Here is a 57443-nt window from a genome sequence, read left to right as displayed (position 1 = left end):
CCGAGGCCGACCGGCTGCGCGACGAGGCCGCGTCCGACGCGTCCGCCTCCCGCGCCGAGGGCGAGGCCATCGCCGTACGGCTGCGTTCCGAGGCCGCTGCCGAGGCCGAGCGGCTCAAGGTGGATGCCCAGGACACCGCGGACCGGGTGCGCGCGGAGGCGCAGGCCGCCGCCGAGCGGCTCGGCACCGAGGCGTCCGAGACGCTGGCCGCCGCCCAGGAGGAGGCCGTCCGGCGCCGCCGCGAGGCCGAGGAGACCCTCGGCGCGGCCCGCGAGGAGGCCGACGAGGAGCGCCGGCGCGCCCGTGAGCAGAGCGAGGAGCTGCTGGCCTCCGCCCGCAAGCGGGTCGAGGAGGCGCAGGCCGAGGCGACCCGGCTGGTGGAGGAGGCCGACCGGCGCGCCACCGAGATGGTCTCCGCCGCCGAGCAGCACGCCCAGCAGGTACGGGACTCCGTCGCGGGGCTGCACGAGCAGGCTCAGGAGGAGATCACCGGGCTGCGCTCGGCCGCCGAGCACGTGGCGGACCGTATGAAGCGGGAGGCCGAGGAGGAGGCGGACCGGCTGCGCGCCGACGCCTACGCCGAACGGGAGCGGGCGAGCGACGACGCCCGTCGTGTCCGTCGCGCGGCGAACGAGGAGTCGGAGGCCGCCAAAGCGCTGGCCGAGCGTACGGTCACGGAGGCGATGGCGGAGGCCGAGCGGCTGCGCTCGGACGCGTCCGACTACGCCCAGCGGGTGCGCACCGAGGCCTCGGACGCGCTCGCCGAGGCGGACCAGGCGGCGGCGCGCACCCGTGCGGACGCCCGCGAGGACGCCAACCGGATCCGGTCGGACGCGGCGACCCAGGCGGACACCCTCATCACCGAGGCACGCAACGAGGCCGAGCGGCTCCAGACGGAGACCGTCGCGGAGGCCGACCGGGTGCGCACGGAGGCGCTGACCGAGGCCGAGCGGCTGCAGACGGAGACGGCTGCCGAGGCCGAGCGGGTGCGCACCGAGGCCCTGGCCGAGGCGGACCGGGTGCGCGCGGAGGCGTTGGCGAAGGCCGAGCAGCTCGTCGGGGAGGCCACCGACGACGCCGAGCGGCTGCGCGCCGAGGCCGCCGAGACCGTCGGCTCCGCGCAGGCGCACGCCGAGCGGACGCGGGCGGAGGCCGAACGGCTCAAGGCGGACGCGGAGGACACGGCCGAGCGGCTCGTCAACTCCGCCCGCGAGGAGGCCGAGCGGACTCTGGACGAGGCCCGCAAGGACGCCAACAAGCGGCGCTCCGAGGCGGCCGAGCAGGTCGACACGCTCATCACCGAGACCACGGCCGAGGCGGACAAGCTGCTCGCCGAGGCGCAGGCGCAGGCGCTGAAGGCCACCGCGGACGCGGAGTCGCAGGCCGACACGATGGTCGGCGCGGCCCGCAGCGAGGCCGAGCGGATCGTCGCCGAGGCGACCGTCGAGGGCAACACCCGGGTGGAGAAGGCCCGTACGGACGCCGACGAGCTGCTGGTCGGTGCCCGCCGGGACGCCACCGCGATCCGGGAGCGCGCGGAGGAGCTGCGCGAGCGGATCACCACCGAGATCGAGGAGCTGCACGAGCGGGCCCGGCGCGAGGCCGCCGAGACGATGAAGTCCACCGGCGACCGCTGCGACGCGCTCATCCAGGCCGCCGAGGAGCAGCTGGCCAAGGCGGAGGCGAAGGCCAAGGAGCTGGTCTCGGAGGCGAGCTCCGAGGCGGGCAAGGTGCGGATCGCCGCCGTCAAGAAGGCGGAGGGGCTGCTGAAGGAGGCCGAGCAGAAGAAGGCCAGCCTCGTCAAGGAGGCCGAGGAGCTGAAGGCCGAGGCGATCCGCGAGGCGCGGCGCACGGTCGAGGAGGGCAAGCGCGAGCTGGAGATCCTGGTGCGCCGCCGCGAGGACATCAACGCCGAGATCTCCCGGGTGCAGGACGTCCTGGAAGCGCTCGAGTCCTTCGAGGCGCCGGCGTCCGGCAAGGAGGGCGGAGTCAAGGCCGGTGCGACGATCGGTGCCCCCCGATCGGGTGGCAAATCCTCAGAGGGGTAGCGCGCGAGGTGCGTTCCGGTATCTTCTGGGGGCTTTGCCCGACTCCTTGGCAAGCACTCTGACGGTCAGCCACCCGAAAGAGGTGTCATTCTCCAGATCAAACACGTATCCGCTCGATGACACAGCGCTTCGGCCCCTAGGATTCCCCCTATCACCTCACCGGTCTCATTGGACAGGAACCCCATGAGCGACACTTCCCCCTACGGCTTCGAGCTTGTGCGGCGTGGGTACGACCGCGCTCAGGTGGACGAACGTATCTCCAAGCTCGTCTCCGACCGTGACAGCGCTCTCTCCCGTATCACCGCCCTGGAGAAGCGCATCGAGGAGCTGCACCTCGAAACGCAGAACGCCCAGGCGCAGGTCACTGACGCCGAGCCGTCGTACGCGGGTCTCGGCGCGCGGGTCGAGAAGATCCTGCGGCTGGCCGAGGAAGAGGCCAAGGAGCTGCGTGAGGAGGCCCGGCGGGCGGCCGAACAGCACCGCGACCTCGCCGAGTCGGCTGCCCAGCAGGTCCGCAACGACGCCGAGTCCTACGCCGCCGAGCGCAAGGCCAAGGCCGAGGACGAGGGCGTCCGGATCGTCGAGAAGGCCAAGGCCGACTCGGCCCAGCTGCGTGCCGAGGCGCAGAAGGACGCGCAGTCCAAGCGCGAGGAGGCGGACGCCCTCTTCGAGGAGACCCGCGCCAAGGCCGCGCAGGCCGCCGCCGACTTCGAGACGAACCTCGCCAAGCGCCGCGAGCAGTCCGAGCGCGACCTGGCCTCGCGTCAGCAGAAGGCCGAGAAGCGCCTGGCGGAGATCGAGCACCGCGCCGAGCAGCTGCGCCTGGAGGCGGAGAAGCTGCGCACGGACGCCGAGCGCCGCGCCCGCCAGACGGTGGAGACGGCCCAGCGCCAGGCCGAGGACATCGTGGCCGACGCCAACGCCAAGGCGGACCGCATCCGTTCGGAGTCCGAGCGCGAGCTCGCCGCGCTGACCAACCGCCGCGACAGCATCAACGCCCAGCTGACGAACGTGCGGGAGATGCTGGCGACGCTGACGGGTGCCGCTGTGGCTGCCGCCGGTACGACGACCGACGACGAGCCCATCTCTCGCGGGGTGCCGGCACAGCAGACCCGGTAAGTGCGGGCGCTTGGGGAGCCCTCTGCCGTCACGTGGCAGGGGGCTCCTTCCCGTCGCTCAGACGCAGAGACGCAGGACGCGCAGTAAACGTCAGAAACGCTCAGTAGCAGCCACGTGCACTCAGCGTAGTGCTCTGGCTTTGCTTTCTTTTGGGCGGAACCGTCAGCGCCTCGATATCCTCCTAACCCTTACGGGGGCGTGTGCCCCGCTGTCCTGAACCTTTCGATGGGTGCGGAGCATGATCGAGGCTGTCGGCCTGACCAAGCGCTACGGCGACAAGACCGCCGTGTACAACCTTTCCTTCCAGGTGCGGCCAGGAGCCGTCACCGGCTTCCTCGGGCCGAACGGCTCGGGCAAGTCCACGACGATGCGGATGATCCTCGGGCTGGACAACCCGACAGCCGGATCGGTGACGATCGGCGGCCACCCGTACCGCAAGCTGCCCAACGCTCCCCGCCAGGTCGGCGCGCTGCTCGACGCCAAGGCCGTGCACGGCGGCCGGTCGGCCCGCAACCACCTGCTGAGCCTCGCCCAGCTGTCGGGCATTCCCGCCCGGCGCGTGGACGAGGTGCTGGGGGTCGTCGGCCTGCAGGACGTGGCCAAAAAGCGCTCCAAGGGCTTCTCGCTCGGCATGGGCCAGCGCCTCGGCATCGCCGCCGCGCTGCTCGGCGACCCGCAGGTGCTGCTGTTCGACGAGCCGGTCAACGGTCTCGACCCCGAGGGCATCCTCTGGGTCCGCAACCTGATGAAGGCCCTCGCCGCCGAGGGCCGTACGGTGTTCGTCTCCTCGCACCTGATGAGCGAGATGGCGCTGACCGCCGACCACCTCATCGTCATCGGCCGCGGCCAGCTGCTCGCCGACATGAGCGTGAAGGACTTCATCTCGGCCAACTCCGCCGACTTCGCGCGTGTGCGCACCCCCGACACCGAGCCCCAGCTGCGCGAGAAGCTCGGCACCGCGCTCGCCGAGGCGGGCGGTCATGTGCTGCCCGAGCAGGACGGCGCGCTGCGCGTGACCGGGCTGCCGCTGCCCCGGATCAGCGACGTCGCGCACGAGGCGGGCGTACGGCTGTGGGAGCTGTCGCCGCACCAGGCCTCGCTGGAGGAGGCGTACATGCGGATGACGCAGGGCGCCGTGGACTACCGCTCGACCATCGACCAGAAGGCGGGCCTGCAGCAGCCGCTGCCGCCCGGCGCCCAGCCGCCCATGCCGGTGCCCGGCCAGGGCCAGCCCGGCTGGTACGCCCCGCCGCCGCCCCAGCAGGGCGGGCAGCCGTTCTCGATGCCGCAGGCGCCCGCGGGGCTGTACGGCGGCGCCCCGGCGGGCGCATACGGCGCCCAGGGTGTGCCCGGCGCCCCCGCGGCTCCCGGCGCACCCGCCGCTCCGGAGGCGGGCGCCCCCAACCCGTACGCCCAGCCGGCCCCCGCCGCCCCGCAGGCGCAGGCGCAGCCGCCGGCCGCGGCGCCGAGTGGCCCGCAGGCGCCGGGAGCGCCGTCGGCTCCCGCCGCGCCGCAGCAGGCGCCCGCCGCCGCTCCCCCTGCCCCGGCTCCGGCCGCCGCCTCCGCCCCCGCCGACCTGACCAAGCCCGAGGACGCCCGATGAGCACCCACCAGCCCCCGATGCCGCAGGCCCCCGCCGCCGCGCCCGACTGGCAGGCGGCGCCCGGCGGTTCGTACCCCGGTTACACCTCGCCGATCCCGGTCGTACGCACCCACCTCGGGCACGCGCTGGCCTCGGAGTGGACGAAGATCAAGTCGGTGCGCTCGACGATGTGGACGCTGGGCGTGTTCGTGGTCCTGGTCGTCGGCATCGGCCTGATGACCGGCGCGCTGGTCAAGGCCCACGCCGACTCGTCGAACATGGAGGGCACGAACCCGCTCTCCTTCGGGTTCTTCGGACTGCTCCTCGGCCTCATGTGCATCATCACGCTCGGCGTGCTGACCACGGCATCGGAGTACGGCACCGGCATGGTCCGCACGACGATGACCGCGTGCCCGAGCCGGGGCCGGGTGCTCGCCGCCAAGTCGATCGTGTTCTTCCTCGTCGCCTTCGTCGTCACGCTGGCCACGTCCGCCTTCGTGGCCATGGTCCAGACGTCCATGCTGAGCGGCACCGGCGCCCGTACGCCCTCCGGCTCGGACTGGCTGAAGGACACCGTCGGCGTCAGCCTCTACATCGCGCTGCTCGGGCTGCTCTCGCTGCTCATCGGCTCGATCGTCCGGCACTCCGCGGGCGGCATCACGATCATGATCGGCGCGGTGCTCGCGCCGCTGGTCATCGCGCTGTTCATGGCCACCTCCTCGCTGGCCGACGTACGGGAGTGGCTGTTCACGTACTCCATCCCGAGCCAGCTGGGCGTCTTCTACGACAACACCCTGAGCGGTTCCGGCCCGACCGGCTGGGACCCGCTGTGGATCATTCTGGGCCTGACCGCCGCCGCGTACGCCGGCGCCTACGCGCTTCTGCAGAGCCGGGACGTGTGAGCCTGGCCGTCCGACGAACGAGGGCCTCCCGGGCGCCGCGGATCACGCATCCGCAGGGCGCCGACGGGGGGCCCTCGTGTTTTCACGGTCGCGTCCGCCGATATCAGGGGCGAGAATCAGCCATTTCTCTGAGGGCCGATGACGATCATCGCCTCAGCGGCACGCACAGGAAACACACAGAACAACCACATCTGTGCGCCCTCGCGGAACGCCAGTCCCCCGTGACCGGCGGTAACCTCAGGCCAGCGCCCTGCGCCCTCACAAAGCGAACGTCTATACGGGCCAATCGGTGGATGCGTAAGGTATCGCCGCGCCTGACCTGAACCTGACCAGTCCGTGGCCACGCGCGTCGATCAGCGACCGGGGGAACACCGTCGCTCACGGGACACGATCCGGCTGCCGCTTCCTGCTCTTCGACCGTCCTCCCGGCGCACCCCCATGAACGAAGAAAGGGATGCGTCTGTGCACCCCAGACCATGGTTCCGCCTGCCCGCATCACGAAGATCGAGGTCGGGAAGATCAGGAAGGCTCACCTCCGCGGTCACCGCCGTCACCGCCCTGGCGGTCGTCGCCGGTCTCGCGGCCCAGCCGAGCTGGTCCCGCCCGAACGCCGGCCCGGCGAGTGACTCCGAACCCTGGTACCAGGACACCGCCGCCGAGCAGTTGCGGCAGGACCAGTGCCTGATGGCCGACGTGCTGCGCCTGGGCGGGCCGTCGATGGCCGCGACCGCGCAGGACGGCCTCAACCAGCCCGCCGACAAGCTGCACGTCCTGGCCAACCGGGAGCACTGGGACCAGACCCCGCTCTCGACCGCCTACCAGAAGGACCGGGATGCGGCGAGCAAGGAGATGGACGATCTCGACGCTCTCCGCGACGGGTGGAAGAAGCCGCTCAACGGCCTGTCGACGCCAGGTGGATTCACCGACAACGGTTTCCACTGGCCGCCGGACGGGGAGCAGAGCTTCTACTACCAGACCGGTCTGAGCAAGTGGGTCGCCGACCGGTTCTGGCTCAACGACAACGACTTCTACAACGACGACACTCCGAAGGCCGACGACAAGACCCTGAAGGCCGTCGACGACATCGGCAAGCCGCTCTACGGCAAGGAGCCCGGCGGAGGAACCACCCAGCAGGAGTACGAAGAGCACAACGCCTTCGAGTGGATGCACGGCGGCCCCGCCAGGAACGCGGGCGCCGACGACGCGCGCATCTTCCTCTCCTCCGGCGGCTTCCCGCGCACCGCCCCGCAGCCGGGCACGGCGGAGTACCGCATCGCGGTGGAGGACGTGAAGTCCCGCTTCGCCGCGTGCGGTTGGCGTGACCCGCTCGACCCGGACAACGTGCTGGGCGACATCACCGCCACCGCGACGAACGAGTGGCAGCAGGAGATCTCCTCCCAGGCGACCCAGCGCAACCAGATCCTGGGCGCGAACAGGTCCGCGGTCGACGCGTTGGCCAAGGCCGCGAAGGCGCTGAGCGGCATGCTGGGGCACTCCTGGGTCGCCGACCATCTCACCCGCTGGCAGGACTACTGGTCACCGGGCGGTATCGGCTGGATCGGCGACTCCGCCCTGGTCATGCGGGTCGAGGCCGCCAAGGGCAAGTGCCTGGACGTACAGGGCGGCAAGAAGGACAACGGCACCCCCGTGCAGATCTACACCTGCAACGACAGTGCCGCCCAGGAGTGGAAGCTCGGGGGTCTGTACGACGGCGGCTACGCCCTGTACAACACCAACTCGCAGAAATGCCTTGACGTAAAGAGCGGCAACAACGCCAACGGGTCGAAGATCCAGCTGTGGGCGTGCAACGGCAGCTCGGCGCAGCAGTGGCAGTTCGATGTCCGCTCCGCCGGTGAGCTGCGCAATGCCGCCACCGACAAGTGCCTGGACCTGCACACCTTCGACAACGGCAACGACGCCCAGCTGTACACGTGCAACGGCACCGACGCACAGAAGATCCGCATCGTCCCCCAGGGACATGACGGCGACGACAAGCTGGACTACCCGAACAAGGCCCAGTTCGACCAGGCCAAGGCCGGCATAGCCGGTGCTCAGGCGGGCGCGAAGAGCCAGCTGGCCGTTCTGAAGCAGCAGTTGGCCGTCGCGCAGACCGCCGCCACCAACTCCGACACCGCGCTGCAGGCCGCGTACGGCATCGCCGACGCAGGCGGTGCGCCACGAGGCCGTGGCCTGCTGGTCGGTCAGCAGAAGGCGCAGGTCACCCGGGGTGCCGTCGCCGCTGTGCAGGCGATGGAGAAGGCCGGTGAGACGGCCGAGGCCGCCACCCGTGCCTCGGCCGGTGACAGTGCCACCATCGCCCAGCGTGCCCTCGCGCAGGCCGCGCAGGCCAAGGCGGAGTTCCGCAAGGAGGCCGCGAAGGCCGCCGAGGAACAGGCCAAGGCCGCGGCCGACGCCGCCAAGGTCCACCGCGACAACGCCAAGAAGGACAAGGAGACCGCCGAGGCCAGGCTCGCCGACGCGGTGAAGGCCGAGGGCGACGCGAAGGCGGCCGCCGCCGACGCCCACGCCAAGCGGCTCGCCGCCGAGGCGGAGGAGAAGACGGCCAAGGCGGAGAAGGAGACGGCCGCCGCCAAGCAGGCCGAGGCCGCCCAGGACCGGAAGAACGCCGAGGACCAGGCGGGCAAGGCCAAGGACGCCAAGGACAGGGCCGACGCCGCCGAGAAGACCGCCGGGGACAAGCGGGACGCGGCCGTCAAGGCGAGCGACCACGCCAGGGCCATGCGGGACGACGCCTGGGACGCCGAGCAGAAGGCGGACGCGGCCCGCGCCAAGGCCGACGCCAAGGACGCCTACGCCGACTCGCTCGACTCCGGGGACGCGGCCGACGCCGCCCGCGCCGCCGCCAACGACGCGGACAAGGCCGCCGACGACGCCGAGACCGCCGCGAAGAACGCCCGCGCGGACGCGGATGCCGCCACCCAGGCGGCAGCCGACGCCGACGCGGCAGCCACCCGCGCCGAAGCCGCCGCCAAGCGGGCCCGCTCGGACGCGGACGCCGCACAGGCGGACAAGGCGAAGGCGGACGCGGCGGTCAAGACCGCCACCAGCGCCGCCGCCGACGCCATCAAGGCCTCCCAGGACGCCGCGAGCGAGGCGAGGGCGGCCGTCAAGCTCGCCGACGAGGCCGAGCAGCACGCCAAGGACGCCAAGTCCCAGGCGGACCAGGCGAACACGGAGGCCGGCAAGGCACTCGCGGCCTCGGCGAAGGCCGCCGGCTACGCCCATGTCACCGCCCAGGCCGCCGCGGATGCCGGCCAGGCGGCCGAACAGGTCGCGAACCCGGCCAACGACGCGATCCAGCTCGGCTCGCGGTATGTCGACACAGACGCGGCCGCGGGCCTCGTCGTACTGACCGGCCAGGCGTCGAAGTCCATCGCCGACCAGCAGCAGGCCGTCGCCGACGCCCACGCCAAGAACGCCCAGGCCGAGGCCGACGCCGCCAAGAACCTCGCCGACCAGGCCAAGGGAGACGCCAAGGAGGCCTACCAGCACGCGGCCAACGCCGCCCAGTACGCGGCCGACGCCCGCACCTACTCCAAGCAGGCCCTCGGCTACGCCGCCGACGCCGCCAAGGCAGCGGCAGCCGCCTCGGCGTCCCTGGCCCGCACCATCGAGTACGACAAGCAGGCCGCCGCCGACGCCGCGGCCGCCGGCACCGCGGCCGACAACGCCGACGGCTACGCCAAGGACGCCCGCAGCTCGGCCGACGCCGCCGCACTCGACGCCGACGCCGCCCGCAGCGCGGCGGCCCAGGCCGAACAGGACGCGAAGGACGCCCGCGCAGCAGCCGACCGCGCCGACACCGCGGCCACGGAGGCCGAACAGGCGGCCAAGGACGCGGACAAGTACGCCAAGGAGGCCCAGGACGCGGCTGACAAGGCCGAGCACGAGAAGGCCAACCAGCAGGTCCAGACGGGCGCGACGACCGGTGTCGGCGGTGTGTTCTCCGTCATCGACGACATCAAGCAGAACGGCGATCCCGAGCAACTGCCCAACGAGTGCCACAACTTCAACTGCAACACCCTGGTGTACATCGCGCACTTCGACGCGGTGGTCAGCTACTACCTGTGTCTCAACCCGGACGTGCCCGCCACCGCGTCCGGCTGCCCGGCCGAGGACACCGTCTTCATCAAGACAGTGACGATCAAGGGCCTGAGCAAGAAGGTCAAGATGTCCGCGTGGGACGTGACCGTGGAGCTCTGGACGGGCATCGTGAAGTCGATCAAGGGAGACTTCACCGGCTGCTACCACAAGATCACCGGTGACGGCGACGGCAGCCTCGGTGACTGTGCCTGGGCCGCCACCTGGCTTCCGCTCGGCGGCCCGCTCGGAAAGATCGCCGAGGCGATCCGAGGCGTGGACACCGCCCTGCGGTCCGGAGAGGGGGTGGCTGACGCGCTGAAGGCCTTGAAGGGGCTGGATGTCGACGCGGAGACCCTGGCGGACATCGAGCGCCAGGTCGATGTGTACGAGGAGGCGCGAACGGCCTGCCGGGTCAACAGCTTCCCCGGCACCACCCGGGTGGTCCTCGCCGACGGCAGTCACAAGTCACTGCAGAACGTGCGGGTCGGTGACCTTCTGCTGGCCACCGACCCGGCGACGGGAGGCGTCCGGGGCGAGCCGGTCACGCGGACCTTCCACCACGCCACCGTCGACCTGGTCGATGTCGGCCTCACCGACGGCGGACACCTCACCAGCACACCCGGCCACCGGTTCTACGTCACCGGCCGCGGCTGGACCCTGGCATCCGATCTGCGGAGCGGCCAGGCCCTGCGCGGTCCGGACGGAAGCGCCCGCACCGTGGCCGCGGTGCTCGACCGGCACCAGGCCGCGCCCTGGACGGTCTACGACCTGACCGTGGCCGGCCTGCACACCTTCTACGCGCTGGCGGGCGGCAGCCCGGTCCTGGTCCACAACTGCAACGACCTCGCGGCCGATGCTCGGAAGTTCCCTGGCCTGGCCCACACACTGGACGAGCACACGGCCGGTCTTGTGACCCCGCAGGAGGCCAGGGAGCTGGCCGAGGCGAAGACGGCGAAGAACGGGTATATCACCGCGAACAGCCTGTTCGTCGACGAGCAGACCGCCCAGCAGGTCGTCGACTACGCGCTGGCCAACAACGCGAATAGGATTCGCAGGTGGCTTCGGGGGCCGGACAGTTCCCTGGAAATGTCGGGGACTTTCGGGGCCAGAAACTCCCTCGGTAAGGCCTACTACCCCGATGGGAGTGTGAAGGAGGCGGGCAACACCTACATCATCAAACTCGTGCGAGCCAAGGGTCACAAGGCCGGCTACTACGTCCAGACGTGCTATCCGAAGTAGGGAAGTGAGGCTCAGTGCCACGTTTTACGGAGTTCGACTTCGGTGTGTCGTGGGTGATGCGTGGCTTCCATCAGGACTGGCTCCACGATGGGGACACGGCCGCCGACGTAGTCGCCAACCGCCTCGCGGGGACAGTCGATGAGGAGGCCCTGGCAGTACGCCGCGACGCGCAGATTCTCGCCAACCTCCCTTCGGAGACTCTGGAGGTGCTGTGGTCCGCTGGGACGGACTACCTGCCGAGCTTCGAGCTGATCGGGAGCGGAGCGGAGTGGACGCGGACGGTCGTCGGCCTGTGTGATGCCCGTCTGTCCACGAAAGGCGATGTTCCCCCGCTGGCGGGTGCGGACACCGAGGACGGCATGGCCTGTCTCGACGCGGTCGTCGCCGCGATCGAAGAGGCACGGTTCCTGACGGCCGAGGTGCGGGCGGCGCTGGTCGACTGTGCCCGCCGCTGTACTCCGGACCTGGCGCTCCGGGTCCTCCTGAGAGCGATGGTGTGCGCGATGCCGGAGGCCTCGCTGTCCCCGGACCAGTACGCGCGGCTGGAGGCCATCGGATCGGCCCTCCAGTACGGCGAGTTCCTGGTGGACGACGTCAGATTCCTCGTCGAAACCGACTAGCCGGCCGCCGCTAGAACCTCGGCGCGTTACGGGACCGCTGCACCCTGATGGTGCGGCGGTCCTTCGCGTTCCAGCAGGACTGGTGCCAGTGGCGGCGGTCGTCGACGCCCGAGTGTTCCGGCCAGGCCACCACGTGCGGGACACCGGAGGGGATCATCTGGTCGCAGCCCGGGCAGCGGTAGGTCTTGCCCTCCGCGCTCGCCCCGGCGACATGGCGCACGCTCCACTCCTCGCCCTGCCAGCTCTCGGTCGACTGCCAGCCGCCGTACCGGCCGGTACGGTCGTCCTCGGCGCTCCGGCCCGATGATCCGGCTGCCTTCGGTCGGTTGCGACGCGGGGACACGGGACACCTCTCGGGGCTATACAGGGAGCAGGGGCTGCGTCCAGCCTACGCGCCGCCGAGAGGGGTACGCGTACGGAACCAAACCGTACAAGTCCCCCTCCGGGACGACCCATTCTGCAGACAATCCGCAAATCTCTCCGCCAGGCCGTGTCCTGGGCACGTGTCAGACGGTTATGCCGGGTGGGGGAGCTCCGGGTCGGAGCCAAGGAAGCAGGAAACGCGATGTACGTAGGAAGTTTTGTGCTGGGCGCCCAGTTCCCGGGCCAGGGCCCCGGGGAGGCCCTGCACCGGGTCGTCCGCTCGGCGGAGGTCGCCGAGGAGGCCGGGCTGGACGCCGTATGGCTGGCCGAGCACCACTTCGTGCCGTACGGCACATGCCCGTCCGCCGTCACCCTGGCCGCCCTGCTGCTCGGCCGCACCCGCCGCATCCGCGTCGGCACGGCGGTCAGTGTGCTGCCCACGGCCCACCCGGTCGCCCTCGGCGAGCAGGCGGCGCTGCTGCACCTGACGAGCGGCGGGCGGTTCAGCCTGGGTGTCGGGCGCGGCGGGCCCTGGGTGGATCTGGAGGTGTTCGGCGCGGGCCTGGAGGCGTACGAACACGGGTTCCCCGAGTCACTCGATCTGCTGCTGCGCTGGCTGCGCGAGCCGAGGGTCGGGGCGGCCGGCGAGCGGTACCGGTTCCGCGAGGTGCCCGTCGTACCGCGCCCGTCGGAGGCGCTGACGGAGACCCCCGGGCCGGAGGTCGTCGTCGCCTGCACCTCCCCGGCGAGCGTACGGCTGGCCGCCGAGCGCGGGCTGCCGATGCTGCTCGGCATGCACGTCGGGGACGAGGAGAAGGCCGAGATGGTGGCCCTGTGGCGGCGCTGCGCCCGGGCTGCGGGCCGGCCGGGCGAGGAGATCACGGACGCCGCGCATGTCTCGGCCGGGGTGTGCCAGCTCGCCGACCGGCGCACGGACGCGGCCGAGACCCTGCTGAAGGCGATGCCGGGCTGGCTGAAGCAGGGCCTGGAGTCGCATGTGACGGTCGACGGCCGGGCGCGCGCGATGCGCGACCCGCACGCCTACACCGAGCTGCTCTGCGGACTGCACCCGGTCGGCACCCCGCGGCTCGCCGCCGACCGCCTCGCGGCCACCTCGGAGCGCACCGGCGTCTCCCGTTTCGCCCTCCTCACGGAGGGCTCGGGCGATCTCGCCGCGACCGAGGAGAACCTCCGACGGCTGGGCGCCGAGGTACTGCCCCAGCTGCGCTGAGCCGTCCCTCACCGCACCGGCCGCCTTGTGGGCTTGCCGCCCCAGGACTGAAAGCACCTCCCGCGGATGGAGCGGCAAGCGAGCGGCTCACTGGCCCTGCCGTGGCGGGCCTGCGCGTCAGCAGTCCCGGAGCTCCGGCGACTGGTTCAGCAACTGGTTGCGCACCGAGGTGAAGCGGGCCAGCGTCTCGTCCACCGAGGCGTCCAGCGGGAACACCGCCACCCGGTGACAGTTCTGGAAGGCCAGCCGCACACCGAAGTGCCGCTGCAGGGCGCCGCGGATGGCGTCACTCGCGAGCGCGCGCAGCAGCTGACCGCGTGCCTGCTCGTCCGGCGGGGGCGTCTGGTTGTCGGCGAACGGGCCGCCGTCGACCTTCAGCTGGGCCACCAGGGAGCTGATCATCTCCCATGCGTAAGGCAGGGAGGTCCGGACGCAGTCGACGAATGCTGCTTCGTCGACCTCGCCTCGCTCGGCCTGTTCGAGTAGGGCCGGTGAGACGTCGAGCGACATGGGTACTCCTCTCGCACCCCCGCAGGGCAGGGGTTGCCGGACAGGTAGGGGAGTTCGCTATTTCGAACACGCTCGGTACACACACCACGACCTCCCCTTCTCTACGTTAGGCAACGGTCGGTGACCACACCAGCAGAATGGGTATATGGAACGGTCCCGTTACGGGCACAATCGGCCAGGGATGAACAAGAGTTTCCAGGGACAATTGGGGCGATCCACAGGGAGCGTGATGGGCGAATCGCGTGCACCGGCGCGCGTCGAGTAGCGTTGCCGACCATGCGTCTCGTCATTGCCCGGTGCTCGGTCGACTACGCCGGCCGGCTCACCGCCCACCTGCCCTCGGCGCCCCGCCTGATCCTGGTCAAGGCGGACGGCAGCGTCTCCATCCACGCCGACGACCGGGCCTACAAGCCCCTCAACTGGATGTCGCCGCCCTGCACGCTGAAGGAGGGGACGGGCGAGGACGAGGGCGTGTGGACCGTCGTCAACAAGGCGGGCGAAAAACTGATCATCACGATGGAGGAGATCCTCCACGATTCCTCGCACGAACTGGGCGTGGACCCCGGTCTGATCAAGGACGGCGTGGAAGCGCACCTCCAGGAACTGCTGGCCGACCGCATCGAGACGCTCGGCGACGGATACACGCTCATCCGCCGTGAGTACATGACGGCCATCGGCCCGGTGGACATCCTGTGCCGCGACGCGGACGGTCAGACGGTCGCGGTGGAGATCAAGCGGCGGGGCGAGATCGACGGCGTGGAGCAACTCACGCGCTACCTGGAGCTGTTGAACCGCGACCCCCACCTGGCCCCGGTCCGCGGCGTCTTCGCCGCCCAGGAGATCAAGCCCCAGGCCCGCGTCCTCGCCACCGACCGCGGCATCAACTGCCAGATCCTCGACTACAACGCCATGCGAGGCATCGAGGACGACAAGCTCCGCTTGTTCTGAGCAAGAAGTGCTAGATCACCCGGTCCGGAGACTCCGACGCGCTCCCCGGGCTCGACGCGCTCTGCGAACTCGCCGTACTTCCCGGACCCCCCGAACTCCGCGGTGCCGTCGGGCCGCTCGCCGTGTCCGTCGTGGACGGGGTCGTACCGCCCGTCTGGGTCGGTGTGGGCGTGGGCGTCGGCGTCGGTGTGTGGGAGGTCGGCGGGGTCGAGGTCGGTGTGCCCGAAGGGGACGTCTTCGTCGGGGTCGGGGAACCCGGCTTGGTCGTCCTGGACTTGGACGGGGTCGGGGACGTGGGTCCGGTGCCCGTGCCCCGGGTGTGGCTTGTGCCGGCCGACGGCGATGTGGCCGGCTGGGCCCGCGTCGGGTCGTCCGTCGTGCCGTACGTGCCGTCGGGGCCCGGGTTCGTCGGGCGGGTGACGGTCGGACCCGAGCCGGTGCGCGCCGGCGGGTCGTTCTTCGGGTCCGCGCCGAGGCTGCCGTCGTCCAGACCCGGGCTCGCCGACGGGTTGACGTCGACCTTCCCGGCCGGGTTCTTGCCGGCGTTGTCGTCGGAGGTCATGCCGAGCGTGACGACCGTACCGAGCACGGCGGCGAGCAGCGCCCCCGAGCCGATCGCCACGAGGTTGCGGCGGGCCAGCCGCGCAAGGCCCCTGCCCCGCGCCGTGGCGGCCGCCGGGAGCAGGTGGGTGACCAGGGGGTCGCCGAGGGGCACGTACGGCGGCGGCGCCGACTCCTCGTGCCGTACCTCCGGCAGCTCCTCCCCCGCCGCCGGTACGAGCCCCGCCGCCACGAGTCCGGGCACCTCGCCGGAGCGGTCCGCGACCAGCGCGAGGGCCCGGCGGCCGGCGACGGTGCCCCGCCTGTCGGCGAGCGCCCCGCGCAGCCCGATGGACGCCTCCAGCTCGGCGCGGGCCCGGTCGAGCTGTCCGCCGCACAGCGCCAGAACACCCAACTCATGGTGGAAATAGGCCTGTTCACGCACCTCGCCGGCCAGTCGGGAGGCTTCCGCGCCGGAGCGCAGGGCCCGTTCCCAGGCGCTCCAGTGCAGCCCGGCGGCGAAGGCGGGCGCGGCCGTACGGGCGAGCCGTACCGCGCCGCTCTCCTGCCCTTCGGCGGACGGAGCCGTCTGCGGGACGGCCGCGGCGAGCGCGGCCAGGACCGCGTCGGCCTCGGCGCACACCCGCTCGGCGGTGACCGACGGATGACCGGCCCACCAGGTGTAGTGCTCGGCGGCGGCCAGGGCCTGGGCCTCGGTGTCGTCGGCGTATCCGGCGGCCTCCAGCTGGGTCCGCACGCCGGCCGCGAGCCGGTAGCGGGCGCCGACCGGGGAGACCAGTCCGCACGCGGTGAGTTCGCCGAGGGCGGCGTCGGCGTGGGTGTCGCCGATCAGTGCCGGCAGATGCGCCTGGTGCGGCACCTCGCCGCCGAGGGCGACGGCGAAGCGCAGGGTGGCGCGGGCGGAGGCGCTGAGCCGGGAGGCGAGCAGCGGGGCGGGCGCGGCGGCCTCACCGAGCGAGGGCAGGGGGACCTCGTCCGCCGGCTCCGGGGACGGTTCGACCGGCTCGGGTACGTCCTCGAAGACGCCGTACTCGTCCACCGCCCCGGCGCCGGCCCGCAGCTCGTCGCGCTGCCGGAGCAGGGCGCCGGCCTGGACGAACCTCAGCGGCAGCCCCTCGGACTCGAACCACAGGTCGCCGGCCCAGTTGGCCTCCTCCTCGGTGAGGACCCGGCCGACGGTCCGCTCCAGGATCTCCACACCACCGGCCCGGTCGAGGCCGCTGAGGAAGACCTCCTCGACCGCGGACCCGTCGGAGGGCGCCGGCACCTCGGGGGTGGCGCCGATCAGGAACGCGCACTCGGGGGTGGCGTCGAGCAGCTCGTCGAGGGCGGTGCCGCCGAACTCGATGTCGTCCAGGACGACGACCGCGCCGATCTCCCGGACGAGCGCCCGCAGTTCGTCCGGTTCCGGGCGGTGGAGCGGGGCGTCGTAGACGGCGTGGACGAGGTCGTGCAGGACGTCGGTGGAGGTGCGGTGGAAGCCGTTGAGGCGGACCACGCCGTCGGGCGCGAGGTCCAGGCAGTCCTCGGCGACGAGGTCGAGCAGCGCGGTGCGGCCGGAACCGCCGGGGCCGGTGAGCCGGACCGAGCGGCCACGGGCCAGCAGCCGGACCAGGCGCTCGCGTTCGTCCTGCCGTTCCACCAGGGAGAGCGCCGGCTGGGCGGGACCGGGCGGTACGGGCGGCCGGGTGGCACGCTCGGCCTCGGCGCGCTCGGCGGCGGTGCGCTTGCGGGGCCTGGCCGGCCGCCGGGCCGGCGGGCAGAGCTCTATCTCGCTGCCGTCGACGGGGTTGACGGTCAGCAGCAGGTCGCCGGAGACGAGCTGCGCCGTACGGGCGAGCGCGGGCGCGCTCTGACCGAAGTCGGAGGTGAGGGATTCCCGGGGCGGGCGGCGGCTCGCCGCCTGGCCGTGCTCCTCGGGTCCCCGGTCGATCGGGTCCATGGGTTCCATGCGTTCCATGGGTTCAGCCCCCCAAAAGCGTTGTGTGCCCGTGATTTCGGCCCCTCCCGGCCTTGTCGCACACCGCGCTGTCGCTTCTGGTCCGGGCCCGCTCGGTCGAGGGTTGCGAGGCGGCGGGCGACCGAACCCTAAACCTTCGCTCAGTATCTCCGACAGGGCGGGGTGCCAGGTGGTCCGAGACGTCACAGTCCGGTGAGGATTGCCCCCGACGTGCGCTTCGGCGGCTGCGCCCGGTTCCGCCGGGGCTCCCCTGTCGCCCGGTTCACACCCGTAACGACCTCACACCCGGGGCAGCGACTCGACCCCGATGCCGCCCTCGATGGCGAGGATGCGGTGCAGCCGCGTGGCCACCAGCAGGCGCTGCATCTGCGGCGGGACACCGCGCAGCACCAGACGGCGACCGCAGCGGCCGGCCCGCCGATGGGCACCCATGATCACCCCGAGTCCGGTGGCGTCCCAGGAGTCCAGTTCGGACAGGTCGAGCACCAGATCGCCGACTCCGTCGTCGACAGCCGAGTGCAGGGCCGTACGGGCGTCCGCCGCGCTGCGGACGTCGAGGCGGCCCCCGACGACCAGCTCGGCATGGTCGCCCCTGATGTGCATAAGCGCTCCCCGTTGAGTGCGGTTGGCGTACTCGGTGACGGTGCTGTGCACCGTCTGACTGCGTGCGTGGTGGTGCGGTTGCTGCTTGTAAGCGAACCGATACCGAATTCACCCCGGGGAGTGATGTTCCCGGGGTGAATGTCCGGCGTTGTGCGTGTACGGGTGGGTCTCCAGTACGTACGACGGGCGGGTCTGCGTACGTACGACGGGCGGGTCTCAGTACGTGTAGAAGCCCTGCCCGCTCTTGCGGCCGATGTCACCGGCATCCACCATCCGGCGCATCAGCTCCGGCGGGGCGAACTTCTCGTCCTGGGACTCGGTGTAGATGTTGCTGGTGGCGTGCAGCAGGATGTCCACGCCGGTGAGGTCGGCGGTGGCGAGCGGACCCATGGCGTGCCCGAAGCCGAGCTTGCAGGCCAGGTCGATGTCCTCGGCGGTGGCGACACCGGACTCGTAGAGCTTGGTCGCCTCGACGACGAGGGCGGAGATGAGCCGGGTCGTCACGAACCCGGCGACGTCCCGGTTGACGACGATGCAGGTCTTGCCGACGGACTCGGCGAACTCCCGCGCCGTGGCGAGGGCTTCGTCACTCGTCTTGTAGCCGCGGACCAGCTCGACGAGCTGCATCATCGGCACCGGCGAGAAGAAGTGGACGCCGACGACCCGCTCGGGGCGCTCGGTGGCCGCCGCGATCTTGGTGATCGGGATGGCGGAGGTGTTGGAGGCGAGCACGGTGTCCTCGCGCACGATCTTGTCGAGGGCGCGGAAGATCTCGTGCTTGACCTCCAGCTTCTCGAAGACGGCCTCGACCACGATGTCCGCGTCGGCGGCGGCGTCCAGGTCGGTGGTCGCGGTGATGCGGGCCAGGGAGGCGTCGGCGTGCTGCGCCTCCATCTTCCCCTTGCTCACGAACTTGTCGTACGACGCCTTGATGCCGTCGGTGCCACGCTTGAGCGCCTCGTCGGTGACGTCACGCAGGACGACGTCCCAGCCCGCCTGCGCGGCGACCTGAGCGATACCGGACCCCATCAGCCCGGCCCCGATGACGGCAAGCTTCCGTGCCACTCCGACTCCCCTTTGAACGCGCTCCAAGTCTGCTTCTCCGGCGGACCATAGCGCTCCGGAGCGGCTGTGTGAGCAGTAAGTAACGCGCGTCACGTCTCACTTGACGGACATCACACCGGCAGCGGTATGCGCCGCCCGGCCGGACCGCCTCTGCGGTACTGCGCACCCGGAAGTGGCTTTTCACCCCAATGGATTGAATCGTCGCCGTTCGCCCCGCCGCTCCGAGGGTGGCGCCGGGTGGCGCGGCCCGGCCCTTGGGCTCATTGTTCCGTAACCCCATGATCACGTGGCGTGCCGGACGGCGGCCGGGTCATGCTGGCTGCCCCTCCTGGTTCTTCAACACCGGGCCTTCGAGGGGAAGTTGGAGTGAGTCCTGCTCACAGAAACGAAGTGCGTGATGTCGAGTAAGAAGGTGATGACCGTCGCCGTCCTGGTGACGGTCCTCACGTGGAGCACGGTGATGACCGTGCTGGGACAGGTCGCCGCCGTGGCCACCTTGCTCCCGTCCCTGGGCCTGCTGGTGCAGCAGATCGTCCAGGCCCTGACCGGTCCCGAGAGGGAGGAGCCGCCCCGATGACCTCGCCCTCCGGCGCCGACCGGCCGGCTCCCGCGGAGGCCGGCGGCAGGCGCGGCCGGAAACCGGCCCCCATCTCCGCGACCGCGGGCCTGTCCCACCGCGCCTGGCTGGAGCCGGTGCGCAACCGCGTCCGCTCCAGCGGCCTGACCCTGGACGAACTCGTCCACCGCTCCGGCTACTCCAAGACCCGGATCAGCGAACTCCTGCGCGGCAACGGCTACTACCCCGCCTGGGAGATCACGTTCAGCGTGATCCGTGCACTCGGCCTGCCCGTGCCGCCGATGCGCCGCCTGTGGACCGCCGCGGCCCGCGAAGCCCACAAGGAACAGGGGTGGATCGACCACTGCATCGAGCAGGTGGCGTGCGCCCCGGAGCCCCCGCCCCTGGCCCACCAGGCCTTCACCGAGGCGATGCGTGCGCCCTACACCGCCTACGCCCGCGCCTTCCTGCTGGCCGAGGACCGCGTCCGCTGGGCGGTGGGCGAGACCTTCGACCTGCTGTGGCTGTCCTGGAGCACGGCCGCGAGCAGCGAGAACCTCCGGCGCAACGCCTGGCGCCTGCTGCGGTCCCGGGTGCTGGCCCGGGCCGCCCACCGCGACGGCCGCCCCGACCTGCGCGCCGCCGTCTTCTCCACCGAGGAGGTCAGCGAGAGCGTGCCGGGCCGTCTCGTCGTCATGACCGACCTGGTGGACCTCTTCGACGCCATCGCCCGCCTCCCCCAGGACCAGATGGACGTGGTCGTGCTGGGTCACCTGTGCGGCCTGGGCCTGGAGGAAACGATCCCCTACGTCACCGGTCTGAGCCCGGCCATCACCCACGCCGTCGACCACCACGCCCGCGCGGCCCTCGAAGACCTGCTGCGCCGCACGGGCTCCCGGGAGTGACCCCTACCGCCATGCCTGACATAGACGCCCTCCTCGCCCGCGCCCGACTGCACCACCGCCCCGACGTCCCCGCCGACACCGTCCCCTACGAGGACAGCGCCTACCCCGGATACGGGCAGGGCGTCATCGGCGCCGCCGACGCCCGCCCCGCCGACCCCGCCGCCATCCGCGACCTGCGCACCCTGTGCGACTCCCTCCTCTGCGCGCTCGCCCCCGGCACGCTCCGCTTCCTCACCGACCAACTCCCCGAACCGGAGGGCGCCTGGCTGCTCGGCTGCGCCCTGAACGTCGCCGGGATCGACGAAGGGGCCCGCTTCTGGTGGCAGTACGCGGCCGGCGCCGGACACGCGCCGTCCGCCTACTGCCTCTCCCTGCACCATCGCGCGCGCGGCGAGGGCCACGCGGCTGCCTTCTGGTACGGCCAGACAGGCCTCGACGCCACGACCGACCACGACACCATCCCCGTGACCGGCACGTCCGCGCCCGTGAGTTGCACCTTCGACGCGTCGGTCCCCACGGTGCTGCGGGTCCTCAGCGGCCTGACCGCCCCGGGCACGCACCGACGGCCCCGTCGCGCCGACGTCGTCACGTCGTACGTCGCCCACGCCGTCCGACGCGGCTACGCCCGGCACCCCGGCGTCGAGATACCGGTACCGGGCCCGCGCTTCGCGGACCGGGTCAGCTCGCTTCTCACAGAAGCGGCACGGTGAGCGCGGGCCGGTCGATACGCTACGTGGTCGTACGGCTACGGAGTCGGGGAGGGGTGTGCCATGCCGGCGCGGAAGGTGATCACAGGGCGCAGCCAGGAGCCCCGGAAGCGCTATGCGGAGGAACTCCGGCGCCTGCGCACTGCCCGGGGCTTGAGCCTGCGCGCACTGGCGGACGCGGTCGGCTGGGATCCGTCGCTCTTCATGAAGCTGGAGAGCGGGAAGACGCTGGGCAGTCCGGAGGTCGCCGAGGCGCTGGATGAGTTTTACGGCACGCCTGGGCTGCTGTTGGCGATGTGGGAGATGGCGGTGGGGGATCCGACACAGTTCAAGGAGCAGTACCGGCGGTACATGTTGCTGGAGGCCGAGGCGGTGAGTCTTTGGCACTACGCGGTGAGCGCACCGCCGGGTCTGCTCCAGACGGCCGGGTACGCACGCGAGGCGCTCGCGGCGGGCTGGATCAAGGGCCAGGAGCTGGACCAGCAGGTCGAGGCACGATTGGGGCGGTGCCAGCTGCTGGAGAGCGACAACCCGCCGCTGTTCCGAGTCATCCTTTCCGAGGCGGTGCTGCGCACTTCGCTGCGCGATGTGACCGCCTGGCGCGAGCAGTTGGAGCACTTGGCGAACGTCGCCGAGCGCCCGAACATCACCCTCCAGGTGCTGCCGTTCAGCGCCGGTCCTCATGGTCTGATGAACACCGCCGTCATGTTCCTACGGCTGACGGACGGCCGTACGGTCGCCTATTCCGAGAACGACCTGCGTGGCGAACTTGTCGAAGAAACCGCCTCAGTTGAGGAACTGCAGCGTAGGTACGATGCGATGCGTGACCTCGCGCTGCCCCCGGCCGAGTCGCGCAAGTTCATCCTGCGGATGTTGGAGGAAATGCCGTGCGAGCCATCGATCTGAGCGGCGTGACCTGGCGCAAGAGCAGCTACAGCAACACCAGCGGCGGCGAGTGCCTCGAAGTCTCCGCCGATCTCCTGCACGGCGCCGCCTGGCGCAAGAGCAGCTACAGCAACCCCGACGGCGGCAACTGCCTCGAAGTCTGCGACAGCATCCCCTCCGCCGTCCCCGTCCGCGACAGCAAGACCCCCGACGCCCCCGCCCTCCTCTTCGCGGCGGAGCCGTGGTCGTCGTTCGTCGCGGGCGTCAGGAGCGGCGCGTTGCGCTAGTCCTCGCCCCGTACCGCATAACCGAGGACCTTCTCGCTCAACAGGTCCTCGATGTCATCCAGCAGCACCAGCACCTCCCGGGACACCTCGCGCGGGTCGCGCCCCTTGACCATCTCGCGGCCGATGACCGCGACGACCGTGCTGTGGATCCAGCCGATCTGGCCGGCCATCAGGTGGGGCAGCTCGTCGTCGGCTGATGCGCCGGTGTCCTCGCGCAGCACCTCTTCCAGGTTGGCCTGGACCTCCTGGGCGAGGGCCCAGAGGCGGGAGCGCAGGGCCGGGGCCTCCTCGATGACCTTCATGAAGGCGGCGTAGCCGGGGAGCAGGCCGACCCGGGGGGAGACCGCCTCCACCTCCTCGCGCAGCTCGCGCAGTACGGCGGCGGCGGCCGACTCGCCTTCCGGCCTGCCCCGGACCCAGCGGGCGAGGCGGTCGACCATGCCGGCCGAGCGGTCGAAGAAGAGGTCCTCCTTGGCCGGGAAGTAGTTGTACACGGTGTTGACGGAGACGTTCGCCGCCTCGGCGATCTCCGCGACCGTCACCGCGTCGAAGCCGCGCTCGACGAACAGGCCCGTGGCGACATCCGAGATGTACTGCCGGGTCTGCCGCTTCTTCCGCTCCCTGAGTCCCTCAGCCATGCCCGCATCCTAACTTCGCTGGAGCCGATGAAAACTTGGGGTGATTGAAAATTTTCAGAGACTCTGTTTTTCTGGGGGCATGACAGCAGTCATCAGTGCGGCGGGTCTCGCCCGCACCTTCCAGACCAAGACCGGGCCCGTCCAGGCCGTGCGCGGTATCGACCTCGCCGTCCGGGAAGGCGAGATCCTCGGCTTCCTCGGGCCCAACGGCGCCGGCAAGACGACCACCCTGCGGATGCTCACCACCCTGCTGAAGCCGACCGGCGGCGCCGCCACCGTCGCCGGGCACGACCTCGCGACGGATCCGGCCGGGGTACGCGCGGCGAGCGGGTACGTCGCCCAGTCCGGCGGGGTCGATCCGCAGATCACCGTGCGGGAGGAACTGGTCACCCAGGGGCGGATGTACCGGCTGACCAAGGCCGGGGCGAGCGCCCGCGCCGAGGAACTCGCCCGCGATCTGGACCTCACCGGGTTCCTGGACCGCAAGGCCGGGGCCCTCTCCGGCGGTCAGCGCCGGCGGCTGGACATCGCGATGGCGCTCACCCATCGGCCCAGGGTGCTGTTCCTGGACGAGCCGACCACCGGCCTCGACCCGGGCAGCCGCGCCGACCTGTGGGACCTGGTCCGCCGGCTCCGCGACGACCACGGCACGACCGTCTTCCTGACCACGCACTACCTGGACGAGGCCGACGCCCTCGCCGACCGTCTGGTGATCGTCGACAACGGCACGGTCGCCGCCGAGGGCACGCCGAGCGCGCTGAAGCTCCGGTACGGCGGCTCGATCGACGCCTCGCTCCAGGACACCTTCCTCGCCGTCACCGGCCGCGGGCCCGCCCCGGCCGACGCCGCCCCCGTCGCCGTATAACGCCGTACAAGGATCCGAAAGACGATGCTTCTCCACGACACGGCCCTCATCTACGGCCGCTACCTCCGCCAGTCCCTTCGCTCCCGCTTCGCCCTGCTCTTCGGGGTGCTCACGCCCCTGCTCTATCTGCTCTTCTTCGGGCCGCTGCTCACCGGTCTGCCGCTGGGCGGCACGGGCAGCTCGTGGCAGGTACTGGTCCCCGGCCTGCTGCTGCAACTCGGTCTGTTCGGCGCCCTGTTCGCCGGGTTCACGGTCATCATCGAGAAGGGGCAGGGAGTGGTGGAGCGGATGCGGGTGACGCCGGTCAGCCGGCTCGCCCTGCTGCTCGGCCGGGTGCTGCGCGACGCCACGGTCTTCGTCTTCCAGGCGGTGCTGCTGGTGCTGGCCGCGCTGGCGATGGGCCTGCGCGCGCCGGTCACGGGCATCCTGATCGGCTTCGGGTTCGTCGCGCTGCTCACGCTGTCGCTGGCCTCGCTGTCGTACGCGCTCGGAATGAAGGCCCGTACCCCGCAGGAGTTCGGTCCGCTGATCAACATGGTGTCGATGCCGTCGATGCTGCTGTCCGGCCTGATGCTCCCGATGACCCTGGCGCCGGCCTGGCTGAACGTGCTGTCGCACTTCGTGCCGTTCCGCTATCTGGTGGACGCGGTGCGCGACGCGTACGTCGGGCAGTACGCGACCGCGCACATGCTCTACGGCGTCCTCGTCGCCGTCGGCTTCACGGCGCTGACGGTGACGGTGGGCACACGGGTGTTCCGGACGGCCGGGGCGTAACTAGGCTGGCCACATGGTCAATCTGACGCGCATCTACACCAGGACCGGCGACAAGGGCACCACCCACCTCGGTGACATGAGCCGGGTGCCCAAGACGGACCTCAGGATCTCCGCCTACGCGGACGCCAACGAGGCCAACGCGGTGATCGGCACCGCGATCGCGCTGGGCGGTCTGGAGGCGGAGGTCGTCGCCGTCCTCACGCGCGTCCAGAACGACCTGTTCGACGTGGGTGCGGACCTGTCGACGCCGGTGGCGGAGAACCCGGAGTTCCCGCCGCTGCGGGTCGAGCAGTTCTACATCGACAAGCTGGAGGCGGACTGCGACCGCTTCAACGAGCGGCTGGAGAAGCTCCGCTCCTTCATCCTGCCCGGCGGCACCCCGGGTGCGGCCCTGCTGCACCAGGCCTGCACGGTCGTACGCCGGGCCGAGCGCTCCACCTGGACGGCCCTGGAGGTCCACGGCGAGACGATGAACCCGCTCACCGCGACCTACCTCAACCGGCTGTCGGACCTGCTGTTCATCCTGGCGCGCACCGCGAACCAGACGGAGGGCGACGTGCTGTGGGTGCCCGGCGGTGAGCGTTAGCCCTCGCGCTTCGGGAACAGCGTGTAGCTGCCGGCGATGATCACGTTGATGCCGATCACCCACAGCATCCGCAGCTGCCACTGGCGCAGTGAGCCGGTCTCGCCGGCGGAGCCGACGTACCAGACGGCGGCCTGGAGCAGGGCCAGGGCGACCACGGAGGCCAGGATCCAGCGGCCCGCGACCTTCCATTCGTGGACGGCGCGGGCCGTGCCGTAGCGGGGCGGTTTCACCGGGGGCGGGCCGCCGGCGAAGCGGTGGGCGACCCGGGCGTCGGCCCACTTGACCGTCGAGTGGCCCAGCCCGACCGTGAAGCCGATGTAGACGGCGGCCAGGCCGTGCCGCCAGTCCGGCTGCGCGCCGTGCTTGAGGTCGATCGCGGTCACCACGAACAGCACGACCTCCAGCAGCGGCTCGCACAGCAGCAGCGCGAGGCCCGTGCGGGGCATGCGCAGCCCGTAGCGGAAGGCCAGTCCGGCCGCCAGCAGCACCCAGAACGCCACCTCACAGGCGATGATCAACCCTACGACCATGGTTCGCTCCCCTCGTCACCCTTCAAGGCTCCCGGTGGCCGGGGCGCGGATCATCGTCGGCGGGGGCGAAGTCCGCGTAAGCGAAAGTTGCAGTGCAGGACCCTGCCCGGGGCGCACGCGGGCCGCGTGTGGGCCGTGTTGGATGGGGGCATGGCCCTCGCACTCCCCCGCCCCCACCGTGACGACCTGCGGATCGCCGTGGGCGGGCTGCTCGGCGGGCTGCTGCTGTGGTCGCTCGGTCTCCACTCGCGTGGGCCCACGGACCCGCTCGTGCTGTGGTCGGCGCCCTGGGCCCCGCTGGTGCCGCTGGCGGTGACGACCGCGTGCGAGCCACTGCGCCGCACCCGGCCCCGCACCGGTCTGCTGGTCGGCACCCTCGCGCTGACCCTGGACACGGTGACCCTGGGCAGCCTGGTCACCGTCGTGCTGTACACCGACCTGATGTACGCGGCCGTCGTGTACGGCACCCCGGCCTCCGCCCGCCGCATCCCCTGGGTCACCGGGATGCTGACGGTGCTCGGCGGGGTCGTACCGGCCGCCCTGTGGCGCGATCCGCAGGCGCTGCTGATCGGTGTCGGGATCGGCGTGGTCGCGCTCGCGCCCGCCGCGACCGGCTGGGTGGTGCGCGACCACCGGGACGCGGCCGAGGCCGCCCGGCTGCGGGCGGAACAGACCGCGCTGCTCGCCGAGATGGACCGCGCCCAGGCGGTCACCGCCGAACGGGCGCGCATGGCACGGGAGTTGCACGACATGGTGGCCAACCATCTGTCCGCGATCGCCATCCACTCCACGGCCGCGCTGTCCCTCGACGATCCGGCGACCTCACGGGACGCCCTGGCGGTGATCCGGGAGAACAGCGTGGACGGGCTGGCCGAGATGCGACGGCTGATCGGCATCCTGCGGGATACCGGCGGTGACCTGGAGCCGGCCGCCACACCGACCCTCGACGGCCTCGCCGCCCTGGTCAGGGGCGCCCGCGCCAACGGTCTCGACGTGCGCCTCGACACCGGTCACGGCCGGGTGCCGGCGCCGGTGGAGCTGGCGGCCTACCGGATCGTGCAGGAGTCGCTGACCAACGCGCTCAAGCACGCGGCGCCGGGGACGGTCCGGGTGACCGTGCGGCAGGCCGGGGACACCCTGACCGTGGAGGTCACGAGCCCCTACCGGCCCGGTGACAGCCCGCGCGCGCCCGGCTCGGGTTCCGGGCTCACCGGGATGCGGGAGCGGGCGAACCTGCTCGGCGGCGGCTTCACGGCCGGGGCGCAGGCCGGCCGGTGGACCGTACGCGCCAACCTTCCGCTCACCGACACCGAAGGAGATCCCTCGTGATCCATGTCCTGGTCGCCGAGGACCAGTCCGCCGTCCGCGCCGGACTGGTCCTGATCCTGCGCAGCGCGCCCGACATCGAGGTGGTCGGGGAGGCGGCGGACGGGGAGCGGGCGGTGGAGCTGGCCCGGGAACTGCGGCCGGACCTGGTGCTGATGGATGTGCAGATGCCGCGTCTGGACGGGGTGTCGGCGACCCGGCAGATCGTGGCGGAGGGGGTCGCGGACGTGCTCGTGCTGACCACCTTCGACCTGGACGAGTATGTGTTCGGGGCGCTGCGGGCCGGGGCGGCGGGGTTCCTGCTGAAGAACGCCGAGGCGCGGGATCTGCTGGAGGCGGTGCGGACGGTGGCGCGCGGCGAGGGCATCGTCGCGCCGGCGGTGACCCGGCGGCTGATCGCCGAGTTCGCGGCCGGTCCGGTGCGGAAGGCGAAGGCCGATCCGGCCGTGCTGGACGGTCTGACCCGGCGCGAGCGGGAGGTGCTGTCCTGTGTCGGCCAGGGGCTGTCGAACGCCGGGATCGCCGAGCGGCTGCAGATGGCGGAGGGGACGGTGAAGACGCACGTCAGCCGGCTGCTGGCCAAGCTGGAGCTGCGCAGTCGGGTTCAAGCGGCCGTACTGGCACAGGAGTTGGGGATCTGACACTGCGGTCGGCGAAGTGGTCCAGACCTATTGACGGGTGGTCCAGACCTTTCTACTCTCGCAGCACCGTGGGCGTGAAGGCTCAGTCATGCCCCTGACATCCCCACATTCGAGGAGGCGCAGCATGCGCTTCAGACACAGAGCCGCCGCAGGCCTCGCGACCCTGCTGCTTCCCCTGGCCGGCCTCGTCGGTCTCGCCGGCCCCGCCCAGGCCGCGGCCGACGCGACGGCGAGTTTCACCAAGACCAGCGACTGGGGAACCGGCTTCGGCGGCCAGTGGACCATCAAGAACACCGGCACCAGCGGCATCAGCTCCTGGACCGTCGAGTGGGACTTCCCCTCGGGTACGTCCGTCACCTCGGCCTGGGACGCGGACGTCACCAGCTCCGGCACCCACTGGACCGCGAAGAACAAGTCCTACAACGGCACCATCGCCCCCGGCGCCTCGGTCTCCTTCGGCTTCAACGGCTCGGGCCCCGGCTCCCCCTCCAACTGCAAGCTCAACGGCGACAGCTGCGACGGTACGACGGCCCCCGGTGACGCCGCGCCCTCGGCGCCCGGCACCCCGACCGCCTCCGGCATCACCGACACCTCGGTCAAGCTCTCATGGGGTGCGGCCACCGACGACAAGGGCGTCAAGAACTACGACGTCCTGCGCGACGGCAAGGTCGTCGGCACGGTGACGACCACCTCGTACACCGACAGCGGCCTGACCGCCGGCACCGACTACTCCTACACCGTGCAGGCCCGGGACACCGCCGACCAGACCGGGCCGGTCAGCGGCGCGGTCAAGGTGCACACCACCGGCGGCACCACCACTCCCCCGACCACCGGCGACAAGGTCAAGCTCGGCTACTTCACCGAGTGGGGCATCTACGGCCGCAACTACAACGTCAAGAACCTGGTGACGTCAGGCTCGGCGGCCAAGATCACGCACATCAACTACGCCTTCGGCAACGTGACCAACGGCCAGTGCGCGATCGGCGACTCCTACGCCGACTACGACAAGGCCTTCACCGCAGACCAGTCGGTCAGCGGCGTCGCCGACACCTGGGACCAGCCGCTGCGCGGCAACTTCAACCAGCTGCGCGAGCTGAAGGCCAAGTACCCGAACCTCAAGGTGCTGTGGTCCTTCGGCGGCTGGACCTGGTCCGGCGGCTTCGCCCAGGCCGCCGCCAACCCGGCCGCGTTCGCCCAGTCCTGCTACAACCTGGTCGAGGACCCGCGCTGGGCCGATGTCTTCGACGGCATCGACATCGACTGGGAGTACCCGAACGCCTGCGGCCTGTCCTGCGACACCAGCGGGGCGGCGGCCTTCAAGAACGTGCTGGCCGCACTGCGCGCCAAGTTCGGCTCCAAGGCCCTGGTCACCGCCGCGGTCACCGCCGACGGCTCCTCCGGCGGCAAGATCGAGGCCGCGGACTACGCCGGTGCCGCCCAGTACGCCGACTGGTACAACGTGATGTCGTACGACTTCTTCGGCGCCTGGGACGCCAAGGGCCCGACCGCCCCGCACTCCCCGCTCACCTCGTACAGCGGCATCCCGAAGGCCGGCTTCGACACGGCCGACGCGATCGCCAAGTACAGGTCGATCGGCGTCCCCGCGTCCAAGCTGCTCATCGGCATCGGCCTCTACGGCCGCGGCTGGACCGGCGTCACCCAGGACGCCCCGGGCGGCACAGCCACGGGCCCGGCGGCGGGTACCTACGAGCAGGGCATCGAGGACTACAAGGTGCTCAAGACGTCCTGTCCGGTCACCGGCACCGTCGCGGGCACGGCGTACGCGCACTGCGGCAGCAACTGGTGGTCGTACGACACCCCGTCGACGATCGCCGGGAAGATGAGCTGGGCCAGGTCCCAGGGGCTCGGCGGGGCGTTCTTCTGGGAGTTCAGCGGCGACACAAGCAACGGTGAACTGGTGAACGCCATCAGCAGCAACCTGTAGGGCCTGTAAGAGGCCCGTACCTGTAAAAGTCCCTAAGCGACGTTGACGCGCTGACCGGGCGGGGCTGCCTCCAGCCACGCGAGGAATCCGGTCAGCGCGTCTTCGCTCATCGCGAGTTCGAGGCGCGTGCCCCGATGGGTACAGGCGAGGATCACCGCGTCGGAGAGCAGCGCCAGCTCCTCCTCCCCCTCGGGCAGCCGGCGGCCGGCCACCTCGATCTGCGCGCGCTCCAGCGTGCGGCGCGGGCGGAAGGCGTAGGAGAAGACGCGGTACCACTCGATGCGGTCGCCGTTGTAGCGGGCGACGCCGTAGGACCAGCCCTTGCCGTTGGCGTCCGGTCTCTCGGCCACGTCCCAGCGCAGGGAACAGTCGAAGGTACCGCCCGAGCGCTGGATGAGTCTGCGGCGCAGGCCGAACAGGAACAGTCCCACCACCACGAGCGCGACCACGATCCCGCACACAGTCAGAGCGAGGATCACCGGCACCGACCTCCTCGTCTCCTAGGCACTGCTTCTGTCACTTCGTAATGAAACGGAAAAAACACCCACATCTACCTCAGCCGCGACCGGCACCGGATTGCTCCGGGCCGGCCGCGGCTGAGTGACGTCATACCGCGCGCTGGACTCAGCGCGCCGCCGCCGCGCGGAGGCGGACGTCCGCGCGACGCTCGGCGGCGGCATCGCCCTCCGCCTTCGCGCGCTCCAGCTCCCGCTCCGTGCGCTGGACATCGATCTCGTCCGACAGCTCGGCGATCTCGGCCAGCAGCGACAGCTTGTTGTCCGCGAACGAGACGAAACCGCCGTGCACAGCGGCGACGACCGTTCCATTGTCACTCGTCCGGATGGTCACCGGGCCCGACTCCAGCACACCGAGCAGCGGCTGGTGACCGGGCATGACGCCGATGTCGCCGGACGTGGTGCGCGCGACGACCAGGGTGGCCTCACCAGACCAGACCTGGCGGTCGGCGGCGACCAGCTCGACGTGCAGCTCAGCAGCCAAGAGTGGCTCCTCGGGTCACCACCCGGCGGTTCTGCCGGGTGTTGGGGTCAATTCTAGTGGGCGTGGATGAGGGGGCGGGACGCACCCCGCCCCCTCACACGAACTCAGCGAGTTCAGGAGACGCCGAGCTCCTTGGCGTTGGCCTTGAGGTCCTCCAGGCCACCGCACATGAAGAACGCCTGCTCCGGGAAGTGGTCGTACTCACCGTCGATGATCGCGTTGAACGCGGCGATCGACTCGTCCAGCGGCACGTCCGACCCGTCGACGCCGGTGAACTGCTTGGCGACGTGGGTGTTCTGGGACAGGAAGCGCTCCACGCGACGGGCACGGTGGACGACGAGCTTGTCCTCCTCGCCGAGCTCGTCGATACCGAGGATCGCGATGATGTCCTGGAGGTCCTTGTACTTCTGCAGGACCGTCTTCACGCGCATGGCGGCGTTGTAGTGGTCCGCGGAGATGTAGCGCGGGTCCAGGATCCGGGACGTGGAGTCCAGCGGGTCCACGGCCGGGTAGATGCCCTTCTCGGAGATCGGACGGGACAGCACCGTCGTCGCGTCGAGGTGGGCGAAGGTGGTCGCCGGGGCCGGGTCGGTCAGGTCGTCGGCGGGGACGTAGATCGCCTGCATCGAGGTGATCGAGTGACCGCGGGTCGAGGTGATGCGCTCCTGGAGGAGACCCATCTCGTCGGCCAGGTTCGGCTGGTAACCCACCGCGGAGGGCATACGGCCGAGCAGCGTGGAGACCTCGGAACCGGCCTGCGTGAAGCGGAAGATGTTGTCGATGAAGAACAGCACGTCCTGCTTCTGGACGTCACGGAAGTACTCGGCCATGGTCAGGCCGGCCAGCGCGACGCGCAGACGGGTGCCCGGGGGCTCGTCCATCTGACCGAAGACCAGCGCGGTCTTGTCGATGACGCCCGAGTCGGACATCTCCTCGATCAGGTCGTTGCCCTCACGGGTGCGCTCACCGACACCGGCGAACACGGAGACACCGTCGTGGTTGTTGGCGACACGGTAGATCATCTCCTGGATGAGCACCGTCTTGCCGACGCCGGCGCCGCCGAACAGGCCGATCTTGCCGCCCTTGACGTACGGGGTGAGCAGGTCGATGACCTTGACGCCCGTCTCGAACATCTCGGTCTTGGACTCGAGCTCGTCGAAGTTCGGGGCCTTGCGGTGGATCGGCCAGCGCTCGCCGTCGTAGGTCTCGTCGACGTTCAGCACCTCACCGAGGGTGTTGAACACCTTACCCTTGGTGAAGTCACCGACGGGGACGGAGATGGCGGAGCCGGTGTCGGTCACCGCGGCCTGGCGGACCAGACCGTCGGTGGGCTGCATGGAGATGGTGCGGACCAGGCCGTCACCCAGGTGCTGGGCGACCTCCAGGGTCAGCGTCTTCTTCTCGCCCGCGTTCGCCGGGTCGGCGACCTCGACGTGCAGGGCGTTGTAGATCTCCGGCATCGCGTCGACGGGGAACTCCACGTCGACGACCGGGCCGATGACCCGGGCGACGCGGCCCGTAGCCGTCGCGGTCTCAACAGTGGTGGTCATTTATCGGTCACTCCCCGCGGTCGCGTCGGCCAGGGCGCTCGCGCCACCGACGATCTCGCTGATTTCCTGGGTGATTTCGGCCTGGCGGGCCGCGTTGGCAAGCCGGGAGAGCGTGTTGATCAGCTCGCCCGCGTTGTCGGTGGCCGACTTCATCGCGCGCCGCGTGGCGGCGTGCTTCGAAGCGGCCGACTGGAGCAGCGCGTTGTAGATGCGGCTCTCCACATAGCGCGGCAGCAGGGCGTCGAGGACGTCCTCCGCCGAGGGCTCGAAGTCGTACAGCGGGAGGATCTCCCCCTGGGGGTGAGCCTCCTCGGCGACCTCTTCGAGGCGCAGCGGAAGCAGCCGGGCGTCCAGCGCCGTCTGCGTCATCATCGAGACGAACTCGGTGAAGACGATGTGGAGTTCGTCCACACCACCCTCGGCCGTGTCCTTCTCGATCGCCTCGATCAGGGGCGCCGCGACCTTCTTGGCGTCCGCGTACGTCGGCTCGTCCGTGAAGCCCGTCCACGACTCCGTGACCTTGCGCTCACGGAAGTTGTAGTGGGCGACACCGCGCCGGCCGACGATGTACGTGTCGACCTGCTTGCCGTCGCGCTCCAGGCGCTCGGTCAGCTGCTCCGCCGTCTTGATGGCGTTGGAGTTGAAGGCGCCGGCCAGACCGCGGTCGCTCGTGAGGAGCAGGACCGCGGCACGGGTCGGGTTCTCCGCCTCCGTGGTGAGCGGGTGCTTGGTGTTCGAGCCGGTGCCGACCGCCGTGACCGCGCGCGTCAGCTCGGTCGCGTACGGCGTGGAGGCCGCCACCTTGCGCTGCGCCTTGACGACGCGCGAGGCGGCGATCATCTCCATCGCCTTCGTGATCTTCTTGGTCGCGCTGACGGATCGGATGCGACGCTTGTAGACCCGGAGCTGAGCTCCCATGAGTCAGGTCCCTTCCTTACGTCACTTGGCGGCAGCGGCAGGAACGTCCTCGCCGAGCAGCTTGCCGTCCGAGGTCTCGAACTGCTTCTTGAACTCGGCCACTGCGTCGTCGATCGCCTGGATCGTGTCGTCCGACATCTTCGCGCCCTCCTTGATGGAGGTCATCAGGCCCTGGTGCTTCCGGTGCAGGAAGTCGATCAGTTCCTTCTCGAAGCGGCGGATGTCGACGACCGGGACCTCGTCCATACGGCCGTTGGTGCCGGCCCAGACGGAGACGACCTGGTCCTCGGTGGCCATCGGCTGGTACTGGTCCTGCTTCAGCAGCTCGACCATGCGCTGACCGCGCTCCAGCTGAGCCTTGGAGGCCGCGTCCAGGTCGGAACCGAAGGCGGCGAACGCCTCCAGCTCGCGGAACTGGGCGAGGTCCACCCGGAGGCGGCCGGAGACCTGGCGCATCGCCTTGTGCTGCGCGGAACCACCGACTCGGGAGACGGAGATACCGACGTTCAGCGCGGGGCGCTGACCGGCGTTGAACAGGTCCGACTCCAGGAAGCACTGGCCGTCGGTGATGGAGATGACGTTGGTCGGGATGAACGCCGAGACGTCGTTGGCCTTGGTCTCGACGATCGGCAGACCGGTCATCGAACCGGCACCCATCTCGTCGGAGAGCTTGGCGCAGCGCTCCAGCAGCCGGGAGTGCAGGTAGAAGACGTCACCCGGGTAGGCCTCACGGCCCGGCGGGCGGCGCAGCAGCAGCGACACGGCGCGGTAGGCGTCGGCCTGCTTCGACAGGTCGTCGAAGATGATCAGGACGTGCTTGCCCTCGTACATCCACTGCTGGCCGATGGCCGAACCGGTGTACGGCGCCAGGTACTTGAAGCCGGCCGGGTCGGACGCCGGGGCGGCGACGATGGTCGTGTACTCCAGGGCGCCGTTCTCCTCCAGCGCGCGGCGCACGCCGGCGATGGTGGAGCCCTTCTGGCCGATGGCGACGTAGATGCAGCGGACCTGCTTCTTCGGGTCGCCGGTGCGCCAGTTGTCGCGCTGGTTGATGATCGTGTCGACGGCCAGGGCGGTCTTGCCGGTCTGGCGGTCACCGATGATCAGCTGACGCTGACCACGGCCGATCGGGGTCATCGCGTCGACGGCCTTGTAGCCGGTCTCCATCGGCTCGTGCACCGACTTGCGCTGCATGACCGTGGGGGCCTGCAGCTCAAGGGCACGGCGGCCGGACGTCTCGATCTCGCCGAGGCCGTCGATCGGGTTGCCGAGCGGGTCGACGACACGGCCGAGGTAGCCCTCGCCGACCGCGACGGAGAGGACCTCACCGGTGCGGGTGACCGGCTGACCCTCCTCGATGCCGCTGAACTCGCCGAGTACGACAGCACCGATCTCGCGCTCTTCCAGGTTCAGCGCGAGACCGAGGGAGCCGTCCTCGAACTTCAGCAGCTCGTTCGCCATGGCCGAGGGCAGACCCTCGATCTTGGCGATACCGTCGCCGGCGACGGTGACCGTACCGACCTCCTCGCGCGAGGCCGCGTCCGGCTTGTACGACTGGACAAAGTTCTCCAGCGCGTCCCGGATCTCCTCCGGCCGGATCGTGAGCTCCGCCATCTGGGTTCCCTGCTCTCCTTGTTGGGCCCGAAGTTTCACTTGGGGGGTCTGGGGGCGACCCCCAGGAATCCTCTGCACGGCCCAACCAGGGCCGTAAGTACGTACTGCTTTTCTCGAGTTGTCGAGTTGCTGCTAGCTCGCCATGCGGCGGGCGGCGTCCTCCAGCCGGTCCGCGAGCGAGCCGTTGATGACCTCGTCACCGACCTGTACCCGGATCCCGCCGATCACGTCGGGGTCCACGTCCAGGTTGAGGTGCATCCGGCGGCCGTAGAGCTTCGCGAGGGCGTCGCCCAGGCGCTGCTTCTGCGGGTCGCTCAGCGGCACCGCCGAGGTGACGATCGCCACCAGACGGTCCCGGCGGTCGGCGGCGAGCTTGGACAGGGACTCCAGTCCCGCTTCCAGGCTACGTCCCCGCGGCGCGGTCACGAGGCGCGCGACCAGACGCTCGGTGGCGGGCTTGGCCCGTCCGCCCAGCAGCCGGTGCAGCAGCTCGGTCTTGGCCTGGCCGCCGGCGGCGCGGTCGGTGAGCGCCGCGCGCAGCTCGGTGTTCGAGGCGACGATCCGGCCGAACCGGAACAGCTCGTCCTCGACGTCGTCGAGAGTGCCCGTCTTCTCCGCGGCGGTGAGGTCGGCGATGCTCGCCAGCTCCTCCAGCGCGTCCACCAGGTCGCGGGACTGCGACCAGCGGGAGCGCGCCATCCCGGCCACCAGGTCCGCGGTCGCGCCGCCGACCTGGCCACCGATCAGACGCTCCACCAGCTGCGCCTTGGCCTCTGCGGGCTGCGCCGGGTCGGTGAGGACCCGGCGCAGGCCGGCCTCGCGGTCGAGCAGCGCGGTGACGGCCGCCAGCTCGTCGGCGAGCGAAGCGGCATCGACGGACGTGGAGTCCGTCAGCGCGTCGAGACGCTCACGTGCGGCTGCCAGGGCCTCGCGGCTCGCTCCGTTCATCGCGTGGCCTCGGCCTTCTCCTCGAGCTCGTCGAGGAAGCGGTCGATCACACGGCTCTGCCGGGCGTGGTCCTCAAGGGACTCACCGACGAGCTTGCCGGCCAGCTCCGTGGCGAGCGTGCCGACGTCCTGCCGGAGTGCCTGCGCGGCGGCCTTGCGGTCGGCCTCGATCTGGGCGTGACCGGCGGTGACGATCTCCTCGCGCTGCCGCTGGCCCTCGGCCCGCATCTCGGCGATGAGCGCGGCACCCTGCTCCTGCGCCTCCTGACGCAGGCGCGCGGCCTCGTGCCGGGCCTCGGCGAGCTGCGCCTTGTACTGCTCAAGGACGCTCTGGGCCTCCACCTTCATGGCGTCGGCCTCTTCGATACCGCCTTCGATCGCCGCGCGGCGCTCCTCCAGAACCTTGTTGATGTTCGGAAGCAGCTTCTTCCAGAAGAAGAAGAACACGATGGCGAAGGCGATGGTGCCGACGAGCAGCTCGGGGCCCTCGGGAACCAGCGGGTTCCCTCCATGCTCGGGGGCCGCCAGCTGAACCAGGTTGGCGATCACATCAGTGCCTTTCGTCGATTCGTGTCGGGTAAGGGGTGATTACTTACCGAACACGAACGGCATAACGATGCCGATCAGGGCGAGCGCCTCACAGAAGGCGAAGCCCAGGATCTGGTTGGCGCGGATCAGACCGGCCGCCTCGGGCTGGCGGGCCAGAGCCTGCGTGCCGTTGCCGAAGATGATGCCGACGCCGATGCCGGGGCCGATCGCGGCGAGGCCGTAACCGATCGAGCCGACGGAGCCGTGGACACCAGCGGTGGCGGCGAGGGTCTCAAGAGCAGCGGACATGCCGGTTCTTCCTTCTCTTTCATGGACCGGTGGGGGTTGGCCACCGGACGTCTGGGGGTTGGCGGAGGTGGTACGGCTCAGTGGTGCTCGGCGAGAGCGCCCTGAATGTAGGAGCAGGCCAGCAGCACGAAGACGTACGCCTGGACGGCCTGGACGAAGAGCTCGAAGAGGATCATGGCCATCGTCATCACGAAGGAGACGCCGGCGCCCACGACCAGCCAGCTGTTGAGCAGGTACCAGGAGGCCACGGTGAACATGACCAGCATCAGGTGACCGGCGAACATGTTGGCGAACAGTCGCACCGCGTGCGTGAACGGGCGGACCAGCAGGTTCGAGAAGAACTCGATGAGCATGACGAGCGGCAGCACGCCGCCGAGCGTCTTGTCGTAGCCCGTCACGTTCTTGAAGAAGCCGACGAAGCCGTGCCTCTTGAAGGTCAGCGAGACCCAGGTGATATAGACGATCGCGGCGAGCACCGCCGGGTACGCGATGATCGACGACACCGGGAACTGCGCCAGCGGGATCACGGACCAGACGTTCATGATCCAGACGAAGAAGAACAGCGAGACCATGAACGGGACGTACTTCTCGCCCTCGCGCTTGCCGAGGGTCTCATACACGATGCCGCGGCGCACGAAGTCGTAGCCGGCCTCGCCGACCATCTGCAGCTTGCCCGGGACGACCTTCGCCTTGCCGAAGGCGGCCCAGAAGAAGCCGACGATGAGCAGGGTGGTGATGAGCACGAGCAGCATCACCTTGTTGAACTCGAAGCCCCCGACGGTGACGAGGGGCTTGAACAGGAAGGACTGCAGGCCCGGGGCCGGGAAGCCGCACCCGTTGTCGGACATGATCCGACAACTCCAGTCAAAGGCGAGCTGGGTCTGGTCAGCACTCACCGCGGGCTCCTTCGGCATGACGCATGGGTACGGCAACCTCGTTGTGTCGGCGCGGCGCACGGCCGCGGATCGGCACCGGACTGGTGTTACGGATGTGGGGGCGGCTGGGGGGCTTCGAGCCTCGCCATTGAGCAGGCGTCAGCTCGGATGCCCGCGCCCGCGATGCCGCAGTTGGCACCGGACGATAGCAGGAGATCTCACAAGCCTTTATCCCGCCCCTACCCCTCACGACGACGGCCCTGTCTTCTGGGGCTTCTCGCTCTTCTCAGAGTCCGTGTCGATGTAGAAGATCTTGGCCTTGATGTGCGCACGAGCCTGCGCGGCCATCCACACGACGGTCGCGACGATGAGCGACACGGCGAACGTCTTCGCGTTGAAGAGAGAGGTGTCCTTGAAGACAGCGACGAAGATCAGGAGGAGCAGCAGCTGGGCGACGTAGAGCAACAGGCCCATCATCTGGAACAGCTGCGGGAGCGTTTTTGCCGTCCACTGCAGCACATAGAGGCCGATCCCCATGAACAGGATGGCCAGCACCGTGCCGACCGCCGCGCCGAGCGCACCCTTGCCCCCCGCGACCGCGGCGCTCACGGCGACGGCGATCGCGCCTGCAGCCACTGTGGGCACAGCGATCTGCAGAAGGTTCCGGGCGTCTTTGGACGGCATGGCGGCAACTCCGCTTTCACAAGGGGGCAGGGTGTCGTCATGGACGAGCGTAGTCCCGGGCTGAGTGATCGAGACCTCACACCAATGGACCGTCGCACTCAGGTCCTTCGGCTCTATCCGGGGTTCTCGTGAACCGTATCACAAACTATTTGATGAGGTCTTTACCTCGCAGGTGTGCTTGCTGTCACACATGAGAGTGACAGCGCGCGTATGTGCAGAAACCGCGCCCACTTGCCTGGTATTAGGGGCTTTGTACCCCCACGAGTTGGCAATGCTCTAGTCAGATTCTTACCCGGAACGGCTTACCGGCGATCAAGGAAACGCGAACGGGGGCCGATCGCCGTCGCCCCGTTGACGCCCGAAACCCCGGCGGTGACAGGGGCCCGTTCCTCGGTCTGCCGGGCCTCCGGCTCACCGGCCTCCATGGCCACGGCAGCGGCTTCCACGGCCCCACGCCGGCGGCGGTAGCGCGGCGGCACGAACTGCTGCGCCCAGAGGGGCACCCGCGGCGTGAAGCGCGGGAGCAGCAGCAGGACCAGTCCGACCGCGCTGAGGAAGACGATGCCGAGCACGATCCACATGGACGCCGAGTTCACCGAGTACGCCAGCGCGCCGAAGGCGATCAGCGCCGACCAGAAGTACATGATCAGCACCGCCCGGCTGTGCGAGTGGCCGATCTCCAGCAGCCGGTGGTGCAGATGGCCGCGGTCCGCGGCGAACGGCGACTGCCCGCGCCAGGTGCGGCGGACGATCGCGAGGACCAGGTCGGCGGTCGGCACCGCGATGATCGTCAGCGGGAGCAGCAGCGGGATGTAGACCGGCACGGTCTGGTGTACCGCCGCCTTCTCCGAACCCGCGTACAGGTTCAGAGCGTCCGGGTCGAGCTGGCCGGTGATCGAGATCGCGCCGGCCGCCAGCACCAGGCCGATCAGCATCGAGCCGGAGTCGCCCATGAAGATCCGCGCGGGGTGCATGTTGTGCGGCAGGAAGCCCAGGCACATGCCCATCAGGATCGCCGCGAAGAGCGTCGCCGGGGCGGCGGCCTCGATGCCGTACGACACCCAGACGCGGTAGGCGTACAGGAAGAACGCGGCCGCCGCGATGCAGACCATGCCGGCCGCGAGGCCGTCCAGGCCGTCCACGAAGTTCACCGCGTTGATCGTGATGACGACGAGCGCGACGGTCAGCAGCGTGCCCTGCCACTGGGTCAGCGCGACATTGCCGACGCCGGGGATGGGCAGCCACAGGATCGTCAGACCCTGGACGACCATCACGCCCGCGGCGATCATCTGGCCGCCCAGCTTGATCAGCGCGTCGATCTCGAACTTGTCGTCCAGGACGCCGATCAGCCAGATCAGGGCCGCGCCGGAGAGCAGGGCCCGCGGCTCGTTCGACTTCGCGAAGACCTCGTTGAGGTTGGTCAGGTGGTCCGCGACCAGCAGACCCGCGCACAGCCCGAAGAACATGGCGATACCGCCGAGGCGCGGAGTGGGCTCCCGGTGCACGTCACGTGCCCGGATCTCCGGCATCGCCCCGGCCACGATCGCGAACTTCCGTACCGGCCCTGTCAGCAGATACGTCACCGCGGCCGTGACACAGAGCGTCAGCAGGTATTCACGCACGGGCTTCCCCACAGGTTTCGCTGGCCATCACAGCCCCACACCCTAAGCGACGGACGTATAGGGATGGGGACTTCCGGGTAGCCACGATGGTTGCACGTGTGGCTGTGCAACAGGGCCCACATCGGGGTCCACGGGGACCCGCCTACCCCCGTTCACCCCGGATACGGCGGAAAACCGGCTGTGACGGCGCGCACCTCGTCCCGGACCGTGGCCGGACCGGTCTCGGCGCGCAGCACGGCCGCCATCAGCGCCGCGATCCGCACCATCTCCGGCTCCCCCATGCCCTGGGTGGTCACCGCGGCCGTGCCCAGGCGCAGACCGCGGCCGTCGCCGTGCGGCAGCGCACAGCAGTCCAGGACGATCCCGGCGGCGGCGAGCCGGCCGCGGGCGGTACGGCCGTCCACACCCAGCGGGGCCGGATCGGCGGTGATCAGATGGGTGTCCGTGCCTCCGGTGGTGACGGCGAGGCCCTCGGCGGCCAGGTGACCTGCCAGCACCCGGGCATTGGCGACCACCTGATGGGCGTAGGCGGCGAACGCCGGCGTTGCCGCCTCGCCGAACGCGACGGCCTTCGCGGCGATCGTGTGCATCTGCGCACCGCCCTGGGTGAACGGGAACACCGCCCGGTCGACGCGCTCGGCCAGTTCGCTCCCGCACAGGATCATCCCGCCGCGCGGCCCGCGCAGCACCTTGTGGGTGGTCGCGCACACGATGTCGGCGTACGGCACCGGGTTCGGCGCCGCTCCCCCGGCGACCAGGCCGATCGGATGCGCGGCGTCCGCGATCAGATAGGCCCCGACCTCGTCGGCGACCTCGCGGAAGAAGGCGTAGTCGAAGTGCCGCGGGTAGGCGATGGATCCGCAGACGATCGCCTTGGGCCGGTGGTTGCGGGCCAGGTGCCGCACCTGGTCGTGGTCGACGAGCCCGGTCTCGGCGTCCACCCCGTACCCCACGAAGTCGAACCAGCGCCCGGAGAAGTTCGCGGGCGAGCCATGGGTGAGGTGGCCGCCGTACGGCAGTCCGAGGGCCAGGACGGTGTCTCCGGGGCGCAGCAGGGCGGCATAGGCGGCCAGGACGGCCGAGGAGCCCGAGTGGGGCTGGACGTTGGCGTGGTCGGCGCCGAAGAGTTCCCTGGCCCGGTCGATGGCGGCGCGTTCGGCCACGTCGACGAGCTCGCAGCCGCCGTGGTGCCGGGCGCCGGGGTAGCCCTCGGCGTACTTGTTGGCGAGGGGCGAGCCGAGGGCGGCGAGCACGGCCGGCGAGCAGAAGTTCTCGGCGGCGATCAGCTGCAGGGTGGTCGATTGCCGGTCGAGTTCCGCGAGCAGGATCTCGGCCATCGCCGGGTCCTGCCGCCGCAGGACGTCGGTCTCTAGGGTATGGGTGACCGACATGGCGGGCTCCCGGGCGGTCGACGGTGACGTAACCCCAATGTAGGGCGGAGGTGCGCCGGGCGCGCGCCGCCGCGGCGAGTCGTTGCTACGCCCGCGCCGCCACGCCCGTCAGCGCCGTCACCACGGGGTCCAGCGCCTGGTGTATCTCGTCGCCGACGGAGCGGAAGAACGTCAGCGGGGCGCCGTAGGGGTCGTACACCTCGTCCGCCTCCGCGGTGGGTGCGAGCAGCCACCCGCGGAGCGCGGCGGCCGCCCGCACCAGTGCACGGGCGCGCAGCACCACACCGTCCTCCAGCGGCGGCAGCGTGGCCGGGTCTATCGCACGGACCAGGCGGGTGAACTCCTTCAGGGTGAAGGTACGCAGGCCCGCCGAGTGCCCCATCGAGATCACCTGCGCCCGATGGTCCCGCGTGGCCGTCAGCACCAGGTCGGCCTTGATCACATGCTCGTCGAGAAGTTCCCGGCCGAAGAAGCCGGAGGTGTCCGCACCGAACTCGGCCAGCACCGCCTCCGCGTTGGCCTCCATCGGGGCGCCCTCGTGACCCCAGGTGCCCGCGCTCTCCACGATCAGCCCGCCGCCGAGCACACCGAGCCGCTCCGCGACGAAATGCCGGGTCAGCCGCTCGGTGATGGGCGAGCGGCACACATTGCCGGTGCTGACGTGGAGGATGCGGAAGGTGTCGCGCGGGAGCCCCACGAACGTCGTCGTGATCTCCGCGGCACGCTCCCCGACGCCTATGCCACGCCCCGCGTCAGGGGCCGTCAATTCGCCACCTCGAGGTCGGGTACGACCTTCCGCAGCTCCTCCGGCGACAGCGCGCCCTCGCGCAGCAGCACCGGCACCCGGCCGGTGACGTCGACGATGGAGGACGGGACGTTGCCGGGGGTCGGGCCGCCGTCCAGGTAGACGGAGACGGAGTCGCCGAGCATCTCCTGCGCGGCGTCGCAGTCCTCCGGCGCCGGGTGGCCGGTGAGGTTGGCGGAGGAGACGGCCATCGGGCCGACCTCGGTCAGCAGCTCGATCGCGACGGGGTGCAGGGGCATGCGGACGGCCACCGTGCCGCGGGTGTCGCCGAGGTCCCACTGCAGGGACGGCTGGTGCTTGGCGACCAGCGTCAGGGCACCCGGCCAGAACGCGTCGACCAGTTCCCAGGCCAGCTCGGAGAAGTCCGTGACGAGGCCGTGCAGGGTGTTCGGGGAGCCGATGAGGACAGGGGTGGGCATGTTGCGGCCCCGGCCCTTGGCGGCGAGCAGGTCGGCGACCGCCTCCGAGGAGAAGGCGTCGGCGCCGATGCCGTACACCGTGTCGGTCGGCAGCACCACCAGCTCGCCCCGGCGGACGGCGGAAGCGGCCTCGCGCAGACCCGTCGCGCGGTCGGTCGCGTCGTTGGTGTCGTATCGCCGTGCCATTGAGCGGGCCTCCTCGTACACGTACTGCGGAATCGAAGTCATGGGGGCGGTCACGGCAGCGCCTTGCGGGCGGTCGCGAACCGGGGGCGGTTGTTGAGGTCGGGGTGGTCGGCCGCGTCGGCCCAGCCCCGCTCCTCGGTGAAGATCCACGGCACCTGGCCGCCCTGGGTGTCGGCGTGCTCGATCACGACGACCCCGCCGGGGCGGAGCAGACGGTGTGCGGTGCGTTCCAGGCCCCGGATCAGGTCGAGGCCGTCCTCTCCGGAGAACAACGCCAGCTCCGGGTCGTAGTCACGGGCCTCGGGGGCGACGTACTCCCACTCGGTGAGCGGGATGTACGGCGGGTTGGAGATGACCAGGTCGACCTGTCCGTCGAGGTCGGGGAAGGCGGTGAGGGCGTCCCCCTGGCGCAGGTCGACCCTGGACCCCGCCACGTTCTTCCGCGTCCACACCAGGGCGTCCTCGGACAGCTCCACGGCGTGCACGCGCGAGCGCGGGACCTCCTGGGCGAGGGCCAGCGCGATGGCGCCGGAGCCGGTGCACAGGTCGACGATGCACGGCTCGACGACGTCCATGGCGCGTACGGCGTCTATGGCCCAGCCGACCACGGACTCGGTCTCCGGCCGGGGCACGAAGACGCCCGGCCCGACCTGGAGTTCCAGGTAGCGGAAGTAGGCCCGGCCGGTGATGTGCTGCAGCGGCTCGCGCTGCTCACGCCGGGCGATGACCTCCCAGTACCGGGCGTCGAAGTCCGCGTCCTTCACGGAGTGCAGTTCGCCGCGCTTCACTCCGTGCACGAACGCGGCGAGCTCCTCCGCGTCGGTGCGCGGCGAGGGCACACCGGCGTCGGCCAGCCGCTGGGTGGCCTGGGCCACCTCCGCGAGCAGCAGGTTCACGCGAGTCCTCCGTGTCGTACTCGTACTTGGGCTCGTACGTGCGTACGTGTCTTACGCGGCGGCGAGCTTCGCCGCCGAGTCGGCGTCGACGCAGGCCTGGATGACCGCGTCGAGCTCGCCGTCCAGAACCTGGTCCAGGTTGTAGGCCTTGAAGCCGACACGGTGGTCCGAGATGCGGTTCTCCGGGAAGTTGTACGTGCGGATCTTCTCGGAGCGGTCGACCGTGCGGACCTGGCTGCGGCGGGCGTCGGCGGCCTCCCGCTCGGCCTCCTCCTGCGCGATGGCGAGCAGCCTGGAGCGCAGGATACGCAGAGCCTGCTCCTTGTTCTGCAGCTGGCTCTTCTCGTTCTGGCAGGAGGCGACGACGCCGGTCGGGAGGTGCGTGATGCGCACCGCGGAGTCGGTGGTGTTGACGGACTGGCCGCCCGGCCCGGAGGACCGGTAGACGTCGATCCGCAGGTCGTTCGGGTTGATCTCCACGTCGACCTCCTCGGCCTCGGGAGTCACGAGGACACCGGCGGCGGAGGTGTGGATACGGCCCTGGGACTCGGTGGCCGGCACGCGCTGCACGCGGTGCACACCGCCCTCGTACTTCAGCCGCGCCCACACGCCCTGGCCGGGTTCGAGCTGGCCGCGGGCCTTCACCGCGACCTGGACGTCCTTGTAGCCGCCCAGCTCGGACTCGGTGGCGTCGATGAGCTCCGTCTTCCAGCCGACGCGCTCGGCGTAGCGCAGGTACATGCGCAGCAGGTCGCCCGCGAAGAGGGCCGACTCGTCGCCGCCCGCGCCCGCCTTGATCTCCAGAATGACGTCCTTGTCGTCACTCGGGTCGCGCGGGACCAGCAGGAAGCGCAGCTTCTCCGTCAGTTCCTCGCGCTGCTTCTCCAGCTCCTTGACCTCGGCGGCGAAGTCGGGGTCGTCGGCCGCGAACTCACGCGCGGTCTCGACGTCGTCGCCGGTCTGCTTCCAGGAGCGGTACGTGGCGACGATCGGGGTCAGCTCGGCGTAGCGCTTGTTCAGCTTGCGCGCGTTCGCCTGGTCGGCGTGGACCGACGGGTCGGCGAGCTTCTTCTCCAGATCGGCGTGTTCGGCGACGAGTTCGTCGACGGCCTCGAACATCTTGGGCTCCTGTACTGCGAGGGAAGGGCTGGCGGGCGACCAAAAACGCCGGTCCCGGCGCACGCCTCGGTAGGGCGTACGGCCGTGGACCGGCGAATTGGGGCTCGCTACTTCTTGGAGCCGGCGGCCTTGCCGAAGCGGGCCTCGAAGCGGGCCACACGGCCACCGGTGTCGAGGATCTTCTGCTTGCCCGTGTAGAACGGGTGGCACTCGGAGCAGACCTCGGCGCGGATGGCGCCGCTGGAGATCGTGCTGCGGGTGGTGAACGACGCGCCACAGGTGCAGCTGACCTGCGTCTCGACGTACTCGGGGTGGATGTCGCGCTTCAAGGTGTCTCCTAGGTTTCGGGAGGGCGCCGGGTCGCTGCCGCGGGGTGCGGGAGCGTGAACCGGAGCCGACGTACCAGTCTGCCAGGACTGGTGCCATCCCCCAAAACCGGGGGCCACTGTTCTTTATTCCCCGAGGGGGTTGCGCGGTTCCCCGCGACCCTCAGCCGCTCACCACGCCCTTGGCCTCTCCCGAGGCCGTGCCCTTCGTGGCCGACTTCGGGATGGGCTGGTCCTTCTTCAGGGCGTCCCAGACCAGCTGGGCCTTCTGCTTCTCCATGAGCACGCGGTTGGGGTTGGCGGGGTCGTACCGGACCGGCATGGTGATCATGGTCATGTGCTTCGGGCCGATGCCCTTGAGGCCGTCCGCGAAGTCGATCAGGGAATTGACCGAGCCGAGGTCGGAGTCGGTGGTGACGGTCTTGGTGGCGGTGTCGGCGAGGTCGTACAGCCTCTTGGGGCTGGTGAAGACGCCGACGTGCTTGACCTGGCTGAGCAGCGCCTTGACGAAGGCCTGCTGGAGCTGGATGCGGCCCAGGTCGGAGCCGTCGCCGACGCCGTGCCGGGTGCGGACCAGGCCGAGGGCCTGCTGCCCGCTCAGGGTGTGGGTGCCGGCCGGCAGTTTCAGGTGGCTCTGCGGGTCGTCGATGTTCTTCGTCGTGGTGACCGGGACGCCGCCGAGGTCGTCGATGAGCTTCTGGAAGCCCGCGAAGTCGACCTCCAGGTAGTGGTCCATGCGGATGCCGGTGATCGACTCGACGGTCTTCACCGCGCAGGCCGCGCCGCCGGTGCCGTAGGCCTCGTTGAACATCGAGCCGGAGGCGGCCGGGTGCGGGGTGCCCTTGGTGTCGGTGCACCGGGGCCGGTCGACCAGGGTGTCGCGCGGGATGGAGACCACGCTGGCCTTCTTGTGGCCCCGGTAGACATGGACGATCATCGCCGTGTCGGAGCGGGCGCTGCCGTCGTCGGTGCCGCCGCCGAGCCTCTTGTTGGTGCCCGAGCGGGTGTCCGAGCCGAGGACCAGGATGTTCTCGGAGCCGTTGTCGAGCTTCGAGGGGCGGTCGTTGCCGAGGGCCTGGTCGATGTCGACGCTCTTGATGTTGCCGTTGAGCTTGAAGTACAGGTACCCGGCGCCCACACCGCCCAGCACCACCACACCGGCGGCGGTCCAGGCCGTGGCGAGCAGGGCCTTGCGGCGCGTGCTGCGGGCCTTGCGGCGGCGGCCCTTGCCTCGCGGGCGGGGACCGGTGTCGCCAGGCTCGGTTATGACGGGCTCCGGCGTGCTCTGGGCGGACAACATCGCTCCTAGGTCTCGTCGGTCGGTTACCCCCTGCTGTCAGGGTCAGGCGCGGGCAGTACCGCTCCATCGTCGCCCCGCTGGGTCAGACGGAGAAACTCGGGAAAGAGTTGCACAACGCAAAGTGCCCCTCGCGTAGGGCGAGGGGCACTCTGCGTGGTCGTTCCGTGCGAGCGTACGGCGCTCACCTGCGGCTTCAGCCCCAGAGGTCGTACGCCTGGAAGCCGGTGCCGACCGAGATCCTTGTGGCAAAGATCTCGCTTGTGGCCTTTCCGGTCCCCTTGTACAGGTACAGGGTGCCTGCCGGGGTGCGGGCCAGGAAGTCGGCCTTGCCGTCGCCGCTGATGTCGCCGACCGCGTCGAAGGCGTTGTAGCCGGTCCAGGCGCTGCGCACCTTGATCCGCGCGGAGAAGGCGCCGGAGCCGGACTTGCCGGTGCCCCTGTACAGGTACAGGTCGCCGGTGCCGGCCTGGCGGGCGAGCAGGTCGGCCTTGCCGTCGCCGGTGAGGTCGCCGTGTCCGCGCACCGAGTTGTACTGGCCCCAGCCGGTGCCGACCTCGACCCGGGAGCCGAAGGTGCCGTTGCCGTTGCCCGGGTAGAGCCACATCGTGCCGCCGGAGTCCACGGAGAGCACGTCGGGCCTGTAGTCGCCGGTGAGGTCGCCCGGGACGACGATCCGCTGGCGCGTCCCCCAGCCGCTGAATATCTTCGTCGTGGCCCAGGAACCGTCCGTGCGGGCGCTGTTGAGGACGAAGTGGTCCCAGTACACGTCACCGGTGGAGCCGACCCGGTAGACGAAGTCCTGGTAGCCGTCGCGGTCGAGGTCGGCCTGGAGCACCAGGTCGGCGCCGCTCCAGTCGCCCAGGGAGATCCGGGAGCCGAAGGAGCTGCCGGTGGAGTCCTTCTCGTAGCCGGTCTTCGTGGCGGAGCTGCGCACGAAGAGGTCGGCCTTGCCGTCGGTGTCGCTCAGGTTGGTGTCGTCGATCTGCGGATAGGCCGCGCCGACGTACGTGGAGACCTTGGTGAAGACGCTGTAGTAGCCCTTCTCCACGCAGTCCTTCACACCCCAGGAGACGACACCCACGATGCGGCCGCCCACCACGAGCGGTCCGCCGGAGTCACCGTTGCAGGTTGCCTGGGTACCGGTGTCGCTGCCGGACTGCGTGCCCGCGCAGACCATGTGCCCCGCGATGAATTCGCTGCCGTAGACCCCGCTGCAGGTGCTGTCGGCGTGGAGGGTCAGCGTGTCGGTCTTCAGCGTCTGGGAGATGTCGTCGCTGGTGGAGCTGGTGCGGCCCCAGCCGTAGACCGTGGCGCTGGTGCCGCCGGCATAGGAGGCGGTGTCGCCGGAGGTGGTCATCCGGATCGGCGTGGCGCTGACCGGGACGTCCAGGGTGAGGACGGCGATGTCGTTGTCGATGGTCGTCGCGCTGTACGACGGGTGGTTCCACTGGCGCAGGACGCCGGTGGCCTGGCCGCCGTGCAGGTCCGTGGTGCCGTCGGTGCCGGTGGTGGGCTGCCGGTCGGTGCCGGTGACGACGGTTCCGTGCTTGTTCCAGCTGTAGCCCTTGACGCAGTGCGCCGCGGTGAGGATCTTCGTCGGCGCCACGACCGAGCCGCCGCAGAAGAAGCCGACGTCGTCGCTGGTGTCGGTGGTGCCCTTGTCGTCGTAGTAGAAGAGCTGGGCCATCCAGGGCGCCGAGGAGATGGTGGTCTCGTTGCCACCGATGATCCCGGGCGACACGGCCGACGGGGTGCTGCCGCTCGTGCCCGACGAGCCGGTGGCGTCGGCGCCCGCGATCCGCTTCTCCAGGGTGGCCTGGGACGGCTGGCTGACGACGGGACTGCCGCTCGGCTTCGGCAACGCGGTGGCCGCACCGGCGGAGGCCGTCATCAGCGCGGCGGTGACGGCAGCGGCGACAGCGGCGGCAGCGAGGGGCAGACCGACGCGCATACGGCGTCTGTGCCGCCTGGGCAGGGGTGCGAGCAAGGAGTTCCCCCCAGGGAAAGGTGAGTAGAGCGGGGCGCCTGATGCGTCCCGTACCTCTCAGCGCCAAAAGGCCGCCCCCCGTCACTTGTGGACGAGGGGCGGCCTCTGGACTCACCTCAACGGCGCTCAGTCACCGTTGCCCGGCGTAGGCGTCGTCTTCTGAATCTGCATCAGGAACTCGGCGTTCGACTTCGTCTGCTTCATCTTGTCCAGCAGCAGCTCGACCGCCTGCTGCTGGTCGAGGGCGTGCAGCACCCGCCGCAGCTTCCAGACGATGCCCAGCTCCTCGGCGCCGAGGAGGATCTCTTCCTTACGGGTACCGGACGCGTCCACGTCCACCGCCGGGAAGATGCGCTTGTCCGCGAGCTTCCGGTCGAGCTTGAGCTCGGCGTTGCCCGTGCCCTTGAACTCCTCGAAGATCACCTCGTCCATGCGGGACCCGGTGTCCACGAGAGCCGTGGCCAGGATGGTCAGCGAACCGCCGTCCTCGATGTTCCGCGCCGCACCGAAGAACCGCTTCGGCGGGTACAGCGCGGTCGAGTCGACACCACCGGACAGGATGCGGCCGGAGGCCGGCGCGGCCAGGTTGTAGGCACGGCCCAGACGCGTGATGGAGTCCAGCAGCACGACCACGTCGTGGCCCAGCTCCACCAGTCGCTTGGCGCGCTCGATGGCGAGCTCGGCGACCGTGGTGTGGTCCTCGGCCGGGCGGTCGAAGGTCGAGGAGATGACCTCGCCCTTGACCGACCGCTGCATGTCGGTGACCTCTTCCGGACGCTCGTCGACAAGGACGACCATCAGGTGGCACTCGGGGTTGTTGTGCGTGATCGCGTTGGCGATCGCCTGCATGATCATGGTCTTACCGGTCTTCGGCGGGGCCACGATCAGACCGCGCTGGCCCTTACCGATCGGCGAGACCAGGTCGATGATGCGGGTGGTGAGCACGCCCGGGTCCGTCTCCAGGCGGAGGCGGTCCTGCGGGTACAGCGGGGTCAGCTTGTTGAACTCCGGGCGGCCACGGCCGTGTTCGGGCGCCATGCCGTTGACGGAGTCGAGGCGGACCAGCGCGTTGAACTTCTCGCGCCGCTCGCCGTCCTTGGGCTGGCGGACCGCACCGGTGACGTGGTCACCCTTGCGCAGGCCGTTCTTGCGGACCTGGGCGAGGGAGACGTACACGTCGTTCGGACCGGGCAGGTACCCCGACGTACGGATGAAGGCGTAGTTGTCGAGGATGTCCAGAATGCCCGCGACCGGGATCAGGACGTCGTCCTCGGCGAGCTGCGGCTCGGCGGCGATGTCGTCGCGGCCACGACGGCCCCGGCGGTCGCGGTAGCGCCCCCGACGGCCACGGCGGCCGCCCTCGAAGTCGTCGTCGTCCTGCTGGCGGTCCGTGCGGCCGCCCTGCTGCTGGCCCTGCTGCGGACGCTGCTGGCCGCCCTGCTGGTCGTCGCCCTTGTTACGGCGGTCGCGGTCACGGTCACGGTCGCGGTCGCGGTCGCGGTCACGGCCGCGCTCACGGCGGTCGCGGCGGCCACGGCCCTCGCCGTCACCGGCGTCGCCCTTGGCCTCGCCCTGCTGCGACTGCTGCACGGACGCCTCGGCCTTGGGCTCGGCCTTCGCCTCGGCGGCCACGGTCTCGGCGCCGCTCGCGGTCGGGCTGCCCGCCTCGGCGGTGGCACGGCGGCGACGGCGCTCGGTCGGGGCGTCGTCGGAGGCCGGCTGGCCGGGGATCTCGATCTGCTGCTGGGCCACGGCCTTCTCGGCGGGGGCCTCGGCCTTCTTCTCGCCGTCGGCGGCCTCACCCGTACGGGCCTTGGAGGTGGCGCGGCGCTTGGGCTTGGTCTCGGCGGCGGCCTCGGCCTTGGGGGCGGCTCCCCCGGCGGCCTGCGCCTCCTTGATGACCTCGATCAGCTGGCTCTTGCGCATCCGCGCGGTGCCCCTGATACCGAGGCCCGAGGCGACCTGCTGCAGCTCGGCCAGCACCATGCCCTCGAGGCCGGTACCGCGGCGCCGCCGGGAGCCGGCACCGGTGGCAGGCGCGGAGGCGTCCGTGGCGGGCGCGGCAGCGGTCTCCTCGACACGTGCGCCCATCAGATCGGTGGTGTCGCTCACGAAGGGTCCTTCCCTGGAGCGGACGTCGGCCTGTCTGGCTCGGCGACCGGTTGTGCTGTCCGGCTACGGTCCTGTCTTCCGTGAACCGTGCCGGGGCGGTGGTCCGCCAAAGCGGCGGAGGAAATGTGCGGTGATTGGCGCTTCCGCGAGCCGTGGCACCCAGTGTCACGTGGCGTGGTAGCACCGATTCCGGAGCGTGCCCAGTGGCCTGCTCAGTGTCCGCATACGACGTACTGCCCAGGTGCGGCGTACGGAACACGGAGTGGCGTGGGAGGCTCCCGGAGGGATGTCTGTCCCGGACTGGGACACGAGGCACCTCGCCATGGTGGGGTCGGGTGCAGACTTGAGGTTAACACTACCGGATCCAACAAACATTCCCCCTCTCCAAATCCGGCAACCGTGTGTCAGGTCGCAAGCGGCAGCACGCTCGCTCCCTGCAGGTCAAGGCTCAGCCGGTTGGCGGCCCAGTCGGCGCCGGCCAGGGTCTCCACCTTGTCGGCGGTGCCGGCGTCGGCGAGGGCCATGACGGTGGGCCCGGCGCCCGAGATGACGGCCGGGACGCCCTCGGCGCGCAGCCGCTCCACCAGCGCGGTGCTCTCCGGCATGGCCGGGGCGCGGTACTCCTGGTGGAGGCGGTCCTCGGTGGCGGGCAGCAGCAGCTCGGGGCGCCGGGTGAGGGCCTCGACGAGCAGGGCGGCACGGCCCGCGTTGACGGCGGCGTCGACGTGCGGCACGGTGCGCGGCAGCAGGCCGCGCGCGGTCTCGGTCAGGACCGGCTTTCCGGGCACGAAAACCACCGGAACGATGGAATTGCTGGGCTCCATCCTGATCGCCCGGGCGGCGCCGGACTCCATCCAGGACAGGGTGAAGCCGCCGAGCAGACACGCGGCCACGTTGTCCGGGTGGCCCTCGATCTCGGTGGCCAGTTCCAGCAGCGCCGCGTCGTCCAGACGGGCCTCGCCGCCTATGGTCACGGCGCGGGCGGCGACGATGCCGGCGCAGATCGCGGCGGAGGAGGAACCGAGGCCCCGACCGTGCGGAATGCGGTTGGCGCAGACGATTTCCAGGCCGCGGGGCTGTCCGCCCAGCAGGTCGAAGGCGGTGCGCAGGGAGCGGACGAGCAGGTGAGACTCGTCACGCGGGAGGGTCTCGCTGCCCTCCCCCGCGATGTCGATGTGCAGCCCGGAGTCGGCCACCCGGACGACCACGTCGTCGTAGAGCCCCAGCGCGAGGCCGAGGGCGTCGAAGCCCGGGCCGAGATTGGCGCTGGTGGCGGGAACGCGCACCCGGACGGCGGCGGCGCGGAACGCTGGACCGGCCATCGCTCGTTGACTCTCCTTGAGCTGCGTGACTGTCGAAGACATTCGATACGTACGGGGAGACCCTCCGGCCGCGCAGACGGCGCGACATCACCCGTGTGCGCAGCCATATGCAAGGCATATGCAACGGGCGGGTTCGGTACAGCCTATCGAAGGAAGGTTCTGTGGCGACATAGGGCGCACAGGAGGCGCACGATGCGTGTCGTAAGCCCCCTGTGCACCCGCCGCAGGGATCGCCGCCTGTCAGCGGCTGTCCCCGCGGCTGTCAGGGCCGGTCAGGCGAGGCCGAGGCGCTCGGCCGCGGCGGCCGCGTCGACCGGGACGGTGACCGGCTGCGGGGCGCCGGCGACGGCCCAGTCGGGGTCCTTCAGACCGTTGCCGGTGACCGTGCACACGATCCTCTGGCCCGGGTCGACCCTGCCCTGCTCGGCGGCCTTCAGCAGACCGGCCACGGAGGCGGCCGAGGCAGGCTCCACGAAGACGCCCTCCTGCGCCGCCAACAGGCGGTAGGCGCGCAGGATTTCACGGTCCGTCACCTCGTCGATGACACCACCGGACTCGTCCCGGGCCTGCAGCGCGTACTGCCAGGAGGCCGGGTTGCCGATGCGGATGGCGGTGGCGATGGTCGAGGGGTCCTTCACGACCTCGCCGCGCACGATCGGGGCGCTGCCGGAGGCCTGGAAGCCCCACATCCGGGGCGTCCTGGAGGCGATGCCGTCGGCGGCGTACTCCTGGTAGCCCTTCCAGTAGGCGGTGATGTTGCCCGCGTTGCCGACCGGGAGGACGTGGATGTCGGGCGCGTCGCCGAGCATGTCCACGATCTCGAAGGCGGCCGTCTTCTGGCCCTCGATACGCACCGGGTTGACCGAATTGACCAGCGCCACCGGGTAGTTATCGCTCAGCGAGCGGGCGAGGGTGAGGCAGTCGTCGAAGTTTCCGTCGACCTGGAGGATCTTCGCGCCGTGCACGAGGGCCTGGCCCATCTTGCCGAGCGCGATCTTGCCCCGCGGCACGAGAACGGCCGAAACCATACCGGCCCGCACGGCGTAGGCGGCGGCGGAGGCCGACGTGTTGCCCGTGGAGGCGCAGATGACGGCCCTGGCCCCCTCCTCCTTGGCCTTGGAGATGGCCATGGTCATACCGCGGTCCTTGAAGGAGCCGGTGGGGTTGGCCCCCTCCACCTTCAGGTGGACCTCACAGCCCGTGCGCTCGGAGAGCACCTGCGCGGGCACGAGGGGCGTGCCGCCCTCGCGGAGCGTCACGACCGGCGTGGTGTCGGATACCGGCAGCCGGTCCCGGTACTCCTCGATGATTCCGCGCCACTGGTGGGTCATTGCTGGTTACTCTCCTTCAACCCGCATGATGCTGGCGACACCCCGCACGGTGTCGAGCTTGCGCAGCGCCTCGACGGTCCCGGTGAGGGAGGCGTCGGACGCGCGGTGGGTGACGACGACGAGGGAGGCCTCGCCGTCCTTGCCCTGCTGGCGCACCGTATCGATCGACACTCCGTGCTCGGCGAACACGGTCGCGACCTGGGCGAGAACACCCGGTTTGTCCGCGACGTCGAGGCTGATGTGGTAGCGCGTGACGACCTCGCCCATGGGCGAGACGGGCAGGGCGGCGTACGCCGACTCACCGGGCCCCGTTGCGCCGTTGAGCCGGTTGCGGCAGACGGCGACGAGGTCGCCGAGCACGGCGGAGGCGGTCGGGGAACCGCCGGCGCCGGGGCCGTAGAACATCAGCTGCCCGGCGGCGTCGCTCTCCACGAAGACGGCGTTGTACGCGCCGCGCACGGAGGCGAGCGGATGGGTCAGCGGAATCATGGCGGGGTGCACCCGGGCGGTCACCGACCCGCCGTCCGCGGCCCGCTCGCAGATGGCGAGCAGCTTGATGGTGCAGCCCATCTCCTTCGCCGAGCCGAAGTCGGCGGCGGTGACCTCGGTCATGCCCTCGCGGTAGACGTCGTCGAGGCGCACGCGCGTGTGGAAGGCGATCCCGGCGAGGATGGCGGCCTTGGCGGCGGCGTCGAACCCTTCGACGTCGGCGGTCGGATCGGCTTCCGCATACCCGAGCGCGGTGGCCTCGTCGAGCGCCTCCTGGTACCCGGCGCCCGTCGAGTCCATCTTGTCGAGGATGAAGTTGGTCGTCCCGTTGACGATCCCGAGCACCCGGTTGACCTTGTCCCCGGCGAGGGACTCGCGCAGCGGGCGGATCAGCGGGATGGCGCCGGCGACGGCGGCCTCGTAGTAGAGGTCCCTGCCGTGCTCCTCGGCGGCGGCGTGCAGGGCGGCGCCGTCCTGGGCGAGCAGGGCCTTGTTGGCGGAGACGACGGAGGCGCCGTGCTCGAAGGCGGTGGTGATGAGGGAACGGGCGGGTTCGATCCCCCCGATCACCTCCACCACGACATCAATGTCCCCGCGTTTGACGAGGGCGGTGGCGTCGGTGGTGACGAGTTCCGCCTGGATCCCCTCACGGACCTTGGAGGGCCGTCGTACGGCGACCCCGGCCAGCTCCACCGGGGCCCCGATCCTGGCGGCGAGGTCGTCGGCGTGCGTCGTCATGATGCGCGCCACCTCTGAGCCGACCACTCCACAGCCCAGCAGCGCCACCTTCAGCGGACGCGTACGCATCATCCGACCTCGTTTCCTCATACCGTCTACGGTTGCACCAGTCTCACTCACCGGACGGGAGTTTCTACCCTTCGTCCGGATCGTGAGACATCTATTTCATTTGTACGGGACCGGAAGACCGTAGATCTTCCGGCCCTGGATCTCGCGACCCTGGATGTAGCCGGCCCTTGATCTACCGGCCCTTGATCTTCCGGCCCTGGGTCCTCCGGCCGTGCGCAGGGGTTATCCGACGTCGAGACGCAGGAGGTCCTCCTCCGTCTCACGCCGGACGATCACCCGGGCCTCGCCGTCCTTCACGGCGACGACGGGCGGCCGGAGCACATGGTTGTAGTTGCTGGCCATGGACCTGCAGTACGCGCCCGTGGCCGGTACGGCGATCAGGTCGCCCGGCGCCAGGTCGGCGGGCAGGAACGCGTCCTTGACCACGATGTCCCCGCTCTCGCAGTGCTTGCCGACGACACGCGCGAGCATCGGCTCGGCGTCACTGCTGCGCGAGACGAGGGCGACGCTGTACTCGGCGTCGTACAGCGCGGTCCGGATGTTGTCGGACATACCGCCGTCGACCGACACATACGTCCGCAGCCCGTCCAGCGGCTTGACCGTGCCGACCTCGTAGAGCGTGAAGGCGGTCGGGCCGACGATGGCGCGCCCGGGCTCGACGGAGATGCGGGGCGTCCGCAGCCTGGCGGCGTCACACTCGCGGTTGACGATCTCCGTCAGCGCCTTGGCGATCTCATGCGGTTCACGCGGATCGTCGCCACTGGTGTAAGCGATCCCGAGCCCACCGCCGAGATCGATCTCGGGCAGCTCGACCCCGTGCTCGTCCCGGATGTCCTTGAGCAGCCCGACGACGCGATGCGCGGCGACCTCGAAGCCCGACATGTCGAAGATCTGCGACCCGATGTGGGAGTGAATGCCGATCAGCTCCAGCCCGTCGAGCTGCAGCGCCCTCCGCACGGCCTCGGCGGCCTGCCCGCCGGCCAGCGGAATCCCGAACTTCTGATCCTCATGGGCGGTGGCGATGAACTCGTGCGTGTGCGCCTCGACACCCACGGTGATCCGAATCTGGACCTTCTGCCGCTTGCCCAGGGCCTGCGCGATGTGGGCGACCCGCACGATCTCCTGGAAGGAGTCGAGCACGATCCGCCCGACACCTGCCTCTACGGCGCGGCGGATCTCCTCGGGGGACTTGTTGTTGCCGTGGAAGGCGATGCGCTCGGCGGGCATCCCGGCGGACAGCGCGGTGGCCAGCTCCCCGCCCGAGCACACATCCAGGTTGAGCCCCTCCTCGTGCAGCCACCGCACGACGGCACGGGACAGGAACGCCTTCCCGGCGTAGAACACATCGGCGTCGCCGCCGAACGCGGTACGCCACGCACGCGCGCGTGACCGGAAATCGGCCTCGTCGAGGATGTAGGCAGGCGTGCCGTACAACTCGGCGAGCCGGGTGACGTCGACGCCGCCGACGGTGACGACCCCGTCGGCGTCGCGCGCGACGGTCTGGGCCCAGACCTTCTGGTCCAGGGCGTTGAGGTCGGCGGGCGGCGCGGAGTAGTGCCCCTCGGGCAGGACGTCGGCGTGACGGGGCCCGGCGGGGTGGGCGGAACGGCTCATGACGTGGCTCTCAGACTCTCTGTCTCTCTCCGGGGCGCATCTACTCTGGGGCCCTCAGAGGTGTTCGGGTGCGTCGATGCCGAGCAGGGACAGGCCACCGGCCAGCACCGTCCCGGCGGCTTCGGCGAGGGCGAGCCGGGCACGGTGGGCGGCCGAGGGTTTCTCCTCGCCGCAGGGAAGCACGGAGGGCAGGAAGGGCAGCACGGCATCGGCAAGGGTGACGAGATGCCGGGCAAGCCGGTCCGGGGCACGGTGGGTGGCGGCCGCGGTGAGGATGCGGGGGTGGTCGGCGAGGGAGGTGAGGAGGCGGCGGGTGTCGGGGGTGGCAGGACCCCGGGGGCCCGTGCTGCCGGGAACGGCAGGGGCGCGGGGGGCGGTGTCGGGGGTGGCAATGCTCTGGGTGGCGGTGTCGGGGATGACAAGGCTCTGGGTGCCGGAGGTGACAAGGCCCCCGGTGCCGGTGTTGTGGGGGGTGACAAGGCCCTGGGTGCCGGTGTCGGGGGTGACAGGACTCTGGGTGCCGGAGGCGACAAGGCCCCCGGTGCCGGTGTTGTGGGGGGTGACAAGGCTCTGGGTGCCGGTGTCGCGGGTGACAGGAGTCTGGGTGCTGGAGGTGACAAGGCACCGGGTGTCGGGGATGACGTGGCCCCCGACGTCGCCCATGGGGCCGGGGCCGGCAGCGTCCGCGCCCGCGCCCGCGCCCGCACCACCAGGATCGGCGGCAGCCACGGGACCGAGATCGACAGCAGCCGCGCCGCCAGGATGGGAGGCACCCGCGAGACCGGGAGCCCCGTCCCCCGCGAGACCGGGAGCCCCGTCCCCCACGGGACCGGGTTCGGCGGTGAAGCCCAGGCGGGCGGCGTTCCGGCTGAGGGATCGGATACGGGCGTGGGCGTACCGCACCCGGAACAGCGGATTGCTCTCCCGCTGGACGAGATGGTCGGCGGTGATCCTCGGCCGGTCGTGCGGCGCCGGATGGAGCAGGGCCCACCGGGCGGCGTCGGCGCCGAGCGGAGCGGGGTCCTCCGGGGCCGGCACGGGCCGCAGATTGACGGGCTCCCCATGCTCGACGGTGGCCCGGCCGCCCTGCGTACCGACGATCCGCACGACGGCGTCGGCGACGACCTCGGCCCGCACCTCGTACGGCACCCGCAGCGCGACGACCTGCCCGGCGAGGGCGTCACCGTGCCCGTAGGCGGCACCACGGGCCCGGATCTCCCGGACGAGCCCGGTGACGGGGTCGGCCTGCGCGTCGAGGCTGATGTTGAGAAAGCCGGGCCCGCTGACGACGACGTCCCGGATACCGTCGGCGCCGGCGAGCCGGGGCCGCAGAATCTCGGCGACCCGCAGCGGCGACTGCCCGGCCGACCGGGCGAGCTGCAGCGCGACGTTGGTGGCGAAGTCCCCACACCCTCCGGGCCCCGGCTCGGTCACCACGACCCGCTCGGGCACGGTCACACTCAGCTCCCCGTCATCGACAGCACGACGCACCGCGCGCAGCACGGTGCGGGACAGCTCGACGGGGGTCACGGGACAAGCGTAGGGGAGGGAGGGGGTGGGTAGGCGAGGCGGTTCTCACTGTGGGACGGCCGACGGACGGCAGCCCTCGCTTCACCACACGCCGCACTTACTGCTCAGCACACGCCGCACATACTGCGGCCAGGTGACACCGGCGAGCCGCCCAAGCCACCAACCGCCCTAGATGTATTGACCTGAAGCGTTGTTCACACGGCTGATCGGTGGGTGGCCGCCGAGTGCGGTGTGGCAGCGGTGGTGGTTGTAGGTGTGGAGGA

At 70.5% G+C, this 57443-nt stretch carries 51 protein-coding genes (1 of these 51 running past the window's edge); 19 read left to right on the top strand and 32 right to left on the bottom strand.

The window, feature by feature from the left end; translation table 11 throughout:
• From scy to ABZ624_RS31395, 6 genes are all read left to right on the top strand, one after another.
• Nucleotides 1-2048, top strand: the 3' portion of a protein-coding gene (gene scy, locus ABZ624_RS31420; protein WP_360096475.1) for a polarized growth protein Scy. 1900 nt of this gene lie to the left of the window's left edge; only the last 2048 of its 3948 coding nucleotides appear in the window; its start codon lies off the left edge, out of view; it ends in the stop codon at nucleotides 2046-2048.
• Nucleotides 2049-2231: 183 nt separating this feature from the next.
• Nucleotides 2232-3167 (top strand): cellulose-binding protein, encoded by a 936-nt coding sequence (locus ABZ624_RS31415; protein WP_360096472.1) that lies wholly within the window; start codon nucleotides 2232-2234, stop codon nucleotides 3165-3167.
• 238 nt (nucleotides 3168-3405) lie between these two features.
• The gene (locus tag ABZ624_RS31410) at nucleotides 3406-4770 is read left to right on the top strand and encodes an ABC transporter ATP-binding protein (protein ID WP_360096469.1); all 1365 of its coding nucleotides are present in this window, start codon (nucleotides 3406-3408) and stop codon (nucleotides 4768-4770) included.
• Nucleotides 4767-5651, top strand: a complete 885-nt coding sequence (locus tag ABZ624_RS31405; RefSeq protein WP_360096466.1) for an ABC transporter permease — start codon at nucleotides 4767-4769, stop codon at nucleotides 5649-5651. The genes ABZ624_RS31410 and ABZ624_RS31405 overlap by 4 nt, the downstream gene beginning before the upstream one ends.
• A 462-nt stretch (nucleotides 5652-6113) precedes the next feature.
• Nucleotides 6114-10994, top strand: a complete 4881-nt coding sequence (locus ABZ624_RS31400) for an RICIN domain-containing protein (protein ID WP_360096463.1) — start codon at nucleotides 6114-6116, stop codon at nucleotides 10992-10994.
• A 14-nt stretch (nucleotides 10995-11008) separates the two neighbouring features.
• Nucleotides 11009-11614: a hypothetical protein gene (locus ABZ624_RS31395; RefSeq protein WP_360096460.1), complete on the top strand. Its 606-nt coding sequence runs from the start codon at nucleotides 11009-11011 to the stop codon at nucleotides 11612-11614.
• A 10-nt stretch (nucleotides 11615-11624) separates the two neighbouring features.
• On the opposite strand, the gene ABZ624_RS31390 is transcribed toward ABZ624_RS31395, so the two are convergent.
• The gene (locus ABZ624_RS31390) at nucleotides 11625-11957 is read right to left on the bottom strand and encodes an ATP/GTP-binding protein (RefSeq protein WP_360096457.1); all 333 of its coding nucleotides are present in this window, start codon (nucleotides 11955-11957) and stop codon (nucleotides 11625-11627) included.
• A gap of 222 nt (nucleotides 11958-12179) precedes the next feature.
• On the opposite strand from ABZ624_RS31390, the gene ABZ624_RS31385 reads away from it, so the two are divergent.
• On the top strand, nucleotides 12180-13208 hold the full coding sequence (locus ABZ624_RS31385) for an LLM class flavin-dependent oxidoreductase (protein ID WP_360096454.1): 1029 nt from the start codon (nucleotides 12180-12182) through the stop codon (nucleotides 13206-13208).
• A 117-nt stretch (nucleotides 13209-13325) separates the two neighbouring features.
• Here the strand turns inward: ABZ624_RS31385 and ABZ624_RS31380 are convergent, their stop codons facing one another.
• Nucleotides 13326-13718 carry an SCO5389 family protein gene (locus ABZ624_RS31380; RefSeq protein WP_014675028.1) on the bottom strand — a complete coding sequence of 131 codons (393 nt, stop codon included), beginning with the start codon at nucleotides 13716-13718 and terminating at the stop codon, nucleotides 13326-13328.
• Between the two features lie 276 nt (nucleotides 13719-13994).
• On the opposite strand from ABZ624_RS31380, the gene nucS reads away from it, so the two are divergent.
• Nucleotides 13995-14666, top strand: coding sequence for an endonuclease NucS (nucS, locus tag ABZ624_RS31375; protein WP_360096451.1), 672 nt, complete (start codon nucleotides 13995-13997; stop codon nucleotides 14664-14666).
• Nucleotides 14667-14676: 10 nt separating this feature from the next.
• Here nucS and ABZ624_RS31370 read toward each other — a convergent pair whose 3' ends face one another.
• The 3 genes from ABZ624_RS31370 to ABZ624_RS31360 all read right to left on the bottom strand — a co-directional run bounded on the left by ABZ624_RS31370 (nucleotide 14677) and on the right by ABZ624_RS31360 (nucleotide 18855).
• Nucleotides 14677-17169: an ATP-binding protein gene (locus ABZ624_RS31370; RefSeq protein ID WP_360096616.1), complete on the bottom strand. Its 2493-nt coding sequence runs from the start codon at nucleotides 17167-17169 to the stop codon at nucleotides 14677-14679.
• 297 nt (nucleotides 17170-17466) lie between these two features.
• Complete coding sequence (locus tag ABZ624_RS31365) at nucleotides 17467-17790, bottom strand: STAS domain-containing protein (RefSeq protein WP_360096613.1); 324 nt, start codon at nucleotides 17788-17790, stop codon at nucleotides 17467-17469.
• 216 nt (nucleotides 17791-18006) lie between these two features.
• Entirely contained in the window at nucleotides 18007-18855 is an 849-nt protein-coding gene (locus ABZ624_RS31360) for a 3-hydroxyacyl-CoA dehydrogenase family protein (protein WP_360096448.1), read from the bottom strand.
• Between the two features lie 397 nt (nucleotides 18856-19252).
• Between ABZ624_RS31360 and ABZ624_RS31355 the strand changes: the two genes are divergently transcribed.
• From ABZ624_RS31355 to ABZ624_RS31335, 5 genes are read left to right on the top strand one after another with little or no spacing between them, the layout of a single operon-like run.
• Nucleotides 19253-19432, top strand: coding sequence for a hypothetical protein (locus ABZ624_RS31355; protein ID WP_351250135.1), 180 nt, complete (start codon nucleotides 19253-19255; stop codon nucleotides 19430-19432).
• Nucleotides 19429-20316, top strand: coding sequence for an XRE family transcriptional regulator (locus ABZ624_RS31350; RefSeq protein WP_360096445.1), 888 nt, complete (start codon nucleotides 19429-19431; stop codon nucleotides 20314-20316). The genes ABZ624_RS31355 and ABZ624_RS31350 overlap by 4 nt, the downstream gene beginning before the upstream one ends.
• Nucleotides 20317-20327: 11 nt before the next feature.
• Nucleotides 20328-21026, top strand: coding sequence for a hypothetical protein (locus tag ABZ624_RS31345; RefSeq protein ID WP_360096442.1), 699 nt, complete (start codon nucleotides 20328-20330; stop codon nucleotides 21024-21026).
• Nucleotides 21027-21086: 60 nt separating this feature from the next.
• On the top strand, nucleotides 21087-21929 hold the full coding sequence (locus ABZ624_RS31340) for a helix-turn-helix transcriptional regulator (protein WP_360096439.1): 843 nt from the start codon (nucleotides 21087-21089) through the stop codon (nucleotides 21927-21929).
• A complete protein-coding gene (locus ABZ624_RS31335; protein WP_360096436.1) occupies nucleotides 21911-22195 on the top strand; it encodes a DUF397 domain-containing protein in 285 nt (94 codons plus the stop codon). Before ABZ624_RS31340 ends, ABZ624_RS31335 begins: the two co-directional genes overlap by 19 nt.
• Here the strand turns inward: ABZ624_RS31335 and ABZ624_RS31330 are convergent.
• Nucleotides 22192-22833: a TetR/AcrR family transcriptional regulator gene (locus tag ABZ624_RS31330; protein WP_360096433.1), complete on the bottom strand. Its 642-nt coding sequence runs from the start codon at nucleotides 22831-22833 to the stop codon at nucleotides 22192-22194. The genes ABZ624_RS31335 and ABZ624_RS31330 overlap by 4 nt on opposite strands.
• Before the next feature lie 79 nt (nucleotides 22834-22912).
• Between ABZ624_RS31330 and ABZ624_RS31325 the strand changes: the two genes are divergently transcribed.
• Genes ABZ624_RS31325 through ABZ624_RS31315 form a run of 3 tightly spaced genes read left to right on the top strand, consistent with a single transcriptional unit; the run spans nucleotide 22913 to nucleotide 25058 of the window.
• Complete coding sequence (locus tag ABZ624_RS31325) at nucleotides 22913-23698, top strand: ATP-binding cassette domain-containing protein (RefSeq protein ID WP_360096430.1); 786 nt, start codon at nucleotides 22913-22915, stop codon at nucleotides 23696-23698.
• A gap of 24 nt (nucleotides 23699-23722) precedes the next feature.
• Entirely contained in the window at nucleotides 23723-24472 is a 750-nt protein-coding gene (locus ABZ624_RS31320) for an ABC transporter permease (protein WP_360096427.1), read from the top strand.
• 13 nt (nucleotides 24473-24485) lie between these two features.
• Nucleotides 24486-25058 carry a cob(I)yrinic acid a,c-diamide adenosyltransferase gene (locus ABZ624_RS31315; protein ID WP_360096424.1) on the top strand — a complete coding sequence of 191 codons (573 nt, stop codon included), beginning with the start codon at nucleotides 24486-24488 and terminating at the stop codon, nucleotides 25056-25058.
• Here the strand turns inward: ABZ624_RS31315 and ABZ624_RS31310 are convergent.
• Nucleotides 25055-25588 (bottom strand): hypothetical protein, encoded by a 534-nt coding sequence (locus ABZ624_RS31310; RefSeq protein WP_360096421.1) that lies wholly within the window; start codon nucleotides 25586-25588, stop codon nucleotides 25055-25057. The two genes, ABZ624_RS31315 and ABZ624_RS31310, sit on opposite strands and share 4 nt — an antisense overlap.
• Before the next feature lie 150 nt (nucleotides 25589-25738).
• Here ABZ624_RS31310 and ABZ624_RS31305 point away from each other — a divergent pair, with 150 nt between their 5' ends.
• From ABZ624_RS31305 to ABZ624_RS31295, 3 genes are all read left to right on the top strand, one after another.
• A complete protein-coding gene (locus ABZ624_RS31305) occupies nucleotides 25739-26917 on the top strand; it encodes a histidine kinase (protein WP_360096418.1) in 1179 nt (392 codons plus the stop codon).
• Nucleotides 26914-27555, top strand: a complete 642-nt coding sequence (locus ABZ624_RS31300) for a response regulator transcription factor (protein ID WP_360096415.1) — start codon at nucleotides 26914-26916, stop codon at nucleotides 27553-27555. The genes ABZ624_RS31305 and ABZ624_RS31300 overlap by 4 nt, the downstream gene beginning before the upstream one ends.
• Nucleotides 27556-27679: 124 nt before the next feature.
• Nucleotides 27680-29500: a glycoside hydrolase family 18 chitinase gene (locus ABZ624_RS31295; RefSeq protein WP_360096412.1), complete on the top strand. Its 1821-nt coding sequence runs from the start codon at nucleotides 27680-27682 to the stop codon at nucleotides 29498-29500.
• Between the two features lie 32 nt (nucleotides 29501-29532).
• Here ABZ624_RS31295 and ABZ624_RS31290 read toward each other — a convergent pair whose 3' ends face one another.
• The 25 genes from ABZ624_RS31290 to nrtL all read right to left on the bottom strand — a co-directional run bounded on the left by ABZ624_RS31290 (nucleotide 29533) and on the right by nrtL (nucleotide 57180).
• A complete protein-coding gene (locus ABZ624_RS31290) occupies nucleotides 29533-29979 on the bottom strand; it encodes a DUF2550 domain-containing protein (RefSeq protein ID WP_360096409.1) in 447 nt (148 codons plus the stop codon).
• A 145-nt stretch (nucleotides 29980-30124) separates the two neighbouring features.
• Nucleotides 30125-30499, bottom strand: a complete 375-nt coding sequence (locus tag ABZ624_RS31285) for a F0F1 ATP synthase subunit epsilon (RefSeq protein WP_360096406.1) — start codon at nucleotides 30497-30499, stop codon at nucleotides 30125-30127.
• A gap of 113 nt (nucleotides 30500-30612) precedes the next feature.
• Nucleotides 30613-32049, bottom strand: a complete 1437-nt coding sequence (gene atpD / locus ABZ624_RS31280; protein WP_360096403.1) for a F0F1 ATP synthase subunit beta — start codon at nucleotides 32047-32049, stop codon at nucleotides 30613-30615.
• Nucleotides 32050-32967 (bottom strand): F0F1 ATP synthase subunit gamma, encoded by a 918-nt coding sequence (locus ABZ624_RS31275; RefSeq protein WP_360096400.1) that lies wholly within the window; start codon nucleotides 32965-32967, stop codon nucleotides 32050-32052.
• A gap of 21 nt (nucleotides 32968-32988) precedes the next feature.
• On the bottom strand, nucleotides 32989-34581 hold the full coding sequence (atpA, locus tag ABZ624_RS31270; RefSeq protein WP_360096397.1) for a F0F1 ATP synthase subunit alpha: 1593 nt from the start codon (nucleotides 34579-34581) through the stop codon (nucleotides 32989-32991).
• A gap of 132 nt (nucleotides 34582-34713) precedes the next feature.
• Nucleotides 34714-35529 (bottom strand): F0F1 ATP synthase subunit delta, encoded by an 816-nt coding sequence (locus ABZ624_RS31265; protein WP_360096394.1) that lies wholly within the window; start codon nucleotides 35527-35529, stop codon nucleotides 34714-34716.
• Nucleotides 35526-36077 carry a F0F1 ATP synthase subunit B gene (locus tag ABZ624_RS31260; protein WP_360096391.1) on the bottom strand — a complete coding sequence of 184 codons (552 nt, stop codon included), beginning with the start codon at nucleotides 36075-36077 and terminating at the stop codon, nucleotides 35526-35528. The genes ABZ624_RS31265 and ABZ624_RS31260 overlap by 4 nt, the downstream gene beginning before the upstream one ends.
• 39 nt (nucleotides 36078-36116) lie before the next feature.
• Entirely contained in the window at nucleotides 36117-36365 is a 249-nt protein-coding gene (atpE, locus tag ABZ624_RS31255; RefSeq protein WP_023546735.1) for an ATP synthase F0 subunit C, read from the bottom strand.
• A gap of 77 nt (nucleotides 36366-36442) precedes the next feature.
• On the bottom strand, nucleotides 36443-37213 hold the full coding sequence (gene atpB, locus ABZ624_RS31250; protein ID WP_360096610.1) for a F0F1 ATP synthase subunit A: 771 nt from the start codon (nucleotides 37211-37213) through the stop codon (nucleotides 36443-36445).
• A 273-nt stretch (nucleotides 37214-37486) separates the two neighbouring features.
• Complete coding sequence (locus ABZ624_RS31245; RefSeq protein ID WP_360096388.1) at nucleotides 37487-37924, bottom strand: hypothetical protein; 438 nt, start codon at nucleotides 37922-37924, stop codon at nucleotides 37487-37489.
• Between the two features lie 302 nt (nucleotides 37925-38226).
• A complete protein-coding gene (locus ABZ624_RS31240) occupies nucleotides 38227-39546 on the bottom strand; it encodes an MraY family glycosyltransferase (protein ID WP_360096385.1) in 1320 nt (439 codons plus the stop codon).
• Nucleotides 39547-39698: 152 nt separating this feature from the next.
• Nucleotides 39699-40937 (bottom strand): serine hydroxymethyltransferase, encoded by a 1239-nt coding sequence (gene glyA / locus ABZ624_RS31235; RefSeq protein ID WP_360096383.1) that lies wholly within the window; start codon nucleotides 40935-40937, stop codon nucleotides 39699-39701.
• Nucleotides 40938-41022: 85 nt separating this feature from the next.
• Nucleotides 41023-41703, bottom strand: coding sequence for a protein-tyrosine-phosphatase (locus tag ABZ624_RS31230; protein ID WP_360096380.1), 681 nt, complete (start codon nucleotides 41701-41703; stop codon nucleotides 41023-41025).
• Nucleotides 41700-42347, bottom strand: a complete 648-nt coding sequence (locus tag ABZ624_RS31225) for an L-threonylcarbamoyladenylate synthase (protein WP_351238019.1) — start codon at nucleotides 42345-42347, stop codon at nucleotides 41700-41702. The genes ABZ624_RS31230 and ABZ624_RS31225 overlap by 4 nt, the downstream gene beginning before the upstream one ends.
• Nucleotides 42348-42397: 50 nt before the next feature.
• Nucleotides 42398-43243, bottom strand: a complete 846-nt coding sequence (gene prmC, locus ABZ624_RS31220) for a peptide chain release factor N(5)-glutamine methyltransferase (RefSeq protein WP_351238021.1) — start codon at nucleotides 43241-43243, stop codon at nucleotides 42398-42400.
• A 51-nt stretch (nucleotides 43244-43294) separates the two neighbouring features.
• Entirely contained in the window at nucleotides 43295-44362 is a 1068-nt protein-coding gene (gene prfA, locus ABZ624_RS31215) for a peptide chain release factor 1 (protein ID WP_360096377.1), read from the bottom strand.
• A 107-nt stretch (nucleotides 44363-44469) separates the two neighbouring features.
• On the bottom strand, nucleotides 44470-44691 hold the full coding sequence (rpmE, locus tag ABZ624_RS31210) for a 50S ribosomal protein L31 (RefSeq protein ID WP_145867232.1): 222 nt from the start codon (nucleotides 44689-44691) through the stop codon (nucleotides 44470-44472).
• 160 nt (nucleotides 44692-44851) lie between these two features.
• A complete protein-coding gene (locus ABZ624_RS31205; RefSeq protein ID WP_360096607.1) occupies nucleotides 44852-45985 on the bottom strand; it encodes an LCP family protein in 1134 nt (377 codons plus the stop codon).
• Nucleotides 45986-46181: 196 nt separating this feature from the next.
• Nucleotides 46182-47939 (bottom strand): trypsin-like serine protease, encoded by a 1758-nt coding sequence (locus ABZ624_RS31200; RefSeq protein ID WP_360096374.1) that lies wholly within the window; start codon nucleotides 47937-47939, stop codon nucleotides 46182-46184.
• A gap of 162 nt (nucleotides 47940-48101) precedes the next feature.
• A complete protein-coding gene (gene rho, locus ABZ624_RS31195; RefSeq protein WP_360096371.1) occupies nucleotides 48102-50087 on the bottom strand; it encodes a transcription termination factor Rho in 1986 nt (661 codons plus the stop codon).
• Between the two features lie 404 nt (nucleotides 50088-50491).
• Nucleotides 50492-51409: a homoserine kinase gene (gene thrB, locus ABZ624_RS31190; protein ID WP_360096368.1), complete on the bottom strand. Its 918-nt coding sequence runs from the start codon at nucleotides 51407-51409 to the stop codon at nucleotides 50492-50494.
• A gap of 272 nt (nucleotides 51410-51681) precedes the next feature.
• Nucleotides 51682-52740, bottom strand: coding sequence for a threonine synthase (gene thrC / locus ABZ624_RS31185; RefSeq protein ID WP_360096365.1), 1059 nt, complete (start codon nucleotides 52738-52740; stop codon nucleotides 51682-51684).
• A gap of 6 nt (nucleotides 52741-52746) precedes the next feature.
• Nucleotides 52747-54039, bottom strand: a complete 1293-nt coding sequence (locus ABZ624_RS31180) for a homoserine dehydrogenase (RefSeq protein WP_360096362.1) — start codon at nucleotides 54037-54039, stop codon at nucleotides 52747-52749.
• Nucleotides 54040-54258: 219 nt separating this feature from the next.
• Nucleotides 54259-55650: a diaminopimelate decarboxylase gene (lysA, locus tag ABZ624_RS31175; protein ID WP_360096359.1), complete on the bottom strand. Its 1392-nt coding sequence runs from the start codon at nucleotides 55648-55650 to the stop codon at nucleotides 54259-54261.
• 54 nt (nucleotides 55651-55704) lie between these two features.
• Nucleotides 55705-57180 (bottom strand): ArgS-related anticodon-binding protein NrtL, encoded by a 1476-nt coding sequence (gene nrtL, locus ABZ624_RS31170; RefSeq protein ID WP_360096356.1) that lies wholly within the window; start codon nucleotides 57178-57180, stop codon nucleotides 55705-55707.
• Nucleotides 57181-57443 lie beyond the last annotated feature (263 nt).

This window comes from Streptomyces sp. NPDC007205, assembly GCF_040634095.1.
GTDB lineage: Bacteria > Actinomycetota > Actinomycetes > Streptomycetales > Streptomycetaceae > Streptomyces.
The sequence above is the reverse complement of the archived record's forward strand: the minus strand, read 5'-3'. Positions and strand labels throughout refer to the sequence as shown.

Coding starts and splice junctions, on each gene's coding strand:
- ABZ624_RS31415 (WP_360096472.1), top strand. CDS start 2,232: ATGAGCGACACTTCCCCCTACGGCTTCGAGCTTGTGCGGCGTGGGTAC.
- ABZ624_RS31410 (WP_360096469.1), top strand. CDS start 3,406: ATGATCGAGGCTGTCGGCCTGACCAAGCGCTACGGCGACAAGACCGCC.
- ABZ624_RS31405 (WP_360096466.1), top strand. CDS start 4,767: ATGAGCACCCACCAGCCCCCGATGCCGCAGGCCCCCGCCGCCGCGCCC.
- ABZ624_RS31385 (WP_360096454.1), top strand. CDS start 12,180: ATGTACGTAGGAAGTTTTGTGCTGGGCGCCCAGTTCCCGGGCCAGGGC.
- ABZ624_RS31380 (WP_014675028.1), bottom strand. CDS start 13,718: ATGTCGCTCGACGTCTCACCGGCCCTACTCGAACAGGCCGAGCGAGGC.
- nucS (WP_360096451.1), top strand. CDS start 13,995: ATGCGTCTCGTCATTGCCCGGTGCTCGGTCGACTACGCCGGCCGGCTC.
- ABZ624_RS31370 (WP_360096616.1), bottom strand. CDS start 17,169: ATGGACCCGATCGACCGGGGACCCGAGGAGCACGGCCAGGCGGCGAGC.
- ABZ624_RS31365 (WP_360096613.1), bottom strand. CDS start 17,790: ATGCACATCAGGGGCGACCATGCCGAGCTGGTCGTCGGGGGCCGCCTC.
- ABZ624_RS31355 (WP_351250135.1), top strand. CDS start 19,253: ATGTCGAGTAAGAAGGTGATGACCGTCGCCGTCCTGGTGACGGTCCTC.
- ABZ624_RS31350 (WP_360096445.1), top strand. CDS start 19,429: ATGACCTCGCCCTCCGGCGCCGACCGGCCGGCTCCCGCGGAGGCCGGC.
- ABZ624_RS31345 (WP_360096442.1), top strand. CDS start 20,328: ATGCCTGACATAGACGCCCTCCTCGCCCGCGCCCGACTGCACCACCGC.
- ABZ624_RS31340 (WP_360096439.1), top strand. CDS start 21,087: ATGCCGGCGCGGAAGGTGATCACAGGGCGCAGCCAGGAGCCCCGGAAG.
- ABZ624_RS31330 (WP_360096433.1), bottom strand. CDS start 22,833: ATGGCTGAGGGACTCAGGGAGCGGAAGAAGCGGCAGACCCGGCAGTAC.
- ABZ624_RS31325 (WP_360096430.1), top strand. CDS start 22,913: ATGACAGCAGTCATCAGTGCGGCGGGTCTCGCCCGCACCTTCCAGACC.
- ABZ624_RS31320 (WP_360096427.1), top strand. CDS start 23,723: ATGCTTCTCCACGACACGGCCCTCATCTACGGCCGCTACCTCCGCCAG.
- ABZ624_RS31315 (WP_360096424.1), top strand. CDS start 24,486: ATGGTCAATCTGACGCGCATCTACACCAGGACCGGCGACAAGGGCACC.
- ABZ624_RS31310 (WP_360096421.1), bottom strand. CDS start 25,588: ATGGTCGTAGGGTTGATCATCGCCTGTGAGGTGGCGTTCTGGGTGCTG.
- ABZ624_RS31305 (WP_360096418.1), top strand. CDS start 25,739: ATGGCCCTCGCACTCCCCCGCCCCCACCGTGACGACCTGCGGATCGCC.
- ABZ624_RS31295 (WP_360096412.1), top strand. CDS start 27,680: ATGCGCTTCAGACACAGAGCCGCCGCAGGCCTCGCGACCCTGCTGCTT.
- atpD (WP_360096403.1), bottom strand. CDS start 32,049: ATGACCACCACTGTTGAGACCGCGACGGCTACGGGCCGCGTCGCCCGG.
- ABZ624_RS31275 (WP_360096400.1), bottom strand. CDS start 32,967: ATGGGAGCTCAGCTCCGGGTCTACAAGCGTCGCATCCGATCCGTCAGC.
- atpA (WP_360096397.1), bottom strand. CDS start 34,581: ATGGCGGAGCTCACGATCCGGCCGGAGGAGATCCGGGACGCGCTGGAG.
- ABZ624_RS31265 (WP_360096394.1), bottom strand. CDS start 35,529: ATGAACGGAGCGAGCCGCGAGGCCCTGGCAGCCGCACGTGAGCGTCTC.
- atpE (WP_023546735.1), bottom strand. CDS start 36,365: ATGTCCGCTGCTCTTGAGACCCTCGCCGCCACCGCTGGTGTCCACGGC.
- atpB (WP_360096610.1), bottom strand. CDS start 37,213: ATGTCCGACAACGGGTGCGGCTTCCCGGCCCCGGGCCTGCAGTCCTTC.
- ABZ624_RS31245 (WP_360096388.1), bottom strand. CDS start 37,924: ATGCCGTCCAAAGACGCCCGGAACCTTCTGCAGATCGCTGTGCCCACA.
- glyA (WP_360096383.1), bottom strand. CDS start 40,937: ATGTCGGTCACCCATACCCTAGAGACCGACGTCCTGCGGCGGCAGGAC.
- ABZ624_RS31225 (WP_351238019.1), bottom strand. CDS start 42,347: ATGGCACGGCGATACGACACCAACGACGCGACCGACCGCGCGACGGGT.
- prfA (WP_360096377.1), bottom strand. CDS start 44,362: ATGTTCGAGGCCGTCGACGAACTCGTCGCCGAACACGCCGATCTGGAG.
- ABZ624_RS31200 (WP_360096374.1), bottom strand. CDS start 47,939: ATGCGCGTCGGTCTGCCCCTCGCTGCCGCCGCTGTCGCCGCTGCCGTC.
- thrB (WP_360096368.1), bottom strand. CDS start 51,409: ATGGCCGGTCCAGCGTTCCGCGCCGCCGCCGTCCGGGTGCGCGTTCCC.
- thrC (WP_360096365.1), bottom strand. CDS start 52,740: ATGACCCACCAGTGGCGCGGAATCATCGAGGAGTACCGGGACCGGCTG.
- ABZ624_RS31180 (WP_360096362.1), bottom strand. CDS start 54,039: ATGATGCGTACGCGTCCGCTGAAGGTGGCGCTGCTGGGCTGTGGAGTG.
- lysA (WP_360096359.1), bottom strand. CDS start 55,650: ATGAGCCGTTCCGCCCACCCCGCCGGGCCCCGTCACGCCGACGTCCTG.